51 protein-coding genes, 1 tRNA gene and 3 pseudogenes (1 of these 55 running past the window's edge) are annotated in these 57671 nt (G+C 70.2%); 11 read left to right on the top strand and 44 right to left on the bottom strand.

The features are described 5' to 3' along the window. Nucleotides 1-217, bottom strand: the 5' portion of a protein-coding gene (locus Manayef4_RS08850; protein WP_011438074.1) for an STAS domain-containing protein. It extends 149 nt beyond the left edge of the window; only the first 217 of its 366 coding nucleotides appear in the window; it begins with the start codon at nucleotides 215-217; its stop codon lies beyond the left edge, outside the window. A 316-nt stretch (nucleotides 218-533) separates the two neighbouring features. On the opposite strand from Manayef4_RS08850, the gene Manayef4_RS08845 reads away from it, so the two are divergent. After that, the gene (locus Manayef4_RS08845) at nucleotides 534-920 is read left to right on the top strand and encodes a hypothetical protein (protein WP_011438075.1); all 387 of its coding nucleotides are present in this window, start codon (nucleotides 534-536) and stop codon (nucleotides 918-920) included. A gap of 60 nt (nucleotides 921-980) precedes the next feature. On the opposite strand, the gene murA is transcribed toward Manayef4_RS08845, so the two are convergent. Then, nucleotides 981-2255, bottom strand: a complete 1275-nt coding sequence (gene murA / locus Manayef4_RS08840; protein WP_254665541.1) for a UDP-N-acetylglucosamine 1-carboxyvinyltransferase — start codon at nucleotides 2253-2255, stop codon at nucleotides 981-983. A gap of 79 nt (nucleotides 2256-2334) precedes the next feature. Continuing rightward, the gene (locus Manayef4_RS08835) at nucleotides 2335-2769 is read right to left on the bottom strand and encodes an NUDIX hydrolase (protein WP_070131268.1); all 435 of its coding nucleotides are present in this window, start codon (nucleotides 2767-2769) and stop codon (nucleotides 2335-2337) included. A gap of 35 nt (nucleotides 2770-2804) precedes the next feature. On the opposite strand from Manayef4_RS08835, the gene Manayef4_RS08830 reads away from it, so the two are divergent. The 5 genes from Manayef4_RS08830 to Manayef4_RS08810 all read left to right on the top strand — a co-directional run bounded on the left by Manayef4_RS08830 (nucleotide 2805) and on the right by Manayef4_RS08810 (nucleotide 5711). Next, on the top strand, nucleotides 2805-3791 hold the full coding sequence (locus Manayef4_RS08830) for a hypothetical protein (RefSeq protein ID WP_070131267.1): 987 nt from the start codon (nucleotides 2805-2807) through the stop codon (nucleotides 3789-3791). Nucleotides 3792-3810: 19 nt separating this feature from the next. After that, a complete protein-coding gene (locus Manayef4_RS08825; protein WP_011438079.1) occupies nucleotides 3811-4635 on the top strand; it encodes a protein phosphatase 2C domain-containing protein in 825 nt (274 codons plus the stop codon). Nucleotides 4636-4676: 41 nt separating this feature from the next. Next, nucleotides 4677-5249: a cob(I)yrinic acid a,c-diamide adenosyltransferase gene (locus tag Manayef4_RS08820; RefSeq protein WP_070131266.1), complete on the top strand. Its 573-nt coding sequence runs from the start codon at nucleotides 4677-4679 to the stop codon at nucleotides 5247-5249. Between the two features lie 76 nt (nucleotides 5250-5325). Continuing rightward, complete coding sequence (locus Manayef4_RS08815) at nucleotides 5326-5610, top strand: hypothetical protein (protein ID WP_235187116.1); 285 nt, start codon at nucleotides 5326-5328, stop codon at nucleotides 5608-5610. Continuing rightward, nucleotides 5535-5711, top strand: a complete 177-nt coding sequence (locus tag Manayef4_RS08810; RefSeq protein WP_235463143.1) for a type II toxin-antitoxin system PemK/MazF family toxin — start codon at nucleotides 5535-5537, stop codon at nucleotides 5709-5711. The genes Manayef4_RS08815 and Manayef4_RS08810 overlap by 76 nt, the downstream gene beginning before the upstream one ends. A 77-nt stretch (nucleotides 5712-5788) precedes the next feature. Here the strand turns inward: Manayef4_RS08810 and Manayef4_RS08805 are convergent, their stop codons facing one another. The 23 genes from Manayef4_RS08805 to Manayef4_RS08695 all read right to left on the bottom strand — a co-directional run bounded on the left by Manayef4_RS08805 (nucleotide 5789) and on the right by Manayef4_RS08695 (nucleotide 29962). After that, nucleotides 5789-6046: a F0F1 ATP synthase subunit epsilon gene (locus Manayef4_RS08805; protein ID WP_011438082.1), complete on the bottom strand. Its 258-nt coding sequence runs from the start codon at nucleotides 6044-6046 to the stop codon at nucleotides 5789-5791. Further along, nucleotides 6046-7485 (bottom strand): F0F1 ATP synthase subunit beta, encoded by a 1440-nt coding sequence (gene atpD / locus Manayef4_RS08800; protein WP_070131265.1) that lies wholly within the window; start codon nucleotides 7483-7485, stop codon nucleotides 6046-6048. Before atpD ends, Manayef4_RS08805 begins: the two co-directional genes overlap by 1 nt. Before the next feature lie 194 nt (nucleotides 7486-7679). Beyond that, on the bottom strand, nucleotides 7680-8576 hold the full coding sequence (locus Manayef4_RS08795) for a F0F1 ATP synthase subunit gamma (RefSeq protein WP_070131264.1): 897 nt from the start codon (nucleotides 8574-8576) through the stop codon (nucleotides 7680-7682). Between the two features lie 3 nt (nucleotides 8577-8579). After that, nucleotides 8580-10238: a F0F1 ATP synthase subunit alpha gene (gene atpA, locus Manayef4_RS08790; RefSeq protein WP_070131263.1), complete on the bottom strand. Its 1659-nt coding sequence runs from the start codon at nucleotides 10236-10238 to the stop codon at nucleotides 8580-8582. Between the two features lie 116 nt (nucleotides 10239-10354). Further along, nucleotides 10355-11185, bottom strand: a complete 831-nt coding sequence (locus tag Manayef4_RS08785) for a F0F1 ATP synthase subunit delta (protein WP_070131262.1) — start codon at nucleotides 11183-11185, stop codon at nucleotides 10355-10357. A gap of 2 nt (nucleotides 11186-11187) precedes the next feature. Next, complete coding sequence (locus Manayef4_RS08780) at nucleotides 11188-11778, bottom strand: F0F1 ATP synthase subunit B (protein WP_011438087.1); 591 nt, start codon at nucleotides 11776-11778, stop codon at nucleotides 11188-11190. A gap of 15 nt (nucleotides 11779-11793) precedes the next feature. Then, the gene (locus tag Manayef4_RS08775; protein WP_070131261.1) at nucleotides 11794-12030 is read right to left on the bottom strand and encodes a F0F1 ATP synthase subunit C; all 237 of its coding nucleotides are present in this window, start codon (nucleotides 12028-12030) and stop codon (nucleotides 11794-11796) included. 65 nt (nucleotides 12031-12095) lie between these two features. Then, nucleotides 12096-12965 carry a F0F1 ATP synthase subunit A gene (gene atpB, locus Manayef4_RS08770; RefSeq protein WP_070131260.1) on the bottom strand — a complete coding sequence of 290 codons (870 nt, stop codon included), beginning with the start codon at nucleotides 12963-12965 and terminating at the stop codon, nucleotides 12096-12098. Nucleotides 12966-13630: 665 nt separating this feature from the next. Beyond that, the gene (locus Manayef4_RS25880) at nucleotides 13631-13855 is read right to left on the bottom strand and encodes a hypothetical protein (protein ID WP_011438090.1); all 225 of its coding nucleotides are present in this window, start codon (nucleotides 13853-13855) and stop codon (nucleotides 13631-13633) included. After that, the gene (locus Manayef4_RS08760; protein WP_070131259.1) at nucleotides 13825-14259 is read right to left on the bottom strand and encodes a hypothetical protein; all 435 of its coding nucleotides are present in this window, start codon (nucleotides 14257-14259) and stop codon (nucleotides 13825-13827) included. Before Manayef4_RS08760 ends, Manayef4_RS25880 begins: the two co-directional genes overlap by 31 nt. Further along, a complete protein-coding gene (locus tag Manayef4_RS08755; RefSeq protein ID WP_070131258.1) occupies nucleotides 14256-15365 on the bottom strand; it encodes an MraY family glycosyltransferase in 1110 nt (369 codons plus the stop codon). Before Manayef4_RS08755 ends, Manayef4_RS08760 begins: the two co-directional genes overlap by 4 nt. 107 nt (nucleotides 15366-15472) lie before the next feature. Beyond that, on the bottom strand, nucleotides 15473-16729 hold the full coding sequence (gene glyA, locus Manayef4_RS08750; RefSeq protein WP_070131257.1) for a serine hydroxymethyltransferase: 1257 nt from the start codon (nucleotides 16727-16729) through the stop codon (nucleotides 15473-15475). 352 nt (nucleotides 16730-17081) lie between these two features. Beyond that, entirely contained in the window at nucleotides 17082-17732 is a 651-nt protein-coding gene (locus Manayef4_RS08745) for an L-threonylcarbamoyladenylate synthase (RefSeq protein WP_070131256.1), read from the bottom strand. Nucleotides 17733-17766: 34 nt separating this feature from the next. Beyond that, nucleotides 17767-18783: a peptide chain release factor N(5)-glutamine methyltransferase gene (prmC, locus tag Manayef4_RS08740; protein ID WP_083282360.1), complete on the bottom strand. Its 1017-nt coding sequence runs from the start codon at nucleotides 18781-18783 to the stop codon at nucleotides 17767-17769. Beyond that, nucleotides 18780-19853 carry a peptide chain release factor 1 gene (gene prfA / locus Manayef4_RS08735; RefSeq protein WP_070131255.1) on the bottom strand — a complete coding sequence of 358 codons (1074 nt, stop codon included), beginning with the start codon at nucleotides 19851-19853 and terminating at the stop codon, nucleotides 18780-18782. The genes prmC and prfA overlap by 4 nt, the downstream gene beginning before the upstream one ends. A gap of 128 nt (nucleotides 19854-19981) precedes the next feature. Beyond that, on the bottom strand, nucleotides 19982-20218 hold the full coding sequence (rpmE, locus tag Manayef4_RS08730; protein ID WP_011438097.1) for a 50S ribosomal protein L31: 237 nt from the start codon (nucleotides 20216-20218) through the stop codon (nucleotides 19982-19984). A 432-nt stretch (nucleotides 20219-20650) separates the two neighbouring features. Then, nucleotides 20651-22975, bottom strand: a complete 2325-nt coding sequence (gene rho / locus Manayef4_RS08725; protein WP_070131254.1) for a transcription termination factor Rho — start codon at nucleotides 22973-22975, stop codon at nucleotides 20651-20653. Nucleotides 22976-23409: 434 nt separating this feature from the next. Next, nucleotides 23410-24561 (bottom strand): homoserine kinase, encoded by a 1152-nt coding sequence (locus Manayef4_RS08720; RefSeq protein ID WP_070131253.1) that lies wholly within the window; start codon nucleotides 24559-24561, stop codon nucleotides 23410-23412. After that, the gene (gene thrC, locus Manayef4_RS08715) at nucleotides 24558-25649 is read right to left on the bottom strand and encodes a threonine synthase (protein WP_254665545.1); all 1092 of its coding nucleotides are present in this window, start codon (nucleotides 25647-25649) and stop codon (nucleotides 24558-24560) included. The genes Manayef4_RS08720 and thrC overlap by 4 nt, the downstream gene beginning before the upstream one ends. 38 nt (nucleotides 25650-25687) lie before the next feature. After that, entirely contained in the window at nucleotides 25688-26971 is a 1284-nt protein-coding gene (locus tag Manayef4_RS08710) for a homoserine dehydrogenase (protein ID WP_070131251.1), read from the bottom strand. Next, a complete protein-coding gene (gene lysA, locus Manayef4_RS08705; RefSeq protein ID WP_049760988.1) occupies nucleotides 26968-28389 on the bottom strand; it encodes a diaminopimelate decarboxylase in 1422 nt (473 codons plus the stop codon). The genes Manayef4_RS08710 and lysA overlap by 4 nt, the downstream gene beginning before the upstream one ends. A gap of 115 nt (nucleotides 28390-28504) precedes the next feature. Further along, complete coding sequence (locus tag Manayef4_RS08700; RefSeq protein ID WP_011438103.1) at nucleotides 28505-29551, bottom strand: DALR anticodon-binding domain-containing protein; 1047 nt, start codon at nucleotides 29549-29551, stop codon at nucleotides 28505-28507. A gap of 24 nt (nucleotides 29552-29575) precedes the next feature. Beyond that, complete coding sequence (locus Manayef4_RS08695; RefSeq protein ID WP_011438104.1) at nucleotides 29576-29962, bottom strand: response regulator; 387 nt, start codon at nucleotides 29960-29962, stop codon at nucleotides 29576-29578. 73 nt (nucleotides 29963-30035) lie between these two features. Here Manayef4_RS08695 and Manayef4_RS08690 point away from each other — a divergent pair. Then, nucleotides 30036-30107 (top strand) — tRNA-Arg (locus Manayef4_RS08690). Between the two features lie 620 nt (nucleotides 30108-30727). Here the strand turns inward: Manayef4_RS08690 and Manayef4_RS26615 are convergent. After that, a pseudogene (locus Manayef4_RS26615) lies at nucleotides 30728-31588 on the bottom strand (recombinase family protein); the annotation flags it as partial. A 431-nt stretch (nucleotides 31589-32019) separates the two neighbouring features. Next, entirely contained in the window at nucleotides 32020-32421 is a 402-nt protein-coding gene (locus Manayef4_RS08680) for a hypothetical protein (RefSeq protein WP_070131249.1), read from the bottom strand. A gap of 1174 nt (nucleotides 32422-33595) precedes the next feature. On the opposite strand from Manayef4_RS08680, the gene Manayef4_RS08675 reads away from it, so the two are divergent. Next, nucleotides 33596-34420, top strand: coding sequence for a transposase family protein (locus Manayef4_RS08675; protein WP_070131248.1), 825 nt, complete (start codon nucleotides 33596-33598; stop codon nucleotides 34418-34420). 585 nt (nucleotides 34421-35005) lie between these two features. Here Manayef4_RS08675 and Manayef4_RS08670 read toward each other — a convergent pair. From Manayef4_RS08670 to Manayef4_RS08620, 11 genes and pseudogenes are all read right to left on the bottom strand, one after another. Continuing rightward, nucleotides 35006-35455, bottom strand: a pseudogene (locus Manayef4_RS08670) (IS21 family transposase); the annotation flags it as partial. A gap of 1136 nt (nucleotides 35456-36591) precedes the next feature. Further along, nucleotides 36592-37362, bottom strand: coding sequence for a hypothetical protein (locus Manayef4_RS08665; protein ID WP_349257434.1), 771 nt, complete (start codon nucleotides 37360-37362; stop codon nucleotides 36592-36594). Between the two features lie 1203 nt (nucleotides 37363-38565). Next, entirely contained in the window at nucleotides 38566-39585 is a 1020-nt protein-coding gene (locus Manayef4_RS25875) for an ATP/GTP-binding protein (RefSeq protein ID WP_070131245.1), read from the bottom strand. Continuing rightward, a complete protein-coding gene (locus Manayef4_RS08655; protein ID WP_254665540.1) occupies nucleotides 39579-40124 on the bottom strand; it encodes a hypothetical protein in 546 nt (181 codons plus the stop codon). The genes Manayef4_RS25875 and Manayef4_RS08655 overlap by 7 nt, the downstream gene beginning before the upstream one ends. 557 nt (nucleotides 40125-40681) lie before the next feature. After that, nucleotides 40682-42259 carry a hypothetical protein gene (locus Manayef4_RS08650; protein ID WP_139140046.1) on the bottom strand — a complete coding sequence of 526 codons (1578 nt, stop codon included), beginning with the start codon at nucleotides 42257-42259 and terminating at the stop codon, nucleotides 40682-40684. Nucleotides 42260-42340: 81 nt separating this feature from the next. Then, nucleotides 42341-44509 (bottom strand): thiopeptide-type bacteriocin biosynthesis protein, encoded by a 2169-nt coding sequence (locus Manayef4_RS08645; RefSeq protein ID WP_083282359.1) that lies wholly within the window; start codon nucleotides 44507-44509, stop codon nucleotides 42341-42343. After that, nucleotides 44491-45732: a lanthionine synthetase C family protein gene (locus tag Manayef4_RS08640; protein WP_070131242.1), complete on the bottom strand. Its 1242-nt coding sequence runs from the start codon at nucleotides 45730-45732 to the stop codon at nucleotides 44491-44493. The genes Manayef4_RS08645 and Manayef4_RS08640 overlap by 19 nt, the downstream gene beginning before the upstream one ends. Next, the gene (locus Manayef4_RS08635) at nucleotides 45729-48794 is read right to left on the bottom strand and encodes a lantibiotic dehydratase (RefSeq protein ID WP_070131289.1); all 3066 of its coding nucleotides are present in this window, start codon (nucleotides 48792-48794) and stop codon (nucleotides 45729-45731) included. Before Manayef4_RS08635 ends, Manayef4_RS08640 begins: the two co-directional genes overlap by 4 nt. A 61-nt stretch (nucleotides 48795-48855) precedes the next feature. Then, nucleotides 48856-49062: an FxLD family lanthipeptide gene (locus Manayef4_RS08630; protein WP_070131241.1), complete on the bottom strand. Its 207-nt coding sequence runs from the start codon at nucleotides 49060-49062 to the stop codon at nucleotides 48856-48858. Nucleotides 49063-49072: 10 nt separating this feature from the next. After that, nucleotides 49073-50353 (bottom strand): methyltransferase, FxLD system, encoded by a 1281-nt coding sequence (fxlM, locus tag Manayef4_RS08625; RefSeq protein ID WP_070131240.1) that lies wholly within the window; start codon nucleotides 50351-50353, stop codon nucleotides 49073-49075. Further along, nucleotides 50350-50640 carry a cbb3-type cytochrome oxidase assembly protein gene (locus Manayef4_RS08620; RefSeq protein WP_070131239.1) on the bottom strand — a complete coding sequence of 97 codons (291 nt, stop codon included), beginning with the start codon at nucleotides 50638-50640 and terminating at the stop codon, nucleotides 50350-50352. The genes fxlM and Manayef4_RS08620 overlap by 4 nt, the downstream gene beginning before the upstream one ends. Before the next feature lie 244 nt (nucleotides 50641-50884). Between Manayef4_RS08620 and Manayef4_RS08615 the strand changes: the two genes are divergently transcribed. Further along, a complete protein-coding gene (locus tag Manayef4_RS08615; RefSeq protein ID WP_254665539.1) occupies nucleotides 50885-51733 on the top strand; it encodes a helix-turn-helix transcriptional regulator in 849 nt (282 codons plus the stop codon). Next, nucleotides 51733-51942, top strand: coding sequence for a DUF397 domain-containing protein (locus tag Manayef4_RS08610; protein WP_175443351.1), 210 nt, complete (start codon nucleotides 51733-51735; stop codon nucleotides 51940-51942). Before Manayef4_RS08615 ends, Manayef4_RS08610 begins: the two co-directional genes overlap by 1 nt. Before the next feature lie 506 nt (nucleotides 51943-52448). On the opposite strand, the gene Manayef4_RS08605 is transcribed toward Manayef4_RS08610, so the two are convergent. From Manayef4_RS08605 to Manayef4_RS08595, 3 genes are read right to left on the bottom strand one after another with little or no spacing between them, the layout of a single operon-like run. Further along, on the bottom strand, nucleotides 52449-53309 hold the full coding sequence (locus Manayef4_RS08605) for a helix-turn-helix transcriptional regulator (RefSeq protein ID WP_166793671.1): 861 nt from the start codon (nucleotides 53307-53309) through the stop codon (nucleotides 52449-52451). A gap of 23 nt (nucleotides 53310-53332) precedes the next feature. Then, complete coding sequence (locus Manayef4_RS08600) at nucleotides 53333-53845, bottom strand: DUF6879 family protein (RefSeq protein WP_070131236.1); 513 nt, start codon at nucleotides 53843-53845, stop codon at nucleotides 53333-53335. After that, a complete protein-coding gene (locus Manayef4_RS08595) occupies nucleotides 53814-54089 on the bottom strand; it encodes a hypothetical protein (RefSeq protein WP_070131235.1) in 276 nt (91 codons plus the stop codon). The genes Manayef4_RS08600 and Manayef4_RS08595 overlap by 32 nt, the downstream gene beginning before the upstream one ends. A 574-nt stretch (nucleotides 54090-54663) precedes the next feature. On the opposite strand from Manayef4_RS08595, the gene Manayef4_RS08590 reads away from it, so the two are divergent. Then, the gene (locus Manayef4_RS08590) at nucleotides 54664-55425 is read left to right on the top strand and encodes a hypothetical protein (RefSeq protein WP_070131234.1); all 762 of its coding nucleotides are present in this window, start codon (nucleotides 54664-54666) and stop codon (nucleotides 55423-55425) included. 94 nt (nucleotides 55426-55519) lie between these two features. On the opposite strand, the gene Manayef4_RS08585 is transcribed toward Manayef4_RS08590, so the two are convergent. After that, a complete protein-coding gene (locus Manayef4_RS08585) occupies nucleotides 55520-56035 on the bottom strand; it encodes a hypothetical protein (protein ID WP_070131233.1) in 516 nt (171 codons plus the stop codon). A 744-nt stretch (nucleotides 56036-56779) separates the two neighbouring features. Beyond that, nucleotides 56780-57671 (bottom strand): annotated as a pseudogene (locus tag Manayef4_RS24870) (XRE family transcriptional regulator); the annotation flags it as partial.

Below are 57671 nucleotides of genomic sequence, written 5' to 3'. Positions count from 1 at the left end.
CAAGCAGCACCCCCAGCGCGGCATGATCGCCGAGCTCCAGGCCCGCGACGTCAACGCGCAGCGGCCCGCTCCCATTGTCGATCGCCGCGTGCAGCAGGCTGCGTAGTGTCCCCACCGTCCGCACATCCACCCGGCCAACCACGCGGGCCGTCTGCGCGCAGCCGGCCCGCGTGTCCCCGGAGCACTCCAGACTCAACACGTTCACGCCGATGTTCATGTGATCTCCCGTCCCGGCCGTCCGGCGCCCCCGCTGTCGTGACGCCGTTGCTACCAGCTATCCGCGCCGATCGCGGGTAGCACTCAGGTGCGGCTCGCCCCGGGCGGACCGCGACGTACCCCCTCGTCTCCATCGAACTGTCGTCGTTCGGCCACAGAGAGGTCGGGCCGGTTACCTCAATGGTGGCAGCGGTTGACGGGCGATGTTTCCTCTGTCGGATTCCGTGGAGGTGTCGAGGCCCGGATCCAGGTCCGTCGCGAGGATGTCTGGGACGATGCAAGGTGGCGTCGAAGAGCGGCACGATCGGAGGTGCGGGATGCCCGCAACGGCCGGGGCACTTCTCCTCGAGCCGCTGATCGCGCTGCTGGCCGTCGGCCTGCTGATGGCGATCGGGCGCTGGGCCCATGCTCCGGCACGGCCGCGGCCGGCCGGTTCCGTCCCCGGCCACGACTTCGGTCTGCTCGTCCCGGTGGCCACCGTGGACACCCCCGCCGAGATCACTCGGCTCCGCGCGGCGCTGTGGGCGCGGGGTATCCGCTCGACCTGGGCCACGGCACCGGCCGGTCCGATTCGCATCGACGCCGCCGGGAACATCATCGCCCGGCCGCGGGACCGCCGCCACGTGCTCGTGTTCGGCACGGACGCGAACCGAGCCGCCCGTGCCCTCGTGAACCTGCTCGGCTCGCGCCAGTCGCCCACCTGACCCCGCCGGCCGGGCCGGCGGGGTCACGATGCCAGCGGGATCAGGCCGATGCCGGTGAAATCAGGCTACGGCGCGGTCGGAGACCCGGCGGATGTCGGCGCCGAGGTCCGTCATGTTCTCGACAAACCGGGCGTATCCCCGGTCGATGTGGTGGACGTCGCTTACCTCGGTGACGCCGTCCGCAACCAGGCCGGCGAGCACGAGACCCGCGCCGGCCCGCACGTCGGAGGCCGTCACCCGGGTGCCGGACAGCCGCGCGGTGGGCCGGACGATGACGTGGTGGCCGTCCGTACGCAGGTCGGCGCCGAGTTTGTGCAGCTCGCGGCAGAAGGCGAACCGGCTGTCGAAGATGTTCTCGGTGATCAGGGAGGTACCCCGGCTAACCGACTCCAACGCGATGATCTGCGGCAGCAGATCAGTCGGAAAGCCGGGGTACGGCAGCGTCACCACGTCGATCGACCGGGGTTGTCCCCGTCCGACGACCCGGAATCCGTCGTCCCGGACGTCGACCTCGGCACCGGCCTGCACCAGCTTCTCTAGGACGATGCTGAGGTGGGCGGCCTGACCGTGCCGGATCAGCACGTCGCCACCGGTCATCAGGGCGCCGATGGCGTACGTGCCGGCGACGATGCGGWCCGCCACCGTCCGGTGTTCCACCGAGGTKAGCTGGTCGACCCCGTCGATGATCAGTGTCGACGATCCCGCGCCGTCGATACGCCCGCCCATCGCCGTCAGCATCGCGCACAGGTCGGCAATCTCGGGTTCCTGGGCGGCATTGTCGATCACCGTCGTCCCCTTGGCGAGAACCCCGGCCATCAACAGGTTCTCGGTGGCGCCCACGCTGGGGAAGTCGAGCCAGATCGAGGCTCCCTGCAGCCTGCCGGAGCAGCGCGCGACGAGGACTCCGGACTCGACGTCAACCAGCGCACCGAGTTTGGTCAGGCCGTTGACATGAATGTCGAGCGCGCGCGATCCGATCGCGTCCCCACCGGGCAGGGCGACCCGCGCCTCCCCACGGCGGGCGACCAGCGGACCGAGCACCGCCACCGACGCCCTGATCTGCCGCACCAGCTCACCATCGGCCGCGACGCCCGGAGCCTGGGGCACCTCAATGCTCAGCCGCCCGCCGGCGGCGTCCCGCTCGACGGTCGCACCGAGCCCCGCCAGCACCTTGGACATCACCGACACGTCCAGGATGTCAGGAACGGCGGACAGCATCGTCCGGYCCGCGGCCAGCAGGCTCGCGGCCATCAGCTTCAATACCGAGTTCTTCGCGCCCGGGACGGCGACCTCGCCGGCCAGCCGGGTACCGCCTGTCACAACGAAGCGCTCCACGAACCTCGATGCTAGGTCCTGGCCTGAAGATCTTCACCGCCACCCGCCGGACCGACCGGCGCAACCCTGCGCGGTCGCCTCATTCCGCTGCGTCGGACGGAAGGACGGACACCCCGTCGTGGGTGCGGATAAACGGCTCGAGCCGTCCGGCCACCGCGTCCGCCACCCGGATTGCGAAAGCCGGCACAAACCGCGTACRGACCTCGTCGATCGACAACCAGCTGACCTCCGTCGCCTCCGCGGTGTCGGAAGCGATGACGCCGGTCGGATGGTGGCAGAGAAACACCATGGCAACCACGCCTAGGGGCATGTTGAGGTACACCCCGGTCAGGCGGACGGGTTCGACGACCRCACCCGTCTCCTCCTCGACCTCACGGCGCAGCCCGGTGTGCAGGGTCTCACCGCGTTCGAGCACCCCACCCGGGATCTGCCAGGCGCCGATGTCCCGGCGGCGGATGCATAGAATCAACCCTTTTTCGTTGAGTGTCACTCCGGCTACGCTCACCGAATGCATATGCGAAACGTACCAATTGCCAMGCGGAAGTCCAAGTGAACGGCGGCCTTTCTCAGCGGCTGGCGGAACTGCCCCCAGAGACCGACCCGGGGTTCGGCTCGGCCGCGCGGGCGTTGTTGACCGGGCCCGACGCGACCGACGAGGCCCTCACCGCGGCAGTCGAGAACCCCAATCTAGCGGAGCAGACGCGCTTCAACGCGTTCTACTGCCTGCAGGCTCGGGCCTGGCGCCGCAAGGACCATCGCCGCCATCGGGCCAACACCGATCGATACCAGGCCCGGTTCGGTCGGCATCCGATGTTCTTCTTCATGCAGGCCGAGTATTACGCCTCTCTCGACGGCGATCCGGCAAATCTCGACGCGGCGCTCACGTTCGCGCTCGAGGCGGTGGACCGGCTCGGCGGCGTGCCTGGCGTGCTGCATCTCGCCGCCGAGATTATCGCGGACCGCYACGAACGGGACCCCGACAACGATCCACGCCTACTGCTCGACGCTGAGCGGCACGTCCGGCAGGCCATCGCGCTCAGCGACGGGCATTATGCGCGCTATCATGCCACCCACGCGCGCATCGCGACCCTGCGAGGGGCGTTCGCGTCCGCGCGGGCCAGCATCGCCCGCGCGATCGAGGACGAGGACAGTACGGGCGCCGAATACGCGCTTCGCATCGGCGACTACCAGCTCATCCGGTCCAGGATCCAATACGCGCAGGAGGCTGAGCGGCTGAGCGCACGCCAAGAGGAGGCTTCCCGCGAGCTGCAGCAGATCCGGAGTCAGGTCCTGGAGATCATGGGGTTACTCGCGGCAGTGATCGCCTTCATCACCACCGCCGCGAACGTCGCTGCGGGGCAGCCGGCCCGACCGGCCGCCGGCCTTCTCACGCTCGCTGGCGGCGTGACGTTGCTCGTCTTCTGGGGCTTTCACGTCCTGCTCGTGGGGACCGAACCGGCCCGGCGTCGGGTCGTCGCGGCGGTCGTCGGGACGATACTCGTGGTGGCGGGGTTTCTCATGACGGAGTTCTCATGACCACGGTGGGGGCCAACGGGTGCGTGTGCTGCGGTCCATCAGCCGGTCGGACAAGCTCCACAATGAGGATGCCGCCGGTTCCCGCGCCGATGGCCTGTGGGTGATCGACGGAGCGACGCCGCTGCACGACGATCCGACGATCAGYGGCCGGTCCTCGGCGGCCTGGCTGAGCGGCGCGGCCGACGCCTTCCTCGCCACGGTCCCCTGGCGGGATAGATCCCTGCCCGAGGTGGTGCGGGAGCTGATCGCACATGTCCGCGCCGAGGGACGGCGCCTGGGGCTCGCCGCGGGTCGGTTCCCGACCGCCACGATCGCCCTCGCCCGGCAACGGGGCCCGCTACTCGATCTGTACCTCCTCGGGGACAGCCCGGTGCTGCTCCGTCATCCCGGCGGGGAGGTGGTCAGTTTCACCGATCCCCAGTTCGATGGGGTCGAAGAGGCGCTGCTCGAACCGGTCCGCGCCGAGCTGGCACGCGGCATCGATGTCGCGCAGGCCTACGGACGGGCACACACGATGACCCGCGAACGCCGCCGGCAGCGCAACACCGCGGCCGGGTCCTGGATCCTCGGTGACGTCACCGCTGCCGCCGACCACGCGTTCGTCACCACCATGCCGGTGGAACCCGGCACGGAGCTGGTGGCGCTGTCCGACGGCTACGCCCGGGCCGTCCGTCCCTTCAGCCTGGTCGCCGACGACGCGGCCCTTGTCGACGTGCTCGCCCGCGGCGAACAGGCCATACTGCTGGAACGGCTGCGGGCGGCGGAACGGGCCGACCCGGACTGCTCGCGGTTCCCCCGGTTCGGGATGAGCGACGACGCGACCGCGCTCTACGCCCGGATCTGACAACCCGGCCGCGCGGTCAACGACTGCCTAGAGTGGTCCCCATGGCAGTGCACCTGACTCGGATCTACACCCGCACCGGGGATGACGGTACGACGGCGCTGGGCGACATGTCGCGGGTGGCGAAGACCGATCCGCGGCTGGCCGCCTATGCCGACGTGGATGAGGCGAACGCCGCGATCGGCGTGGCCCTCGCCCTCGGCGGGCTTCCCGACGAGCTGCGGGCGGTGYTCGGCCAGGTCCAGAACGACCTCTTCGACGTCGGCGCGGATCTGTGCACCCCGGTCGACCCGGCGCCGGCCTACCCACCCCTGCGGATCACCGAGGCCTACGTGGAACGGCTCGAGGAGGCGTGTGACCGTTTCAACGCCGGCCTGCCGAAGCTGGCCTCCTTCATTCTTCCGGGAGGGACTGCCGGGGCGGCGCTGCTGCATGTCGCCCGCACGGTCGCCCGCCGGGCGGAACGGTCCGTCTGGGCCCTCCTCGAGGCCGAGCCGGACCGCACCGGCCCGCTGCYGGCCCGCTATCTCAACCGACTGTCGGACCTGCTGTTCATCCTCGCCCGGGTGGCGAACCCCGAGGGGGACGTGCTCTGGCGCCCGGGGGCGCACGCCTGAGACCCGCTCGATACCCGAGGGTCGCCAAGCCAGTCAACCGAATTGATGACTGACGATCATGAGTACCACGGTGCGCGTGAGGTACAGGACGCGGCAACGGGTCGCGGCCATGGCCGCGACCACCGGCCAGCAGATGCAGACGATCATCGGCCAGGCCGGCGAGGCCTACGAGCGCGAGCTGTTCTGGCGCGGCTTCGAGGAGGGGTACGACCGCCTCGCGACCGACTCGCTCGCCTGGGACGAGCTCGGTGCCGAGCGCTCCGCCGAGGCGGGGGGCGCTGCGGGCTGCCCTCCCACGTCGAGCTCGCGCCCGGCGGCACCGGTCTGCGCGAGACAAGCTACGCGAAGGTCGAGGACGTGAAATCGGTGTCCCAGCAGCGCTTTGGTCGCCGGCTCGGCGTCGTGGGTCCCGATCATCTGCTGCGGATGACCGAGGCCCTGCAGTTTCTGATGGGCCTGTAGGGCCCTGTCGCGACCTGTGACGTGACGCGAAAGACGCGTCCCCCGATGCGGAGAACGCGCCCTTGGCCGCGGGAAACTCAGGTCAGCTTCGCGGTCTCGGCGAGGATGCTGACACCCTGGTGTGTCACCGAGATGAAGCCGCCGTCCACCGAGGCCGAGATCTCCCGGCCACCGGTCTTGACCCGGACCGTTCCGCCCGGCGCCAGCAGACCCAGCAGCGGCACATGGCCGGGCAGCACGCCGAGATCACCGTCGGTGGTCCGGGCGACGACCATGTCGGCGTCGCCGGACCACACCTCCTGCTCGGGCGAGACAATCGCCACCCGGATCGGCATTACAGGTTCTCCGCGTTCTTCTCCGCGTCCTCGATGCCACCGCACATGAAGAACGCCTGCTCCGGCAGGTGGTCGAAGTCGCCCTGGGTGAGCCGCTTGAACGAGTCGRTCGTCTCGTCGAGCGGGACGAACTTGCCGGGGATGCCGGTGAACTGCTCGGCCACGAAGAACGGCTGCGACAGGAACCGCTGGATCCGCCGCGCCCGGTTGACGAGAATCTTGTCCTCTTCGGAGAGCTCATCGATACCGAGGATGGCGATGATGTCCTGCAGGTCCTTGTAGCGCTGCAGGATCCGCTGCACCTCACGGGCCGTGTCGTAGTGCTCCTGCCCGAGATAGCGCGCGTCCAGGATCCGGGAGTTGGAGTCGAGCGGGCTCACCGCCGGGTAGATACCCAGGTCGGAGATGGCCCGGTCGAGCACGGTGGTGGCGTCGAGGTGGGTGAACGTCGTCGCCGGCGCCGGGTCGGTCAGGTCGTCCGCGGGCACGTAGATGGCCTGCAGCGAGGTGATCGAGTGGCCCCGGGTCGAGGTGATGCGCTCCTGGAGCACACCCATCTCGTCGGCCAGCGTCGGCTGGTAGCCGACGGCGCTGGGCATCCGGCCGAGCAGCGTGGAGACCTCGGATCCGGCCTGGGTGAACCGGAAGATGTTGTCGATGAACAGCAGCACGTCCTGCTTCTGGACGTCCCGGAAGTACTCGGCCATCGTGAGCGCGCCGAGCGCGACCCGCAGCCGGGTACCCGGCGGCTCGTCCATCTGGCCGAACACCAGCGCGGTGTCCTCGATGACGCCGGCCTCGGTCATCTCCAGGAACAGGTCGTTGCCCTCACGGGTACGCTCGCCGACCCCGGYGAACACCGAGACGCCACCGAACTCCTTGGCGACCCGGCGGATCATCTCCTGGATGATGACGGTCTTGCCGACGCCGGCACCGCCGAACAGGCCGATCTTCCCGCCGCGCACGTACGGCGCGAGCAGGTCGATGACCTTGATGCCGGTGGTGAACATCTCGGTCTTCGACTCGAGCTGGTCGAACGCCGGCGCCGACCGGTGGATCGGCCAGTACGTCTCGGCCTCGATCTGCTTCACGTCGAGCGGCGTGCCAAGCACGTTGAACACGTGGCCCTTGGTGGCGTCGCCGACCGGGACCGAGATCGGCGCGCCGGTGTCGTGGACGGGCGCGCCCCGGACGAGACCGTCGGTCTGCTGCATGGAGATGGCCCGCACGGTGTTGTCACCGATGTGCTGGGCGACCTCGAGCGTCAGCGTCAGCGTCTCATCGCCGATGGTCCGGTCGACCTGCAGTGCCTGGTAGATCTCGGGGAGTTCGTCGGGAGCGAACTCCACGTCGACAACCGGTCCGATGACTCGGGCGACCCGGCCGATCCCCGGGGTCCGGCCCGGTGCCGTGGCCGGCGAGCTGGTGGTGACGGTCATGGCGTCCTCAGTTTCCGATCAATGCCCGCCGCCGCAGCCTCGGGCTCGCGTTCGCTGGCACCTGGGRCGGAACGGCCCGCGTCGCGCGCGCTCCGCCTTCGGCGTCGTCCTTCACGTTCTGTTGTCGTCGCTGTCCTCATCGGTTCCGGTCACACGAGTCCGGCCACACGAGTGTGAACCGCCGCCCACCCATATCAGGTTCCCGAAGCCAGAGCGTTGGCGCCACCGACGATCTCGKAGATCTCCTGAGTAATGGCGTCCTGTCGGGCCCGGTTGGCCTGCCGGGTGTATCTCTTGATGAGGTCCTCGGCGTTGTCCGTAGCCGACTTCATGGCCCGCTGTCGCGCCGCCGACTCCGACGCCGCCGACTCGAGCAGCGCCGCATAGAGCCGGCTTTCCACGTAGCGCGGCAGCAACGCGTCGAGCACCCCCTCGGCGGAGGGCTCGAACTCATACTGGGGCAGCGGACCGCCACGCGGCGGTTCGTCGGTCTCGGTGAGCACCATCGGCAGCAACCGGCGGGCGACCGGCGTCTGGGTGATGGCGCTGACGTACTCCGTGTGGACCACGTGGATCTCGTCCACCCCGCCGTTCTCGCTCGTGGCGATGAAGGCCGCGATGAGCGCGTCCGCGACCGACTTGGCGTCCGCGTACGACGGCTGTTCGGAGAAACCGGTGTACTCGCCGCTCATCGCACGTCCCCGGAAGCGGTAGTAGCCCGTTCCCTTGCGGCCCACGACGTGCAGGTCGGTCTCCTTGCCCTCCGAATGCAGCAGCTCGATGAGCTCCCCGGTGCGCCGCAGCGCGTTCGAGCTGTACCCGCCGGCCAACCCCCGGTCGCTGGTGATCACCACGACCGCGGCCCGGGCCGCCCCGGGCCGCTCGGTGGTGAGCGGATGGTCGATCGTGGTCTGCGCCGCGACCGCCTCGATCACCCGGGTGATCTCCTCGGCATAGGGGCGGGCCGCGGCGACCCGCGCCCGCGCCTTGGCGATGCGGGAAGCCGCGATCAGCTCCATCGCTCGGGTGATCTTCTTCGTCGACTGCACCGACCGGATGCGCCGCCGGTACTCACGAAGCTGGCCCGCCATGGATCAGCCCTCGTCGTCTTTGCGCGCCGCGGGCCGGTGCACCGGGATCGACTCCTGCCGCACCAGCCCCGGGTCGAGCGGGCTCGGCACCGGCTCGTTGACCAACGGCTTGCCGTCGGACAGCGTGAACTGCTTCTTGAACTCCGCGACGGCCGACTCCAGCATGGCGATCGTGTCGTCGCTGAGCTTGCCGGTGGTCACGATCGCGTCGTACACCCCCGGGTAAGACCGGCCGACGAAGTCCAGGAACTCCGACTCGAAGCGACGGATGTCCGCCACGGGCACATCGTCGAGCTTGCCGGTGGTTCCGGCCCAGATCGACACGACCTGGCGCTCGACCGGGAAGGGCTGGCCCTGCGGCTGCTTGAGCAGCTCGACCAGGCGGGYGCCGCGCGCGAGCTGGTCCCGCGAGGCCTTGTCCAGGTCGGAACCGAAGGCCGAGAACGCCTCGAGCTCGCGGTACTGGGCGAGGTCCAGCCGCAGGCGGCCGGCGACCGACTTCATCGCCTTAACCTGCGCGCTACCGCCGACCCGGGACACCGAGGTGCCGACGTTGATGGCCGGGCGGACACCCTGGTTGAACAGGTCGGACTCCAGGAAGACCTGCCCGTCGGTGATCGAGATGACGTTCGTCGGGATGTAGGCCGAGATGTCGTTGGCCTTCGTCTCGATGATCGGCAGTCCGGTCAGCGAGYCGCCGCCGAGCTCGTCGGAGAGCTTGGCGCAGCGCTCCAGYAGGCGGGAGTGCAGGTAGAAGACGTCACCCGGGTAGGCCTCGCGGCCCGGCGGACGGCGCAGCAGCAGCGAGATCGCGCGGTAGGCCTCGGCCTGCTTGGTCAGGTCGTCAAAGACGATCAGCGCGTGCTGGCCGTTGTACATCCAGTGCTGGGCGATCGCCGAGCCGGTGTAGGGCGCGATGTACTTGAAGCCCGCCGGCTCGTCAGCCGGCGCCRCCACGATCGTGGTGTAGGCCAGCGCGCCGGCCTCCTCCAGAGAGTTCACCACCTCGCGGATTGTCGACTTCTTCTGGCCGATCGCCACGTAGACGCACTTGACCTGCTTCGACGGATCACCAGAGGTCCAGTTGTCCCGCTGGTTGATGATCGCGTCGATGGCCACCGTCGTCTTGCCGGTCTGCCGGTCGCCGATGATCAGCTGGCGCTGACCACGGCCGATGGCCKTCATCGCGTCGATCGCCTTGATACCGGTCTGCAGGGGTTCCTTCACCGGCTGGCGCTGGACGACCGTCGGCGCCTGCAGCTCCAGCTCCCGGGATCCCTCGGCCACGATCTCCCCGAGGCCGTCGATCGGCCGCCCGAGCGGGTCGACGACCCGGCCGAGGAAGCCGTCACCGACGGGAGCGGAGAGGATCTGGCCGGTGCGGCGGACCTCCTGCCCCTCCTCGATGTTCTCGGATTCACCCAGGATGACGGTTCCGATCTCGCCGACCTCGAGGTTCAGCGCGAGACCCAGCACACCGCCGTGGAACTCCAGCAGCTCGTTGGTCATCGTGTGCGGGAGACCCTCGACCCGGGCGATGCCGTCACCGGTGACGACGACCCGGCCGACCTCCTCACGGCCGGCTGAGGTGGCCTGGAAAGAGTCGACGTACTCCCGCAGGGCGTCGCGGATCTCCTCCGGCCGGATGGAGAGCTCAGTCATCGCTTACGTCCTTCGTCCTTCATTGCGGGCAGGGCAGGTCGCCCCGGGTCGGGATGCGGGTCCGCGGTGGTCGCGGCGACGGGGACCGTCACGATCATCGTGGTCACGGTCGCCGCCTATCGGAGCAGGGCCCGGCGGGCGGCGACGAACCGGCGCAGCACGCTGCCGTCCACCACCTCGCCGCCGACCTGGACCACGACACCACCCAGGATGTCGGGGTCGAGATCGACCTGCAGCTGGATCTGGCGGCCAAAGTACCGGCTGATCGCCGCACCCAGACGGGCGACGACTTCGCTACTCAGCGGAACCGCCGTACGGACGATCGCCACCACCCGACCCCGGCGGGCCGCGGCGATCCGGCTGAACTCGGCCAGCCGGCGCTCGACGTCGCCGTGGATCCGGTCGGCCGCCGCCTGCTGGACCAGGCGCACGGTGACCGGGTGCGCCCGGCCGGCGAGCAGCCGGGTGAGCAGCCTGTCCTTGACTGCCGCCGGCGCGGCCGGGTCGGTCAGCGCGAGCGCGAGCGGAGCGTTCTGGTCGAGGATCCGGCCGAACCGGAACAGCTCGTCCTCGACCTCCTCCAGCGCCCCGTCCCGCTCCRCCTCGACGAGCAGCGCCTCGACGCTCAGTTCGAGCAGCGCGTACTGCAGATCGAACGGCCGCGACCAGCGCGCCCCGACCGCCGTGTGCACGATCCGCAGGCTCGCCGGGGCGAGCTGAGTTCCGAACAGCCGGGTGACCAGCTCCGTGCGCGCGGCCACGGGTGCCCCCGGGTCGGTGAGGGCGCGGCGCACGGCCGGCTCCCGGGCGAGGAGCTCGGCGACGGCCCGGAGGTCCTCGGCGATCCGCCCGGCGTCCACCGGGCGGGGCGCGCCCGGTGCCGTCGCGGTTGCCTCGTCGAGCGTCGCCCGCGCGGCCGCCAAGCCGTGCCTGCTGGCTCCCTCCACCGTCAGCCTCCCGGCCTGACCGGTGCGGCCACGGTACCGACGCCCTCGGCCGAGTTGTCAAGCGCTGCGATGAAGTCGTCGATCAGCCGGTTCTGCGTGGCGCTGCTCTCCAGCTGGAATCCGACGATCTTCGAGGCCAGATCGACCGCGATCTCACCGACCTCCCGGCGGACCTGGGCGACGATCTGCGCCCGGTCGGCCGCGAGCTGGGCGTCCGCCCGGGCCTTGATCTCGGCGATCTCGCGCTGCGCCGCGGCGCGGAGTTCCTCGGTGATCTGCCGGCCCTCGCTGTGCGCCTCCTCGCGGATGCGCGCGGCCTCGGTCCGAGCCTCGGCCAGCTGGGCGCGGTACTGCTCCAGCAGGGCCTGCGCCTCGCGTTGCGCCGCCTCGGCGCGGGCGAGCCCGCCCTCGATCCGCTCGGTGCGCTGCGCGTAGGTCCTGGCGATCTGCGGCCTGATCTTCCAGAAGAAGAAGGCCACGAGCAAGGCGAACGACAACGTTCCGATGAGCAGTTCACTCAGCGGCGGGATCAGAACGTTCTCGTCGGAGTGCCCGCTCTCGGCGGCGGCGATAAGGATGGATGTCGCGCTCATGATTGCCCCGCCGGTTTACGGGAAGACGAAGGGAACGACGAAGCCGATGAGCGCGAGGGCTTCGGCGAGGGCGAAGCCGATGAGCATGTACCGGAAGGCGACCTGCTCGGCCTCGGGCTGGCGGGCGATCGCCTGGACGCCCAGGCCGAAGATGAGACCSATACCGATACCGGGACCGATGGCGGCGAGGCCGTAGGCGACGGCGCCCAGGCTTCCGCTCACAGCGTCCTTGGCGGCGAGAATGTCTGCCATTGCGGTGCTTTTCCTATTCAGTCGGGCACCGGGACTCGCCGGTGCTGGAAGGGTGTGTCGGGAATCTAGGCCCGGGCCGATACCGGCACGCCCGCCGGAGCAGGCGAGGCGAGTTCCTCGGACGGAGCTACCTCGTGCTCTCCGTGCACCATCGCACCGCCGATGTAGGCGGCTGTGAGGATCGTGATGATGTACGCCTGGAGAGCGTCGATGACAAGCTCGAACGCCGTGAGGATGATCRCCACCAGCAGTGAGGCGGCGCCGAACACATAGGGGGGCTTGGGCAGCAGGTAGTCCGCGCCCAGCGAGAAGACCAGCAGCAGGATGTGCCCGGCGAACATGTTCGCGAAGAGCCGGACCGCCAGCGTGAAGGGCCGAACGATCAAGGTCGAGAGAATCTCGATCGGCGCCAGGAGCACGCGGATCCACAGCGGCGCGGTGGGAGCCGGGTCAATCATCTCCTTGAAGTACGGACCGGCGCCGTTGGCCTTGATGCCCGCGTAGTTGAACAACACGTACGTGACGAGCGCCAGAACCATCGGGACGGCGATGCGCGAGGTCGCCGGGAACTGGGCCCCGGGCACCACCGCGAGCACGTTGCAGATCAACACGAAGCTGAACAGGACGAGCAGGTAGGGCGTGTACCTCGTGCCCTTCTCGCCGATGACACCCCGGGCGATCTGCAGATCGATGAAGTCGTAGGCCGACTCRCACAGGTTCTGGAGGCCGCGAGGTATGATTTTAGCTCGGCGGAATCCCAACCAGAAGATCACACCGACAAACAGTGCAGCAAAGATCGTGAGCGCGGTGGCCTTGTTGAGGTAGAGATTGACCGAGCCGATCCCGACATCGAACCAGTGCGGAGTCTGGAAGACCTCCTTGGTGGRGCCTTCGAAGCCCTCGTCGGCGAGGACCGGCACGACAAACACCTCCATGATCGATTAGGTAGCGCGTTCACGGCCCGGCAAGGTTGCCGTGCTCGGCGGCAGATTGCCTCCACCCTACCGGGTTCGCACGACACGCTCACACCGAAGAACGACCCGTCGCCAACCGGGTACAGCGCTCCGAAGGACACCTCGACAAGCCCAGGCCCTGATGGGTGTCGGCAGGCCGACGTCCTGTTGCCCGCGATACTATCCACACCGGCACCCCACAAGCACGGACTCGCTTCGACGTTCGCGCTGGTTCATCCGCGCGTTGTCTATGGGTTTCACTCCGTTGCTACCCATTCCACACAGCGCGACGAGTTGATGACACGCGGCTTCCAGCTGCACCCATCTCCCGCCGTCGGCTACGCCCAGTAGCGTCACAACGTCTGCCAGATGAGCACAATTCGGCTCTCCCTTCCCCGTCTCGGCGACCTGGGTCCACTCTGACCGGAATCGGTTGCGCCGTCGATGACCTTCGAGGTCATCGACGGCGAGGACCGGCCCGATTCAATGGAACAGCCGGGGCGGTCGGTACAGCCAGGTCCAGCAGGACGGAACTACCAGGACAAGCGGGACAGAACGGTCAGGCCGAACGAACTGGGCGAACAGGACCAACGGAGCGTATTTCGCCAAGACCGCCGAGCTGGCCGGAAGCCTGGCTATCCGCCCTCTCACCGGGTAAGTCGATAGATCACGAGGTACATCGCGGCGGCGAGGCCGACGGTCAGTCCGATCGGCAGGAACAGCACGTGAAAGCCGAGAAGGCGATCCGCTCCAAAACCGACCAGTCCCCAGAAGAGCATTCCGGCGATCAACGTGCCGAAGACGTTCCACGCCTCGCCGGGACCGTTTCCCCCCGAGGTCATCAGACCGGCGGACGGCGCGAGGCGTCCCACGCGCCGGGACGCTCCGGGTCGTAGAAGGGCATCYGGGTGTGGGTCGCGACCCAGAGCTCGGCACCCATCCACCCGAAGACCCCGGCGAAAATCGACCAGGCGAAGGCCGGCAGGTCAAGGGCCTCCGTGTCCTGGATCACCACGAGCAGGACACCCAGCAGTGCTACCTTCGCCGCGTAGGTGCCGAGGGCCGCCGGCAGGAGCAGATGCGGCGCCCGGCGCGCGACGGCCCCGACCGCCACCTTGCTGATGCCGAAGAACGCCATGACGATCATCAGGCCGACCGCGGCGCTCAGGGCGCCCGTCCCGCCGCGCAGGACCGCCGCGAGCCCCACCGCCGGGACCGCCAGCACCCCGGTCAGCGCCGCTCCCAGCCGGATCACCCGGGCCGCCGGCACGATCATGCGCGCCGCGCCGATCGCTGGGTCCTGATCAGCAGCGCGATCAGGGCCGCGAGGCCCACTCCGACGGTGGCGACCAGGATCGGCAACGGGGAGTTGGAGAACGACGCGGCGACACCTCCGAACCCGACCAGAGCCGCCCAGAAATACATGAAGAGAACCGCCCTCACGTGCGAATTACCGATTTCCAGCATGCGGTGGTGGAGATGCATCTTGTCCGCCGCGAACGGCGAGCGCCCCGCCCTCGTCCGCCGGACGACCGCGAGCCCGAGATCGAGAAACGGAACGGCGAGCACGGCCAGGGGTATCGCCAACGGGATCAGCGACGGGTACGACCGTGAGGGTCCAGCGTAACCCCCGTAGGCCACCTGACCKGTCACGGAGATCATCGATGCGGCCGACAGCAGGCCTATGAGCATCGAGCCCGAGTCCCCCATGAACAGCCGGGCCGGATTGAAATTGTGCGGCAGGAACCCGATGCAGACCCCGGCGGTCACGGCGGCCAGGAGCGCCGCCGGGGAGGCCCGGTAGAAGCCGTTGATCACTGCGATCTGATAGGCGAAGTAGAAGGTCGCGCCGGCGGCGATCGCCGCGACGCCCGCCGCGAGGCCGTCCAGGCCGTCGATGAAGTTCATCGCGTTGATAAGCACCACCGTGGCGAGGATGGACAGCGGGACCGCGGTCTCCGGTCCCAGGCTCAGCGTCGTCTCGCTGTCCCGATTGATCGCAAACGTCCATTGGACGCCGAGGAGCACCATGATGCCGGCCGTGGCGACCTGCCCGGCCAGTTTGGTCAGGGAGTCCAGTTCCCATCGGTCGTCGGCRACGCCGAGCAGGCAGATCAAGGTGCCGGCGACGAGCACCGCCCGGATCTCCGRCCAGTCCTGGGAGACCACCGAGAGGAACGGCAGGCGGTCCGCCACCCCGAACCCGGCGTAGAGCCCGGCAAGCATGGCCAGGCCCCCCAGCCGGGGCGTCGGGGTGGAGTGGACGTCGCGGGCACGTACCCCGGCGACGGCACCGATGCGCATGGCGAAGACGCGTGCCACCGGCGTGGCGAGAAAGGTCACCGCCGCCGAGACCACGAAGACGAGCAGGTACTCGCGCACCGTCGGGCATCTCCCGCCTGCCGGACCCGGATCCGGCTACTGCCGCCTACTGCCGCCTACTGCCGCGGCCGTGCGGAACCGCCTGATCCCCTACCGCGGATCGACCCCTACCGCGGATAGGCCGGATGCCGGGCGACGAGCGCGGACACCGCCGCAGCGACGTCGGCGGCGGCTTCCGGCTCACGCACCGCGTGGGCGATCAGCCCCGCGATCTCCTTCATCTCCCCCTCGCCCATCCCCTGGGTGGTGACCGCCGGGGTTCCCACCCGGATGCCGGAGGAGATCGCGGGCGGCTGCGGGTCATAGGGAATGGCGTTCTTGTTCAGGGTGATGCCGGCCGCGTCGCAACGCGCCTCGGCTTCCTTGCCGCTGACCCCGAGTTCCCGCAGGTCGAGCAGGGCGAGATGGGTGTCGGTGCCACCGGCGACGGGCCGGATGCCCTCGGCGGCAAGCTCGTCGGCGAGCCGCTGCGCGTTGGCCACCACCTGGCGAGCGTACTGCGCGTAAGCGGGCGAGGCCGCCTCCCGCAACGCGACGGCCTTCGCCGCGACCGCGTGCATCAGCGGGCCACCCTGGCTGAACGGGAACACGGCCTTGTCGATGCGGGAAGCCAGCTCCTCACGCGCGAGGATCATGCCCCCTCGCGGGCCGCGCAACACCTTGTGGGTGGTGAAGCTGACAACGTCGGCGTAGGGAACGGGGCTCGGGATCGCGCCCCCGGCGACCAGACCGATGAAGTGCGCCGCGTCCACCATCAGCCACGAACCGACCTCGTCGGCGATCGAGYGGAACGCGGCGAAGTCGATCAGACGTGGGTAGGCCGTCGCCCCACAGATGATCATCTTGGGCCGGTGCTGGCGGGCGAGCTCCCGCACCTGGTCGTAGTCGATCARCTCGGTGTCCTCCCGCACGCCGTAGGCCACCACGTTGAACCACTTACCGGAGAAGCTCACCTTGCTGCCGTGGGTGAGGTGACCGCCATGCGGCAACGACATCGCCAGGACCGTGTCACCTGGCGTGAGTAGCGCCGCGTACACGGCGAAGTTCGCCGACGAGCCCGAATGCGGTTGCAGGTTGGCGTGCTCCGCGCCGAAGAGCTGCTTCGCCCGGGCGATGCCGATCTCCTCGGCCCGGTCGACCACCTGGCAACCGCCGTAGTAACGCCGACCCGGATACCCTTCGGCATACTTGTTCGACAACGTCGAGCCCAGCGCCGCCAGCACCGCCGGGGACGTGAAGTTCTCGCTCGCGATGAGTTGCAGGCCGCCGCGCAGCCGGTCCAGCTCATCGAGGACCACCTCCGCGATCTGCGGATCCGTCGCGCTCAGCTGGTCGAAGTCCGGGCCCCAGAACGGGGTGCTCATGACGTTTCTAACCTCCTGCGTTAGAACGGCGACCGCGCTGGAACGGCGACCGCGCCACAACCGGCAACCGCGCCACAACCGGCAGCCGATGACCGGTGCCGCCGCGCGGGCGACCCGGTCACCCCATGCTCCTCTGGCCCGGGAACACCATCCACCCGGATCTACCCGAAGCCACCCGCTGTGACCATCGCCCCGCGACCCGGTTCAGGATCGTACGGGACTCTCCCGCCGGGACGATCAGCGGCGTCATGCCCACCCCGCCCCGGCCCGGACCGTATCCCGGCCCGGACCGTCCGGACCGGCTCCGGCACGCGGGGCCGCCTGCGAGCTACGGGCTCATCGGTTCACGGGCTCATCGGTTCACGGGCTCCCGGATCAGCGGCAGCACCGCACGCAGCGCGGTGAGGCCAATCGCGCCGCTGCGCAGTACAACGGGCACCTCCCCGGTGCAGTCGACGATGGTCGAGGGGACGGCGGCCGGGCACGGTCCCCCGTCGAGATAGACATCCGCGGCACCGCCGAGCTGGTGCAGCGCCTCGTCGATCGTCGTCGCCGGAGGCTGGCCACTGATGTTCGCGCTGGAGACGGCCATCGGCCCGGTCYGACCCAGCAGCTCGATCGCCACCGGGTGCAGGGGCATGCGCACCGCCACCGTGCCCCGGCTCTCCCCGAGATCCCAGCGCAGCGACGGGGTGTGCCGGGCCACCAGCGTCAGCCCGCCCGGCCAGAATGCGGTGATCAACTCCCGGACCTGGGGGGTCATCCGCTCGATCAGCCYGTCGAGGGTGCGCCAGGAGCCGACCAGGACCGGAACCGGCATGTTCCGGCCACGCCCCTTTGCCGCCAGCAGCGAGGCCACCGCGTCCCGATCGAAGGCGTCGGCGCCCAGCCCGTAGAGCGTGTCGGTGGGGAGCACAACCAGCCCGCCCCGGGCGACGGTGCTGACCGCCGCGTCGAGACCGCGGGCCCGCTCCCGTTCGTCAGAGCAGTCGAAACGTTCCATTGCCCGTCCTCTTCTCAAGGATCAGGGTTCGTCCTCAGGATCGGGGCTCACGGGACGCCCCGCGCCGGCCGGCGACGAACCGGTCCCGGCCGGCCAGGTCCCGATAATCCGCCACGTGCGACCAGCGACCGTCGGCGCGAAGCAGCTCGGGCGCCGACACCCCGTGGCCGTCGGCGTGTTCGATGACGAGGAGACCGCCTGGCCGCAGGAGCCGCGCAGCCACCCCGACAACCGTACGCACCACGTCGAGCCCGTCGGGCCCCCCCCACAGGGCGCGGGCCGGATCATGCTCGCCCACCTCGGGCTCCACCGTGTGGCGGTCGGCGTCGGGGAGGTACGGCGGATTGCTGATGATCAGGTCGACCGTCCCGGCGAGTCGGGTGAGCGACTCGGGCAGCGCCGCGGCGATGTCGGCTGCGTGCGCCGTCACGGGAAGACCGGTGCCGGCGATGTTGCGTCGCAGCCAGACCACCGCCGCCGGGTCGACCTCCACGGCGTGCACCGTCGCGCCGGGCAGCTCCGCCGCCAGGGACAGCGCGATCGCCCCCGAGCCCGCGCACAGATCGACGCACAACGGTCCCGGCCGCCGGGCCCCGGCGGAGCCGGTGAGCTCTGTAAGCGCCCATTCGACGACGGACTCCGTCTCGGGCCTCGGGATGAAGACCCCGGGGCCGACGGTGAGATCGAGGTGGCGGAAGCCGGCGACACCGGTCAGGTGCTGCAGCGGCACCCGCTGCGCGCGCCTGGCCACAAGCTCGTCCAGCCGCCGCGCCGCCGCCGCCGTGACGTCGTCGAGCAGTGCCAGCCGGCCGCGGGGCACCGCGAGCACGAAGGCGGCGAGCTGCTCGGCGTCGGCGCGGGGGCTCGCCACCCCGGCCGCACGCAACCGGTCGGTCGCCGCCGCCAACCACGCGCCCAGCGGTGTCAGGTCGGCCGCGTGGCGCACCGGGCTCAGGGGATCCGTGGAGCCCGGATGCGGGGACGCACCCCGGCCCGGCTGCTCCTGCTCCGTGCCCCGTGAGCGCCMCTGCGCGGCCGGCGGGCCGGTCATGACGCCTGAGCCGCCAGCCGMGCGTCGAGGTCCGCGGCGGCCAGCGCGTCGAGGACCTCGTCGAGCTCCCCGTCGAGCACCTGGTCGAGGTTGTGTGCCTTGTAGCCGACCCGATGGTCGCTGATCCGGTTCTCGGCGAAGTTGTAGGTCCGGACCCGCTCCGACCGGTCCACCGTGCGGACCTGGCTGGCACGCGCCAGCGACGCCTCCGACTCGGCCTTCTCCCGGGCCGCCCCGAGCAGACGGGCCCGCAGGATCCGCAGCGCGGACTCCTTGTTCTGTAGCTGGCTCTTCTCGTTCTGACAGGAGACCACCACACCGGTCGGGATATGGGTGATCCGGACCGCGGAGTCCGTGGTGTTGACACTCTGCCCACCGGGGCCGGACGAGCGGAACACGTCGATGCGCAGGTCGTTCGGGTCGATCTCGACATCAACCTCCTCGGCCTCCGGAAGCACCAGGACCCCGGCCGCCGAGGTGTGGATACGTCCGGCGGACTCGGTGACGGGCACCCGCTGGACGCGGTGCACCCCGCCCTCGAAGCRCAGCCGGCCATAGACACCGTCCCCGGGGCCCGCGGGTCCCCGGGCCTTCACCGCCACGCTGACATCACGGTAACCGCCGAGGTCGGAGGGGTTGGCGTCGAGGATCTCGGTCTTCCAGCCGCGCCGTTCGGCATAGCGCAGATACATCCGGAGCAGGTCTCCGGCGAACAGCGCCGATTCTTCGCCACCGGCGCCGGCCTTGACCTCGAGGATGGCGTCCCGGGCGTCGTCGGGGTCGATCGGGACGAGGTAGGCCCGMAGTCGGTCGTTGAGCCGGGCCAGCTCCTCGCCGAGATCCTGGACCTCGTCCCGGAACGACGGGTCCAGCAGCGCGAGCTCGCGGGCGGCAGCGAGGTCTCCCTCCACCCGGTCGAGCTCGCGCGCAAGATCCACGACCGGGGCGAGCTGCGCGTAGCGACGGCTCAGGGCGCGCGCCTTCGCGGGGTCGTTGTGCACCGCCGGGTCGGCGAGCTGCCCCTCGATCTCGGCGTGCTCGGCGATCAGGCCGTCGAGCGGGGACGTCATCGTGGTTCCTTCGCACGTCATGGTCCTGGAACGCGTCACGGTTCCGGGAGGGGGTCGGTGGGACGGGTATCGTCCGTCCCAGACGCGAACGGCGCCCGTCCGGAGTCCGGACGGGCGCCGCGGCCGAGCTACTTCGCGCCGCCGACCTTCTCGCCGGGGCGCCGCCGGCCGAACCGGCGCTCGAACTTCTCGACCCGGCCGCCGACATCGAGGATCTTCTGCTTGCCGGTGTAGAACGGGTGGCACTGCGAGCAGACCTCGGCGTTGACGACGCCGTTCTCCTTGGTGCTGCGGGTGGTGAAGGTGTTCCCGCAGGTACAGGTGACCGTCGTCTCGTGGTAGGTCGGGTGGACGTCAGGCTTCATGATCCCTCTTTCAAAGTGGCCGCCGGGTCGTCGTCTCGCGTGGACGACGTGAACCGGAGCCGGTCTGCTGCCAGTCTGCCAGAGGCCGGATGCACCGACCGCCAGCCGATGCAAGGGTCCCCACACTGCGGCGAAGCCCCCGACGACCCCCCAGCAAGATCGCCGAAGGCGATCGCGCGGAAACCCCGAACGGCGCCCTGGGCCAGGGGYCCCCACACTGCGGCGAAGCCCCCCGACGACCCCCCAGCAAGATCGCCGAAGGCGATCGCGCGGAAACCCCGAACGGCGCCCTGGGCCAGGGGTCCCCACACTGCGGCGAAGCCCCCCGACGACCCCCCAGCAAGATCGCCGAAGGCGATCGCGCGGAAACCCCGAACGGCGCCCTGGGCCAGGGGTCCCCACACTGCGGCGAAGCCGCCGTGTGGGGGAAGGCTAATCCTGAGGCGGTGCGGTCTTGGCGATCTGCATCAGGAACTCGTAATTCGTCCTGGTCTGCTTGAGCCGATCGAGCAGGAGCTCGAGGGCCTGCTGGGTCTCCCTGGTATGGRGCACGCGACGCAGCTTGTGCATGATCACGAGCTCGTCCGGGGCAAGCAGGATCTCCTCCTTGCGGGTACCGGAGGCGTCGACATCCACCGCGGGGAAGATCCGCTTGTCGGCAATCTTGCGATCGAGCTTGAGCTCGGCGTTRCCGGTTCCCTTGAACTCCTCAAAGATCACGGTGTCCATCGTCGAACCGGTCTCCACCAGCGCCGTCGCAATGATCGTCAGAGACCCGCCGTTCTCGATGTTGCGGGCCGCGCCGAGGARCCGCTTCGGCGGGTAGAGCGCCGTCGAGTCGACACCGCCGGACAGGATACGACCGGAGGCCGGGGCCGCCAGGTTGTAGGCACGGCCCAACCGGGTGATCGAGTCGAGCAGCACGACGACGTCGTGGCCCAACTCGACCAGACGCTTGGCCCGCTCGATGGACAGCTCGGCGACATTGGTGTGGTCGGCCGGTGGACGGTCGAAGGTGGACGCGATGACCTCGCCCTTGACCGACCGCTGCATATCGGTGACCTCCTCCGGCCGCTCATCGATGAGCACGACCATGAGGTGGACTTCCGGGTTATTCGTCGTGATCGCGTTCGCGATGGACTGCAGCACCATCGTCTTACCCGCCTTGGGCGGGCTGACGATCAGGGCCCGCTGCCCCTTGCCGATCGGCATCACGAGGTCGATGACCCGCGTGGTCAGCATGTGGGGCTCGGTCTCCAGCCGCAGCCGCTCCTGGGGGTAGAGCGGAGTCAGCTTGGTGAACTCCGGCCGGCCGCGTGCCTCCTCGGGCTCCATCCCGTTGATGGTGTCGAGCCGGACCAGCGCGTTGTACTTGTCCCGGCGCTGCTCGCCCTCTTGCGGGGCGCGGACGACACCGGTGATGGYGTCACCGCGGCGCAGCCCGTTGCGACGCACCTGGGCGAGGCTGACATAGACGTCGGTCGGGCCGGTCAGGTACCCGCTGGTCCGCACGAAGGCGTAGTTATCCAGAACGTCGAGAATGCCGGCGACGGGGACCAGGACGTCGTCCTCGCGCAGGACCGGCTCGTTCTCGCTCGGGCCGGCCTGCCCGCCGCGACCGCGGTTACGACCGCGTTCCCGGAAGCGGCCCCGCCGGCCACGGGCGGCGAAGTCGTCCTCGCCTTGCCCCCCTTGCCCTCCCTGCCCGGGCCGGTCGCCGCCGGAACGCTCTGCCCCGGACCGGTCACCCTGCTGGGTGCGATCCACGCGGCTGGGACGATCAGCGGACTGACGGTCCGTACCGGAGCGACGGTCCGCGCCCTGGCGGTCCGCCGTGGCACGCTCGCCGCCGGCCTCACCGCCCTGACGGTCACTCGCGCTCACCCGGCCGTTGTCGGCGGAACGATCCCGGCGGTCCTCCCGACTCCGGGGACCGGCATCGGTCTGGCGGTGGGACGCGGCGGCCGGCGGAGCCGACGCGGGCGCCCCGGTCGGCTGGGCGGACACGGTCGGCTGGGCCGAAGCCACGGCGGAGGCGGCCGATCCGGCCCGGGCGTCCACAACCGATCCGGCCCGGGTCTCCACGACCGTGTCCCCAGCCGCCGTTTCGGGCAGGGTCGGCTGCTCGGCGGCGGGGCTCGCCGCCGCCCGAGAGGCTCCACGGCGGGAACGGGTGCGGGTAGCGGTGCCGTCCGAGCCGGCAGCCTGCCGGGACACCCGCGGCGCGGGGGATGTCTCGCTCGCGGCCGGAACCGGTCCGGCGGGCGAGGYCGGCCCCGACTCCGCCGGGGGCGGCGGTGCAAGGGCCGTGGAGGCCGTGGAGGCTGCGGAGGCCGAAGAAGTCGCTGGGGCCGCCGCGACGGGCGTCACGGCCGCGGACTCGTTGTTCTGCACGTTCTGGATCGCGGCGATGAGCTGGCCCTTGCGCAGCCGGCCCACGCCCTGGATCCCCAGGGACGAGGCCATGGCCTGCAGCTCGGGGAGCAGCATCGCGGACAGACCGGTGCCCTGCCGGYGGCGTCGGGTCACGGCCGCACCTTCTCCGGCCGGAGAAGGTGCGGCGAGAGCGGTCCGGGTGATACGGCCTGCGCGCGAGTCACCGTTCCCGGTGGACTCAGCCGAGATGGCGTCTGMGGACGAGGTGCTCGCCGCCGGGTCACTCTCCCGGGGCGATGCAGGCGTCACGGGCGGCGCAGGCGTCACGGGCGGCGCAGACTCACGTGCGCTCTGCGGCAGCACGTTGGTGGTGTCGCTCAAGGTTTTCCTTCCCTGAAGGAACTGGCTCCTGGTGAGCCGGGCGTTGCTTGTGGACCTTCTTCGCCTGCACACATGCCGGATGAAGGGGTATACAGCACCGAATGGGCGAGCATCGCGCCCGTGTACGGCGCCAGCGGCCGACTGCCGCGAGCGAACTCGCCGATCCCGCCTGGGAGTGCCGGTGTGGAGCCGAGGCAACGACGACGAAGCTTATACAYCGGAGTCCCGAACCATGTTCCACCTGGCGAGACCAGAGCGGCATGGCGGGAGCGAGCACGCGCCGCGGTGGCAGCGGGTGCAGTCACCAGACTATCCAGCGGCAGACGCCTCGGCAACAACCTTGAGACGTCAGGACTTCCCGATGTGACACACAACCGCGCATCGGGAGCTCACAGCGCCAGCCGTCGCAGCGGATCCCACCGCGGGCAACGGGGTCATGGCGCTGCGGATCGACATCGGATGACGCGTGCACCGTGTCTGTCCACCGGCAGCGGGGCGACGGAGAACCCGGCACCCGCCACGTCCACCGCCGCCGCGGCCTGTTCACCACCGACGGCGAGGGCGATGACGKATGGCCCCGAACCGGACAGGGCCGCCGCGATCCCCCCGCCGCGCAGCCGACCGACGAGGTCCGCCGACGCCGGGACGCCGGGGAACCGGTAGGGCTGATGCACCAGATCCTCGGTGGCACGCAGGAGTGCCTCGGCACGTCGGGACGGCTGCCCGGCGGCCGGCTCGGCGGCCGACATCGTCAACGCCAGCAGCGCGGCCCGACCGAGGTTGCGGGCGGCGTCGGCGAACGGAACGCCGCTCGGCAGCGCCCCGCGCGACTGCTCGGTCGACTGCCGTATCGCGGGGATGAAGATCACGGGTCTCAGCTCGGCGAAGGGATCGACGCGCAGGGACCGGGCACCGTCGCCGTCCTGCCACGCAACGGTGAAGCCCCCGCTCAGCGCCGCGGCGACGTTGTCCGGGTGCCCCTCGATGGCGCTGGCGAGCCGCAGCATGCCCGCGGGCCCGAAGAAGCCGGCTCCGGACGCCGCTCTGGACACCGGGTCCGGCTCGGGTGCGTCATCGGGCGCGGACACGGAGTCCGCGCCGGCGTCAAAGGCGGCATCGGCGTCAAAGGCGGCATCGGTCTCGAAGGCGGGCCCGAGGTCCGGCTGCGCGAGCGCGGCGGCGGCGACGACCCCGGCGACGATCGCCGCGGCCGATGATCCCAGCCCGCGGCCGTGCGGGATCCGGTTGACGCAGTGCAACGCGAGACCGGGCTGCGCCCGGCCGAGGGTGTCGAAGGTCGCCCGGATCGCCCGGACCACGAGGTGCGTCTCGTCCCGGGCGACGACGTCCGTGCCGACGACGTCAACGGTGAGACCGGATCGGGTCGTCTCGACATCGACCTCGTCGTACAGGCCCAATGCCAGGCCGAACGTGTCAAAGCCGGGGCCGAGATTCGCGCTGGTCGCCGGCACCCGGACCCGGACCCGCCGCGACACGCCGTCGGCGGCGGTGACCGGCCCGGACCGGCCGACCCGCTCGGCGAAGGCCGCCGTCCCGCCTGGGCGCGGGGAGGACCGAGTGGTCACGAGCGCTGCAGCCCCAGCGCCTCGGCGGYGCCCGCGACGGTCGGGCGGATCGTTTCCGGCCGGGCCGCGCCGCTGATCGCCCAGTCGGGGTCCTTGAGCCCGTTGCCCGTGACGGTGCACACGACCTGCTCGCCGGGTTCAATCCGGCCGGCCGCCCGTGCCTTCAGCAGGCCCGCGACGCTGGCGGCGCTGGAAGGCTCCACGAAGACGCCCTCCCTGCGGGCCAGCAGGCGGTAGGCGGCGAGGATCTCCCGGTCGTTCACGGCGTCGATCAGACCACCGGAGGCCTCTCTCGCCTCGACAGCGAGATCCCACGACGCCGGGTTGCCGATGCGGATCGCCGTGGCGATCGTCTGCGGCGAGGTCACCACCTCGCCCCGCACGATGGGCGCGGCACCCGCTGCCTGGAAACCGCACATCCGCGGGCGGCCGCTGGCGATCCGGTTGTTCTCCTCGAGGTAGCCCCGCCAGTAAGCGGTGATGTTGCCGGCGTTGCCGACCGGCAGGCAGTGGACGTCCGGGGCCCGGCCGAGCGCCTCCACGATCTCGAAGGACGCCGTCTTCTGCCCCTCGAGACGGAAGGGGTTCACCGAGTTGACCAGGGTCACCGGCGAGGTGTCGGCGAGTTCGCGCGCCACCCGCAGGCAGTCGTCGAAGGAGCCGTCGAGCTGCAGCAGCCGGGCCCCGTGGACAAGCGCCTGGGCGAGCTTGCCCAGGGCAATTTTTCCGCTGGGCACCAGCACCGCGCAGGTGATGCCGGCGCGGGCCGCGTAGGCGGCGGCCGACGCCGAGGTGTTGCCGGTGGACGCGCAGATGACAGCCTGGGAACCGGCGCCGACAGCCCGGCTGATGGCCACCGTCATCCCGCGGTCCTTGAAGGAGCCAGTCGGATTCGCCCCTTCGATTTTGAGATGAACCTCACATTCGGTGAGGTCGGAGAGGTGTGCCGCGGGCAGCAGGGGCGTCCCACCCTCACGCAACGTGATGACGGGCGTGTCGTGTGCGATCGGCAGACGGTCCCGGTACTCCTCGATGATTCCCTGCCACGGCCGGTGCGGCCGATCGGGCGCCGCGGACAGCACCGGCACGGCCGGCTCGTCCGCGAGCGGTGTGGATGACGTCGTGGTCACGGCTCACCTCCCTYAACCCGCATCACGCCGGACACCGCCCGGACACCGGCGAGGCCGCGGAGCTCCTCGACGGTGGCGGACAGTGCCGCGTCCGGGGCGGCATGCGTCACCAGGACGAGGCTCGCGTCGTCGCCGCGGCCGTCCTGACGAACGCTCCTGATAGACACATCGTGACGCGCGAACGCCCCAGCGACCGTCGCGAGCACGCCGGTCTTGTCGGTGACGTCGAGATTCACGTGATACCTCGTCACGGTACGGCCCATCGGCAGCACAGGCAGCGCGGCGTAGGACGATTCACCAGGGCCGCGACGGCCAGCGATACGGTTGCGCGCGACCGCGACCACATCCCCGAGCACCGCCGAGGCGGTCGGCGCCCCGCCGGCGCCCTGGCCGTAGAACATCAGCTGGCCCGCCGCCTCGGACTCGACGAACACCGCGTTGAAGRCCTCCCGCACCCCGGCCAGCGGGTGGGTGCGCGGGATCATCGCCGGGTGGACCCGCACGCTGATCCCCTCGGTCTCGGCCGAGCGTTCCGCCACCACGAGCGCCTTCACAGTGCAACCGAGCTCCCGGGCGCTGGCGATGTCGGCGGTGGTGACCTCACCGATGCCGACCCGGTAGACGTCGTCGATCGTTACCCGGGAGTGGAAGGCCAGCTGGGCCATGATGGCCGCCTTCGCGGCCGCGTCGAACCCATCGATGTCGGCGGAGGGATCGGCCTCGGCGTATCCGAGCGCCCCGGCCTCGGCGAGTGCCTCGGTGAACGACGCGCCGATCTCGTCCATCCGGGTCAGCACGAAGTTGGTCGTCCCGTTGACAATGCCGAGCACCCGGTGCACACGATCCCCGGCCATGCTCTCACGCAGCGGGCGGATCAGCGGGATGGCCCCGGCCACGGCGGCCTCGTAGTAGAGATCGGTGCCGGCCGCGGCGGCCGCGTCGTGCAGCGTCGCGCCGTCCGAGGCCAACAGGGCCTTGTTCGCGGTGACCACCGACTTACCCCCCCGCAGGGCGGACAGCAGCCAGGAGCGGGCCGGCTCGATGCCGCCGACAAGCTCGATCACGATGTCGACGTCGTCCCGGGCGACGAGGCCCGCCGCATCCCCGGTGAACAGCGCCGGATCCACGTCGAGGGCGCGGGCGCGGCCCGGCCTGCGCACCGCGATCCCGGCGAGCTCCAGGGGAGCCCCGACCCGGGCGGCGAGATCGGCGGCGTTGGCCTGCAACAGCCGGACGGTCTCGCTGCCGACGACCCCACAGCCGAGCAACGCGATCCTCACCGCGCCACCTCCGGGGAGGCCGGGTCGGCGCCCGGCTCGACCTTCACGCCCGGATCGACCTTCACGCCCGGATCGACGTCCAGGCGCAGCAGGTCGTCCTCGGTCTCCCGCCGGACGATGATCCGGGCCGCGCCGTCGCGCACGGCGATCACCGGTGGCCGCGCCACGTGGTTGTAGTTGCTGGCCATCGACCGGTGGTAGGCGCCGCTGGCGGGAATGGCCAGCAGGTCACCGGGCCGGACGTCGTCGGGCAGCGGCACGTCGTGGGCGACGACGTCCCCGGACTCGCAGTGCCGGCCGACGATCGTGACGACGTGCGTCGTGGCCAAACCGGTCCGGGAGACCAGCCGGGCGGTGTAGCGGGCGTCGTAGAGCGCCGTACGGATGTTGTCGCTCATGCCGCCGTCCACGCTGACGAAGGTGCGCAGCCCGGGCAGCTCCTTGACAGTGCCGACCTCGTAGAGGGTCACCGTCGTCGATCCGACGATGGCCCGTCCCGGTTCCACCGCGAGGCGCGGGACGGTCAGGCCCGCGGCGGCGCACTCCTTGCCGACCACGGCGGTCAGCCGCTCGGCGACGTCGGTGACCTCCAGCGGGGCGTCCTCGCCGGTGTAGGCGATGCCGAGGCCACCGCCGAGGTCGAGCTCGGGCAGTTCGAGGTCGTGGGTGTCGCGGATGCGCGCGAGCAGGCCCACCAGGCGGTGCGCCGCCAGGCCGAACCCGGCCGTGTCGAAGATCTGCGAGCCGATGTGCGCGTGCAGGCCGACGAGTTCGAGGGAGCCGGCGGCCGCGAGCACGCGTTCCACCGCCTCGGCCGCCGACCCGCCGGCCAGCGAGAACCCGAACTTCTGGTCCTCCTGCCCGGTGGAGACGTAGTGATGTGTGTGCGCCTCCACGCCCGGGGTGACGCGGATCAGCACGCGCTGGCGCACGCCCGCCTCGGCGGCGACGGCTGCCAGGCGGGTGATCTCGGCGAAGGAGTCGACGACGATCCGCCCGACGCCATAGCCGACGGCTGCCCGCAGTTCCGCGACGGACTTGTTGTTGCCGTGGAAGAGCAGTCGATCCGCCGGGAAGCCGACCGAGCGGGCCACCGCGAGCTCCCCGCCCGTACAGACGTCGAGATTCAGACCCCCCTCATCCACCCAGCGAGCGATCGTGCGGCACAAAAAGGCCTTGCCCGCGTAGTAGACGTCACATTCGGCGAACGCCCGCCGCCAAGCCGCGCACCGGGCCCGGAAGTCGGCCTCGTCGAGAACGAAGGCCGGCGTGCCGAACTCGGCGGCCAGCTCGTTAACCCGGATCCCACCGATTCGCAGCACACCGTCGGCGTCCAGCCGGGCCGTGGCCGGCCACAGATTCTCCTCCAACGGCTTCTCCTCCAACGGCACCACCGCCGGGCTGTCGATCTCGCTCATCTCGCCTCTGCCTGCCTCATGCCGCCTGGCCTGCCTCATGCCGCCTGTTTCACGCTTTCCAACCGGCTCGTTCCCGAACCCGCCAGGATGCCCGGACGCCCGGACCGACCGCTCGTCACATCCGCTCGGGGGCGCTGACCCCGAGCAGTCCCAGGCCGTTCGCGAACACCACCCGGGTCGCTGCCACGAGCAGCAGCCGCGCGCCGGTGGCCGGACCGGGCTCGGCGTCGCCCTGCGGAAGCACCCGGCAGGAGTCGTAGAACCGGTAGTAGACCCCGGCAAGTTCCTCGAGATAGCGGGCGAGCCGATGGGGGCCACGCAGCCTCGCGGCGGACTCGATCACTCGGGGGAACTCGCCGAGCGCGCGCAGCAGCTCACCCTCCCGCGGCTGGGTCAGCAGGGCGACGTCGACCGGCTCGGTCGCGGCCGTGAGGCCMAGGGAGCCGGCGTCGCGCAGCAGCGAGCTGATCCGCGCGTGGGCATACTGCACGTAGAAGACCGGGTTGTCACTGGTCTGGCGGGCCATCAGGTCCAGATCCAGATCGAGCGCCGAATCCGGCGAAGACCGGACCAGCCAGTACCGCGCCGCGTCGGCCCCGACCGCGTCGACCAGGTCGTCCAGGGCCTGCTCGGACGCCCCGCGGTCGTAGTAGTACTCCGTGCCCACGTGGTACTCCGTGCCCACCTCGAACCCGGCCGCGGGCAGGATGCGCCCCAGGGCGTCCCCGACGGCCGCCCGGCGCGCCGAGGCCAGCGTCACCGGGCCGGTCGGGTTCGCGCTGACGAACTCCAGGTTGACCCGGACACCTCGTGGCCTGACCGCCCGGCCGTACCGGTCACCGGCCGACACCACCGTGCGGGCGATCTCTCCGAGGGCGGCGTCGGCCAGCCGGAAGTTGAGGAACCCCGGGCCGGCGACGTCCACGGCGGCGAGCTCGCTGTCGGTAGCGAGCCGCCGGGCCAACGTCTCCGCGACGGCGCGCGGCGGACGACGGGCGGCCCTGGCAAGCTGGAGCGCGACCGGGGAGGCGTAGTCCCCGTGCTCGGGCGTCTTCGGCCGCTCCACCGTGACGGCGGTCGGCACAGTCACGTCCAAGTCGCCGTCCGCGACCGCGCGGCCGATGGCCGTCACGATGGCGTCAGCGAGATCGGCGGGGGTCATGACGGCGATGTTATCGGCGCCGGGTCAGACCGGCTGGCCGGCAGCCAGCCGCTGGACCACACCGATGAGTTCGTCCGGGTCGAACGGCTTGGTCAGGTAGTAGTCCACCCCGACCCGCATCCCACGCTTGACGTCGGCCTCCTGGGCCCGGGCGGTCAGCATAATCATTTTGATGGCGGCGGTGTCCGGCTCCTCCCGCAGCCGGGCGGCCACGTCCCAGCCGTTCATCCTCGGCATCATGATGTCCAACGTGATCACCTGTGGGGCGATCTCGCGCACCATCTCCAGGCAGTCCACGCCGTCTACGGCGGTATGGACCTCAAAGCCCTCCAACTCAAGGTTGACGACCACGAGCTGACGTATCACCGCGTCGTCGTCGACGACGAGGACTCGGGGGGTGGCAGGGTACACACCGGAAGCTTACGGCGACCCGGATTCCCGATCCGGCGTTCCGTCCTGGTAACGTATGCCGCGTTGACCCGGGGCCCCCGTAGCTCAGGGGATAGAGCACCGCCCTCCGGAGGCGGGTGCGCAGGTTCGAATCCTGCCGGGGGCACGTACAGCATCCACGCGGCGGCGAGACCGTGCGATTGCTGGACGTGGGGCGGGCRCACCAGTGACCGCTCCTGCCAGATCAGCCACCTGATCCAGGTTGGCTGCTGGAATTTTGATCGTCATCAAAACCTCTTGACTCCCATGGTCGACATGGACGGTGAGTTGCGTGACCTCATAGAGACGTCGCTGTAGCTCTTCGGGTGCTTGGCCGAGCTTGATCTGGAGCGTCGGCAGTGCGTCGAGGAGCGGCAGACTGTCGGGTCCGAGTCGGTCTGGTTCAGACTCGTCAGCCGCATCAAGATCTTTGATCTTGGCGAGCGCGGCGGTTCGTTCTGCGTCGAGATCGTTGTAGTTACGCCTTAGCCCCTGCGTGAACGGATCGGCGGGATCACCGTCTTGCGCCTGGCGCAGGATGTTGTCCTGCCTGCGACTAAGATCATCAACCTTCCGTTGGAGCCTGCTCCGCTCGGCAGCCCGTTCCTGGGCAGCTCGATCATCGTAGGTCGCGAGCTCGGCGGTCAGCAGAGCCACCCGGCTGCGCCCGAACACCCGCTCGGCATAGAAGTCCGTGATCGCGCCGAGGAGCACATCCTCGCGGATGCGGACCGTCTTGGGGTGCTCGGCCAGCTTGTCCTCACGCCCCCGGTTGTTCGCCTTCGGCCAGCAGATGTAGTAGACTGGGTCKCCGGGCCGGCGGAGGTTACCGGCCATGCGTCGCCCACACGTGCAGATCACCATCCCTCGAAAGACGTAGGTACGCAGGGTGGCGGGATGGGTGTTGAGGGCGTTTCCCCCGCGGGAGCCCCGCCTGCTCTGCCGCTGGGCGTTGAACTCGTCGAACATCCACTTGGGGATCAGCGGCTCATGGACTGGCTTGGGTGACCAGACCCACTTCTCCGGCCCGTTGACCGCTCCGTGCCGAGATCGGCTGGCACGCCGGTTGAATACCTGGTAGCCGGTGTACTTGGGGTTGCGGAGCAGGTCAGACACCGTGGACTTGGACCAGGCGCCCCGGGCCTGATGGGCCCCGCCGACCGGCTCGGGTGGCGGGTAGCACTCCAGGTCGGTGTTGAGTTGCTCGGCGATCGCCCCGTAGCCGAGCCCACGGTAGTAGCGCCAGTGCGCGATCTGCGTGACGGTCTCCCCGCGCGCCCCGTCGGGTTCGAGCCGGGTCTTCGTGGCCCCCCGGTCGGCCTTGGCCGAGTTCGGGTGCCGGAAGCTCTTGGCCCGGTAGCCATACGGCGGCTTGCCGATGTTCCAACCGTCCCGGACGTGGGTGCACAGCCCACCCCAGGAGCTTTCCAGGGTGTTCCACACCTCGTACTCGGCGACGGACTGGTTGATCCTTCGCTGCAGGATCTGCGACGCCCGCGGCCCATCGACCTTGATCGGCTCGTTCCAGGCGAACAGCGGAACCCCGGCCCGTTCGAGCTGACGTTCGATGGACAGCGTCTCGAACATCCGCCGGGCGATCCGCGACATCGACTCGCAGATCACCACATCGAACCGCCGGTTCGGGTGGGCGGCCTCGGCAAGAAGATCGTCGATGYCACCGTCCCGAGGGATCGGGATGTCGAACCGGGAGACGTCGGCTCCGTGGCCGCGGTCATGCAGCTCCTTGCGGCCGGACTCGACGTCGTAGTAATGCGCGACGATCACCCACGACGCGGGAAGCGCCGACTTGGCCCGGCCGAGCTGACGGATCAGCGACTGACGGGGATCCTGCTGCTCCTCGGTGGAGGTCCGCCCGGCGAACGCGACCCGGACCTCCCGCTTCAACCCCGCCAGCGGCATCGCGAACGGCGACACCGCCAGGTCCGACAGTGCCGGGTTCGCCGGATCCGCCGGCCGGCTCGCCGGCCCGGGTCCCGGACGGCCTGGGTCGGCCGCCCGGGACGGACGATCAGGATCGATCACGCCGCCTCCTCCTCCAATCCACCGTCGCCGATGGCGCCGTCGCTAGCCTCGCCAGCGGCCCACAGCAGCAGGTCCCGGATCACGTCCGCGAGCTCCGCCCGGATCCGGTCAGCCTCCGGCCCGCTGATCGTTTCAACCTCGCCGTGGAACACCCACCGCCGACCCGGCCGTCCCCGCCCGCCCTCCGGCTCCGACCGGGACGACAGCGCGACGACCCGCGCGTCCTGCGCCTCGGGCCGCTCCTCCACCGACCCGGGAGGGACTTCTGCGGCCGGGGCGCCGCCCGTCGCGGCGGGCCGCTCGCTCCGGCCAGGGCTGGCCGTGTCGGGCTCGGCGGTCCGCGGCTCGCCGCGGTCGTCCGAGTGGTCGAGGGAAGCGGGGGTGCCGGCAGCCGTCACAGAGCCTCCAGACGTCGCGGGAAAGGACGTGGCAGAGGCAGGGGAGGCCAGGATCGGGCAGCCGCTCCCGGCAGGGCACGGGGCAGTATCCGGCTCATCGACAACAAAGGTAACACCCGGGCGGGCCGGAAGGGAACCCAACAAACACGGGAAATGCTCCGATCCGGGAATGGATCGAGGGCACAGCACGGCGGGAGCCGGGTCGGGATTCCCGTCTGGGGTGGAGGCGGAGAACCGACCGGGAAAAGAGCCGGGTCCGGACCCGGACTCACTCCCCGAGTCCTGGCCGACCGGCGGCGGGTCGGCCGGCGTCCGCGCCGGCCCCGCAGGCGAGGGGACGGGGCGCGGGCCGTCTGGCTGCTGCGCCGCAGGCGATGCCGGGCGCGCGGGGTGCGGCGGGTGGGGGGAGTCGGGACGGTCGGGGTGGGCGTGGGCCGGGTCGGTCACAGGGGTGGGCCTCCTTCCACGCGGCCGGAGATGCCGCTAATGAGGAATCCGGTTTTCGGACACGTTTTTGCCAGCCGATCTCCACAGTTGTGCAAGTGTTGTTCAACCGGCAGTGCGCCATCCGGGGCCGACGGAGCGGGGGTCGGCGTCCTTTCCGCGGTGCGGGTAGTAAAAACGGGGCACGCCCACCGGAGGACCAGGTTTAAAGATCGAAATATGTCGTGACGTGCATTCACGGCGAAAAATAGTGTGCATGACCTAGCCCGATAGGATGATGATCGCCAGGCGTGGTAACCAGCCCGTCCCGAAGATCGCTGGCACGCCSGACCGCCGCCGCGCAGCGCAGACCCGCGCGGGCTGACCGACCGGCCCGCGACGATCATCACGCGTCGCGCGGAGCGACGGCCGCCAGACGGGATGAGGTCCGGCACGGCCGAGGTGCGGGTGCCAGCCCAGGGCCAGCGGCGCCGCGGAGGCGAAGGATCAGGCTGGAGGCACCCCGAAGGGGCACCAGCGCGGCGCCACGCTGCGGGCGCCAGGCGTTCCCGCAAAAGGGGCCGCGTTTCCTCGGGCATTGAGCCTTTCCGCGCAACGATCGGTCGCTCTGCGTGAGCGTTACGGATGGTAGTCGGCGGGCGGTCCGAAAGAGGGCGGTGAAAGAAGAAACGCGGGACCCCGGTAGAAGTCTGTTCCGACCAAAGACCAGCTTCAGGGAGTCCCGCGCGCCATGAGTGTGACATACACGGCCGTACTGCCGTTCCAGGACCACACGGTCGAGTTCGTCACCGGCCTGCTGGAAGCGGAGCGTGTCCGCCGCGGTACCCGGAAAGGAACGCGGAAGCTCACCAGTCGTGAGCAGGCGGTGCTCGTGCTGCGCTGGTTCGCCRACGCCACCCGGGTCGCCCAACTGATCGTCGACCATGGGATCAAGAAGTCGACCGGCTACGACTACCTCCACGAGGGGATCCGGGTCCTGGCCGAGCAGGCCCCTAATGGGCTGCACAACGTCCTGCTCGCCGCGAAGCTCGCAGGCTACGGGCACGTCATCGTGGACGGCACGCTGATCGAGACCGACCGGGTCCGTACGCCCGGCCCGACGACAGGCGTCGACCTGTGGTGGTCGGGGAAGCACCACCACCACGGCGGCAACATTCAGGTGGTCTCCGCCCCGGACGACGGCTGGATCCTGTGGGTGTCCGACGTCCGCCCCGGCCRCGAGCACGACACGACCGCCGCACGTGCCCACAACATCGACGACGCCCTGGACGACTTCGGCGGGATCGGCGGCACGACGTTCGGCGACCTTGGCTACGAAGGGCTACAGGGCACGGTCGCCGTGCCGTTCAAGACACCCAAGGGCGGAACGCTCACCGACGACCAGAAGAAGCACAACAGGATCCACAACGCCCTGCGGGCCGTCGGTGAACGCGCGAACGCGCTCCTGAAGCACGTCAAGGCACTCCGGAACGTCAGCCTCGACCCCTGGAAGATCGGCCTCATCGCCAAGGCGGCCCTCGTGCTCATCCACACCGAGCACCGCCGCACCACCTAAACRGCCACTACACGGACAACACGTTGGGGATCACTCGGCGTCACGGATCGTTGCGCGGAAAGGCTCATTGTGGGTGTCCTTTCTGATGCCACCGGTTTCGGGCGGATCCAACGACACCACATCGAGCACAGCGAAAAGACAGCACGATCTTCCACACCATGCCCAGCAAAGATCGCTGGGCAGCCAGAAGCCGCACAGCGGACCCGTGCAGCCACACCCACCACCGGCGACCGGCCGCCCACCAGCAGCAGACTCCGCCCTGCCCAGCGGTGCTCTGACCTGCGACGCTGTGACATCGCCAGCAGGACACAGCAGCCGCTGTCACTGCGCCAGCGGCCTGCGCGCCAGACCCGATTGACGCCTCCCCGAAAAATCTTTGGAAAAGACTTCGCGCTCACCGCACAAGCGCCGGCCGCGACATGCCAGCGATCAATAGTCCAACCGGACCATTGATCGCTGGCAGCAAAACCAGGCACAGCTGTCAAGGGCCATTGAGATGTGCCCAGTGACGGTCACGGTTCCTGCCCGGTGGTGGCCACCAGATCTGCCCGGTGGTGGCCACCGTTCCGGCCCAGGGTGGGGTCAGGCCAGCCACAGACAGAACAGGATGGTCGCCGTCCCACCGACCATCGGCCCCTGGCCAAAGTCGTACTGAGCCCACATCCCCGGCTCCGGCACCCACGGCCGGAACACCCGCCGCCGCCCCGACGCCCAGGCCGTCTTCGCCTGGGCCACCGCGCGCCGGGTCGTGCGCTGCGCACCCGGATAGCCCATCGCCGCCAGCTTGCCGTGGACGACGTCCGCGCGGATCTTCCCCCGCGACCGGTCGACCAGCTCCTCGATCTTCGCCCGGTACGGGTCAACCACGCTCGGACGGACCGCTCCCGCGCCCGCCACCAGCGTCCCCGCCGCCCGCGCCGTCACATAGCGGCTGACCGTGTGGTGCGAGCAGCCCGCGAGCTCACCCGCGTCACGCAACGACCCCGTCAGGTCGTACGCCTCCAGAATTTCCATGATCTCCTCGGCAGACTTCAAGCTGTCCCCTTCCCGGGGCCGTACTGAGCTCGGTTGGCACCGCTCAGCACACCGGGAAGGGGACCCAGCCCATCCACGACAGGTCGGAACAGACAGTCACAACGGGCAGATCACAGGCCGCCGGCGGGCAGTTCTACTGGCCACCAGCGGGCACTCACACGGCCGTCACTGGGYAGGATCTCGTGGCCGCCGACACACAGCCGAGCTGGCAGAGGCACGCCCAGCAGACGGGGCTTCCCTATCCCGGGACCGGAAACGCCGCTCCCTGAAGTAACAGCCCCGATAACCCCCAGACCGGCCAGGACCTGCCGCCGAGCACAGCGCCGGCCGGACAGCCGCCCGTCTCAGGGTTACCCACCCGCCGCATCGATCGGCGGCCCTACCCAAGGAACGGCGCCAGCGCCGCCCCGACCGTCCACCGGGAGCACGGACCGGCCCCACCCGAAGACCCAAGGTCCGGGTCCGGACCCGGACCGGTCAGCAACCCGACCCATCCGCCCTCCGACCGGACACCAACCCGACCACAGCCCGCGCGCGACCCGCGCGGCCCGAGCAGCGGAACTCCGCGCGGACCGGCCGGCTCCGCGCGGCGCGGCCGGGCAGAACCTGGCTGGGCCGGGCCAGGAGCCGGCTCGGCCGGCGGAACCGGCCGAGCCGGCGGAACCGGACCGGCGCGGCGCGCCGGCGGGAGCCGGCCAGACCAGCGAAGCCCGGCGGCAGCGGACGACACGGAACCGGCGCCCGGAACCGGCCGGACAGGAAGACGGGAAGGTGAGTAAGAGAGAGGGAAGGCAGGAAGGAAGGCAGGCGGGTAGGACGGTGGGCGGGTCGAAGCGGACCAGCGCGGCCCGCGGAGCCCGACGAGCTGGCGCGGGCGCGACCGGCGCGGCCCAGCGCCACCAGCGCAGCCCAGCACGACCAGCGCAGCCCAGCACGACCAGCGCAGCCCAGCACGACCAGCGCAGCCCAGCACGACCAGCGCAGCCCAGCACGACCAGCGCAGCCCAGCACGACCAGCGCAGCCCAGCGCCACCAGCGCAGCCCAGCGCCACCGGTGAAGCGGCGGGATCGCTGGTGACATGGGCGGAGCCTCCGAGCGTTGGTGCTCGGAGGCTCCGCGAGGGTGAGAGACGGTGTCAGTCCTCGGGCTCTGGGGTGCGCTTCGTCGGTCGGTCGCGGTGGGCGAGGTCATCGCGGATGGCGTCGCAGCGTGCGGACAGTTCGCGTGCCTCCGCGCGGGCAGCGTCCCGGATCCTGCGTTGCTGCCGGCCGGACCCGTACTTGCCGCCGTACGTCTGCTGAGCCACGGTCGACAACACCCCGGCACGGCCGAGGTCATCGGCACGGTTCGCCACGTCAATGATCTTGCGAAGCGTGGGGAAGTCGCTACCGTCTCCCCACGCTGACGCGAAGATCACCTCTGACATGCTCGCGAAGTGGGTCRCGGAGGCCAGATACCGCGCGCGCTGCTCCGCCGCTTCCGGTGTTGTGGCCTCCGTCGTGGGCTTGGGGGTGCCGTAGCCGTTGCGCCGTGCCGCGTCCTTGACAGCCCACTTGCGGATCAGGGCACGGTCCGCGAGGAACATCTCTCCATCCTGCGGCCGGTAYTGCCACCGGTCAGGCTCACGGGTGGCCACGTCGACCGACGCGACCACACAGCTACGCATGATCACACCGAGCCGACGAGCGAAGATCAGCACCGCGTCCTGGACGACGTCATCGGACACGTCGTCATGGCCGTAGCTCCCGTACCCGCCGCGCGCGATCGTGGCCGAACCGTCGGCACGCTTACGCGACCGGGACGCGTCGGCCTTCCAGCAGTACCAGCGCGCGGACTCCACGATCGCGGAGAAGTCCGCTTCGGTCACCCGCGCCATGTCCTCCGCCGTGACCGCCTCACCTGCCACGGTCGCAGGAATGTCCCGCGAAAACACAGGGGAAATGAAGGCATGCGACATGAAAGGCTCCATGCGAGAGAGGGATTTAGCGCCGCGCGCCGGGCGCCGCGCGCCGGGCGCAACGCGCCGATATCTAATAGTCCCTCCCACACGCCCGGAAATCAATACTTCTGGGCGCCGAATTCCACCTTTCTTGCGATCATTTCCCGTCGCGTTTCCGCAGGTCAAAGGCCATTTCTTGGTAGAGTGGCGACAGTGACAGGAAAGCCAAATAAAACCCTGTCATCAGTACGGGCGAAAAGAAAAAGAAAAGACAAACCCTACAAGCAGCCCCAGGCAGACACCATTGAATTCCCGAAGAATGCGGCACCGGTCTGACACTTTTCAGCCGGCTTCCAGCGAGGCCGCCGCTCCCCCGTCCCGACTATCTCCCCGACTTCGCGGGGGACTCAGTCGGGCTGTTTTTGGGTAGTGACAGCAGGCTGGTGACCTGCACCAGCGCGCCCGGGTGGGTAGCACCTCAAATGGGAGACCGGAATGGCTAGCCGACAGGCCCACCGACGGGCCGGGGGTATGCCGGTAGGGGTCGGTGCACAATGAGCAGCGGCCACTGAAGCTGATCACTGCACGAGCAGCGGAGCCCAGGTCCCGTGGGGCAGGGCGGCTGACCAGGGCACCTGTCTCGCTGGGCAGACCCGCTGGCACCGCCGAGGCCGGCGATCCGCTGCGCACTGTCCCGGCAGCACCCCCTGGAGCACCGCTCAGATAGACGCGAACTCCCAGGAGCGGCTGCCCATTTACACACGCCCCCAAAATGCCCCGTGAGTATCGGCGTCAGCGAGGGTGTAGCTGGCGGCGCGCGCCTCGTTGACCGGCCGGCCCGCACGCCGCGGCCGACGCGCCACCGCCCATTTCCGCCCTGCCCGGACCCACACACCAACATTTCCGGCTTCGAGGCGTCCATGACGACACCGCCGGTCGGTTCGGATCTCCCCTAGGTCTACCGGGCCACCCAGCCAGCTCGTGGCCAGCGGGCCGACCTGCATAGCAAAACCGCCGGCCACGGCGCAACACCCGCTACGTCAACTCGGCCCGCGCGGTGGAGTCTCCGCCTGGCCGGTCCACGAGGCGAACTCTCCATCCAAATGCTAGACCCTCAGCACAGAAACCAGGTGCCGCGCGCCGAGCGCCGTGCCTGGACGTGGCCTATCCTCAGCCCCCACCCGTCGTGAGCGAAGGAATGTCGATCACCCGGACCGGAACCGTCGACGTCGTCGTCAGCCCAGGGAACGCGCCGGCCTGGCCCGCACCCGCCCACGTCACGTCCCAGCGCACCGTCGCCGTCACCGTGAACGTCCCGCCCGGCTCGTCCAACGAGCGGTGACGATAGGTGTAGCCACAGTCCGGCGACGCGCTCTTCGGATCGGCACCGGCCGGGAACGGCGTACCCGGACCCGTACAGGTCACCGTGCCGCCGTCACCCAGCGACCAGACCACCGAGACCGGCTTCGCGACCGCCGTCACCGCCACCCCGCCTGCCGCCGCGGTCGCCGCCACCTGGTTCCACCCGGCCGCGTCCAGCCACAGCCACGTCGGCAGCTGCACCAGCTGGTCGCGGACCGGGCTCATCGAGATCGCCGGACCTGCGAGGCGTAGCTGGTTGCGGGCCTGTTCGGCGAGCGCGGCAGGGGCCGGGGCGGGGCCGGCGGGCGCGTCGGCGATCCAGACGGGAGGCCGGTAGAGCGCGTCACGCAGGCCGGGAGTCTGGCACTGGTAGACGTACCAGGAACCAGGCCGGCCATCCGGCCCCGTCGCGGCCGGTCGCACCACCAGCGTCCCCGACCAGTCGGCCGCCGCGACAACCCTCGGCCCGCTGCCCCGCGGGGTGGAGCGCAGACCCACCGGCTGGATCRGTGCGGCGGGCGGCTGGAAGTCGCTGCGGACGTAAGCGCAGTGCGCGGAGTCTGACGGGCCCAGCGCCACGTCCCCAGGCGGAGGCGTTGCCCGGTCACCGGTCGAGCCATCGTCCGGTGCGCTCCGCGGCGGGCTCACGCCTTGATCGGGTCCGGCCGTCGTTCCGTCCTGGCCGGCGGCGAGCTCGCAGCCGGGATGGGGGTTCTGGGAGCAGGTCGTCGACCCATACGGGTCGCCGGCGAACGCCGGCGCCGCGGCCACGCCCACCAGACACATCACGAGCGCGGCCACCGCCGCGATCCGCCGTGGTCTCAGCATGATCCGAGGTCCTGGACAGCGAACCGCGTGACCCGCCACGACCCGTCCTGGTGCAGGCGGACCTCGGAGGTGACCAGGCGTCGGCCGCCCGGCTCGTCGTCGACCAGCGTGCCGTCGGTGCGGTACTGCAACCAGTTCGTGCTGTCGGCGCAGTCCGACAGCATCACCGTCGTCGGTGCCTCCGGCGGGCTCACCGAGGTCACCTGCGGGTGCAGGACCGGCGCGCCCCGGGAGACGAACCCGTTGAGATGATCGGCATACAGGCTGCCCGAAAGCACCTGCAACGCCGACCCCGACGCGTAACGCACAAGATCCGGAGACTGCCAGTCCGAGGTGTGGCTGGCCTCCGCCATCGCCTGCCACAACCCGACATAGGCCGCAATCGCCCGCTGCCCCGCGGCGTCAGCGGGCGAGGTCGGCGACGGCGACACGGTCGTCGCCGGCGAGCTCCGGGCTCCCCCTGTCGAGGCCACCGGCCCAGGCGATGACTGACTGTCACCGTCCGAGCTGCACGAGACCAGCACCACCGCGACAGCCACGGACAGCAACCCGCTCGCCAGCCGGCCGGCCCGGCGGCAGCGGCCAGGTGTGCAACGAGGAGCCACAGCGTCCACCTCGCACCATTCAGCGCCGATCGGTCACGGCCCCGCTGCGGACCGTCCCTCCAGCCTGCCTGATCAGACCCACCCAGACCCGGTCCCACTTCGCAGTCGGAACGGCAACCCAGCACGATTTGACTCATTCTGACCAGAACGCGACTGGCCAAAACGAATGTGACCCGCCACCAAAAATAGCTATTTACCACTGGGCTGACGGCGCAAGCAGCCGTCGCACGATGCGCGGTCCAGAGCGGGGGCTGCGAGGCGACTCCGCAGAGGATCTAGTACGCGGGCCGCGGGGCCGGAGGCGTGCCAACCGCAGGACGCAGCCCACGCCGCCGAGCAAGCACGACAAGATCAGGCGACTCGCGGGGGCTGGGTCGCGTCCCGCCGGTCAGCTGACCGAGTCATCTGCGGTTGCCAGCAATCGTTTGGCACCGCTATCCCGCTTTCGACGCGGGGCTCGGCTAGGTGGACCACGACAGTGGCCGTCGCCGCTAGGCCACCTGAAGATCGCGTAGGTATGCCCTGAACGCTCGCACGCTGTCGCGGCCCGAGTCGGTGGGCGGCATGGCGGTGGCTACGTCACGGCTGACTTGGATGATGGGGCTGTTGTACTGGGCCCGCGGCAGGCCGGTCATCGCGGTGTGCGCCTGGTCGATCCCGCCGTTGATGTCTCCGCTGCGGACCTGGCACARCGCGCGCTGGAGTTCGACGAGGACTGGCCCGCGGCGGTTCGCGGCGGGAAACAGGTGGGAGGCCGCGGTCTGGGCCTGGTCGGCGCGGATCCAGTCGCCGAGGTGGGAGTAGGTGTAGCTCTCGGCGAGATGCAGGGCACGTTCGGACCAGCCGAACCACGAGACGGTGTCCCCGGAAACCTCGGGCGGTAGGCGCTCAAAGTTGATCTGCACCTCGGTCAGGACGCTGCGTGCTTCCTCGCCGCGTCCCGCTCTGACGAGAGCGCGCGCCTTCCCGTCCAGGTAGTCCTGCACCGCGCCGGGCGGCGCGTTGACGCCGGCGGCGATCGCGTCGGCCTCGGCGACGAGGCCGAGGACGTCTGCAACGGGTCGCTGTTCGTACAGGGCGCGGACGATCTCGCGCCCGCGGGTCCACAGCCGCGCGTGGACATCACCGGAAGCGTCGGCTGCCCGCTTCGCGGTGCGCCACCAGCGACGCGACGACACCAAGTCACCGACGTCCGCGGCGGCATGCGCCGTGAAGGCCGCCAGCAGGGCCCCGATGCGGCGTAGTTCGCGCACGACCGTGCTGTCGGTCTCGTCTCGCGTAACCCCGCTGAGGAGCGACAGGTCCGCGTCGAGTCGCCGCAACAGGTCGGCGGCGGGGTCGGTGCCGTAGCTGAGGCTGTAGTCGTGCACGATCGCTCGCCACTCGTCAACGCCCGGTACGCCGTCGTCAGGCGCGAGCGACGTGGTCACCAGGTGGCGGGTGGGCTCCATCGCGGCGAGCGGTGCGACCAGACCGGCTCCCGCGAGAAAGCCGCGCCGGTCAACGGGCACGACAACCACCCCATGGGCACTGCGGACAAGCTCGTGATCTCTCACCTCCAGGCTACCGTCACCTGGCCCACCGGTGAGCCGAACGACAGAGTCGCCCCGGATTGCAGAGACGAGGGAGCGCGGCGTCGACATCGRCGTAGCCGACCCGGTCATCGTGCTCAAGACAAGGCGATCGGCGGCCGTGTAGTTCTCRTGGTCGTCGAGGTCGAGGAGACCGCCGACCGGAGCACCGTAGGCGACCGCCAGCAGCGCGAGAACGCGCGGGGTGGGCCGCGTCCTACTAGACTGGGCTGGCCATTTCTCCAGTTCGCACAGGCGCGGCCCGGTCATCGGGGCCCGCCCGTCCTCGTCGTATCCGGTGCGCGCGGCGGCATCGTTGACCTGGCGCGCGGCCTGATTCAGCGTCCAGCCATGGGCGTGCCGCCACGCCGCACGGGGCCGAAACCGGTAACGCCTCGCGAACTCAGCGGCGATCTCACCGTGCCCCATCCCCAGAGCCCRCATACGGGAACGAAGATCGTCCTGCTCCTCGCGCAGGCTCAACCGTACCGTCGCCATCTCCACCCACTCAGTTCTTGATCCGCGGCGAATCGCCATAGGCACGCTCGCGGTGTTGACATCAGGCTGGCCAGGTGCCGGTCAGCCGCGTCTTCCGGTGCGCGACCGAGGAGGACGAGATTGCGAGGCCACCGTGTGTTTGAGCGTCTCGCCGGCGCTTCGGGTCGAGTGGTCGATGCGCTCCAGGAGAGCGGTCGGGATCGCGCCCACGCCGAGTCCGGCGCGCTCGACGAGCGTGCCGAGGTCGGTCATCTGCGCCGTGGGCACCAGCGATTGGCAGATCCAGTGGTCGAGGACGTCGCGAGCGGCGTAGGCGCTGGCGGATCGCCGGGCGTCGGCGGCGAGTTCGGCGGCGAGCAGAGTGGTCTCGCGTGGGTGCGAGGCGGCGGCGAGRTCCAAGCCTGTCAGGCCGAGCTTCACGCGAAAGACGGTCGTGCCCCGCTTGGCCGATCCTCGCGCCMGCTGTACCGCGGTGATCACTGCTCCCGCGAGGTGGGGATCGGTGTTTCCGCGCTGGACGGCGAGGAAGGCGCGCAGGCAGGCGGCGATAGCCTGTTCCCACAGGTCGGGGGTTTCGGCCGTCTCGATGCGGTCCACGGCCTCGTCGAAGCGTTGACCGAGCACGGCGGCGATGATCAGGCTCTGACGGGCTTCTGTCAGGCGCTGGGGCGTGTCGTCGTACCGTCGGGCGTGGTCTGCGGTTCGTTCCCAGTCTCCGGTCGCGGCCAGCGTCCGGGTGCCGTCTTCGCGTTGGACGCGGCGCAGGAACGGGTCGAGGGCGGCGCCGTCGTCGGCGAGGAAGTGCGCGAAGTCGAGCTGCCGGCCGTCGACGTCGGCGACGCCACCCGTGCGGGCGGCGTGGTCGATCTGGCTGAGGGTGCGGAAGGCGCGGTCCGGGTTGCCGACGCGTGCGTCGAGGCGGGCGAGGTTAATCAGGGGTTGCAGGCTGGCGATGGCGTTCCGGCCGGTCAGCGGCCAGGCGGCGTGGAGGATCTCGAACTGACGGAGGCAGAGGTCGGCGGCGAGGTTGGGCAGGTCGCAGTCGGCGGCGATGAGGGCAGCGAGGTTCCAGGCCGCGCAGGCGGCGTTGACGCGGTCGTCGGGGTCGTCGTGCTGGGTGGCGCTGTGGGTGAGTTCCTCGACCTGGGCGACGCGGGAGGCAAGGTCTGGGCAGAACAGCCTGCCGTGGTGGACGAGCGGGAATCTGCCCAGTAGCCGGTCGGGGTCGGGCTCTGGTCGCGATAGGRGACGGACCGCCACCTCGGGGGCCGGTGTGGTGGCGCCGAGGATGGCGTGGCGGGCGGCGTGAGCCAGGATGGCCTGGGTCTTGGCGGAGAGGCCCAGCCGGTTCCAGTGGAAGATCACGTGATAGCTGAGGACGTCGCGCAGGCCGCGGTGGAGCTGGCCGGTGCGGTTGGCCTGGGCGAGGTCGGCTCCCGCGTTCTGGAAGGCGTTTGCCCAGGTCGCTTGGGCCGCCAGAGGGCCGCCGGGACGGAAGAGCGGCCCTTCAGGCGTGGTGTCGGCGCGCAGCAGCGGCGCGAGGTCGTTGCTGAGCGCGGTGAGCTTGTCCGCGGGGACGTCGGGGGGTAGCGGCCGTTCGGTGCAGACGCGGTCGAACAGGTCGCCGCGTTCGTACCATTCGAGGCCGGCGCCGCGGGCGAGCGCGGAGCAGAGCAGAATCGACAGTTCACGGCGGCCGACGGCTGTGCCGCCGGCGGCGGTGAGAATCAGGACGCCGCGGCTGTCGGCGGCGAACAGGGTGTGGGCGGTGTTCATCKCGGTGTCGCCGCCGAAGGCGGCGGTTTCGGCTTCGTACGTTCCGGGCCGCCAAGTCAGATGTCCGCTGGTGGTGAGCTCGTCGAGCGCGACGTTGATCTGATCGGTAGCGCCGGGTCGGGCGGGGCGCAGGCGCAGGCGCCAGCAGGGGTGTTTGCGGATGAACCACCAGCCGTCGAGCAGTCCGGCCTGTTCGGCGCTGTCGAGGATCGGCAGCAGGTGGACGGCCGCGATGTGGTCGGCCTGCGGCCAGTCGGTGAAGTGCAGGTAGAGCTGGTGCCAGCCGGCTTCCCGGTGCTGGCTGAGGGCTGCGGAACCGGCGGTGTGGTAGATCGCGGCGGCAGCGACGAGGTCGTCGGGGGTCACCCCGACGCTCGCGGCGGCGGTGGAGGGCGGTTCACCGGCGAGGACACGGTGGATGGCCTGTTCGGTCGCGGTCGGCGCCGCGGACAGGGCTAGCTGATCAGAAGACATGCGTCCCATCCCGAGAGCGGCGCGGTGTCGGTGGYAGCCGTGTGCAGTGCCAGGGCGGTACCGGCGGCACCGGTGAGAAATCCGGGATCGTCCCGGCTCGCTGTTCGGGCCGTTTGTGTGAGCTGACTGGCGAGGCGAGGCAGCCGCGTGCGTAGGTCGGGTGTGGCGGCGTCGGCCGCCGCGCGCCAGACGGTCTGGAACAGCCCGGCCTGGCCGTGGCAGAGACCGGGATCGGTGAGCCGGAGCTGCTGTGCGGGGTCGTCGAGGCAGGCGAGCAACGCCTGCTCATAGGCACGCTGGCGGTGTTTGTCGCCGAGGGCGAAGGCGGCGAGCTGCCCGGYGCGGGCGATGCCGGGCGTTCCGTAGCACCAACTCGGGCGCGCCGGCCGGGTCTGCGCACAGCGGCCGGTGCACAGCTCACCGAGAGTGAGATGCTCGGGCCACCACGGGCCGGTGGGTCCGTCCTGCCGCCACGTGTCCAGCCAGTCGCTGACGTCGCGGATCGCGTCGAGCTGGCCGTCAACGACGAGGCCGCGGCGGGCAGCGTGGCTAAGCAACGCTAAGCCACCTGTGATCCCGTGTGCGGCGCCGAAGTTCGCGTGGCCGCCGCGGAATGCCGGGGTCTGCCCGCGGTGGGGATCGTGGCCGACCCACCAGCCGGGCACGGTCTCGCCGTGCACGGTCAGTGGCCGGGTGAGCGCGACGAGGGCGGTGAGGAGCTGCTCGGTGGCGCTGCTGGTGGGCGCGCGGCGTAGGAGCAGGGCGCCGAGTCCGGTCAGACCGAGGAAGACGTCGTACTCGGCGAACGACGTGAGCTGCCCGGCGCGGATGCGGGCGAGGGTCTGGCGTGCGCGGCGGTGCGCGAGCGCGCTGATGGCGGGGTCGAGGTCGGCGAGGCCGGCCCGGTAGCGACCAGTGGATCCGGCGGCGGCGTCCAGGATGAATCCCAGCGCTGGAGCGCCGAAGAACAGCCCTGCGGTGTCGTGGTCACTCGCCGGTTCGGCGGCGGCGGCGACGATCCAGCTGTGGGCGCGACGCCAGTCGTCGAGACCCGCCTGGGCGCGTTCGATGTGTGCCAGCGCGATACCCGCGCTGCCGTCGGCAAGCGCCAGGCCGTCTGGCCCGTCGGCGGTCTGTGTGCGGGCCAGCGGGTCAGCTGTCTCCAGCAGGTGTCGGCTGGCCTCGCGAGCGAGGTCCGCCGCCGATGTCAGGTGGGTTGTCAACGGATCGTCTCCTCGCGGTGGCGGGGCGGGCGCAGCGCGAGCGCACGTGCCAGCCGGCCGGTGATCCGTTCCGCTTCGGTCCCGGCGCCGACGACTCGTAGGTGGTGAAGGTGTAGCAGTGGTCCCAGCACGCTGGCCTGTGTGCGCTGGGCATGGGCTGCGGCGGCGTAGTCGGCCAGCGCGGTCGCGCGATGACGCCACGCGGTCATGACCGCGTGGCCAGCAGACGTCTGGGCCAGCGGGCCGAGATCCTCAGCGAGCGCGACGGTCTGTCGACGGAGTTCAGGATCGAGGCGCCCCCGGCTCTGGGGGACCATCGCGAGCAGCCACTCCCTCCCGGCGGCGGCGTCGCCGGCGAGCGCGGTGGCCAGGTTGAGGAAGCTGGCTGCCGCGAGTGCTTGGGAAGGCGGGCCGCCGCGGGCGGCGCGGATCTGCGCGAGCGCGGCGGTCGAGTCGGCCGCGAACACGCGCAGCACCGCGTCGAGCGCCGGGCCTTGTCCGAACCGGCCGGTGGGTGGCAGCCAGCTGGCGAAGGTCAGCTGTGCGGCGAGCCGGCCGCGGTGCAGGTCAGCCACCCAGTCCGCGACCACACCGGCTGTGTTCGCGGATCCGTCTGCGTCGGTGACGGCCAGGAACAAGGCCAGGTACTGATCGCTCTGGTGGTCACGGAGGTTGCGGTGGCGATGAAACCAGCACTCGGCCCCGTCACCGAAGGTGCTGAGGAGGGCAGGTAGATGGTCGGTGAGGATCTCGTCGAACCGCTCGGGGTGGGCGTACAACCGCGCGGCGAGCACGGGCGCCGAGGCCGGCAGCCGCAAATCGGCGGCGCTGATCAGGACTCGGGCGGGAGCAGTGACCGCGGTCGGCCGGTCAGGGAGCGTGGTCCGGGTCAGCGGCAGGAGGATCTCGTGCGCGCGGYCGATCCAGCCCCTCCGGTCGGGCGGCGCGGACTCTTGTAACTCCAGGTAGCCGGCTCGCCGAAGGCGGGTGCGGAGCAGGTGGCGGTGTGTCGGATGGCGCAGGTCGACCGGCTGGCGGCGGTCGTGGTCGATGAGCGCGACATGGTCCGGAACGCGCCAGCGGGTCCGCCAGTCCCCGAGCGCCCGCTCGAAGCTGGCGGCGTCGGTCTTCCGGCCGGGTAGTTGCTCAGCGTCGAGGCGCCAGCGTGCCGGGGAGAGGATCGTGCGCCGGTAGCGGACCCTCGGAAGGTAGGGCAGCGTCGAGGCGGCGCCGAACGAGAACGACCGGTACACGGCGCAGCAGGCGGTGGCGATCTCGGCGAGGAACCGGGCCAGCGGCGGAGTGTGGACGGTGGCTTCCAGCGCATGGGTGACCATCGGCTGCACCAGCAGTCCTGTGGAGATCTGGACCAGGTGGAAGCCCCGGTCGTCGGCAGTCACGGCAAGGTCCGCCGGGTCGATCACGTCCGGATCGGGGGCCCGGTGTTCGGCCAGCGGGATGATCCTTGGGGTGAGGACCGTGGTGCGGGCAACGTTCTCGCTGCGCAGCTGGCGCGGGGCGAAGGACAGCTGCGCGGCCAGCAGATCTGGCGTGGGCAGCTCGAAGGTCGCTTGGAGGTCGGTGAGCGCCTCGGGTGGGAGTAGGTAGGCGTGGCGTCCGGCCATGCTGCTGGCCGGACGGGGTGTGYCGGTCAGCTCCAGCTGGAATCGTCCGGCTGACAGGTCCTGGGCCGTGGCCGCGTGGATCTCGAACGCGACCTCGGTCCGCGGAGGCAGCACCGGGCCGGTGGCGCTGTCTGCGCACAGATGGTCGATCACAGCGTCGGTCAGCGCCAGCTCACCGCCCGCTATGGTCGCCTCTTGGACGAGCGCCATGAGCTTCTCGTCGCGTTCGCTCAGCTGACGGGGAATCGTCTCCCGCGCCGAGCCGAGGAAGCCGGCTGGCAGGCCGAGGCCGCTGTCCGAGACCAGGTCAAGGACCGGAACGAGCGCCCCAGTGCCGTAGCGGGCGCGGAACGCGGTGTGGTAATCCCGCCAGGTGGGATAGCCGAAGGGGTAGGGCGAGAGCCGGTAGAGCATGGTCACCGCGTCGCGGATCTCGCGTGCCACCGCCTCGGGAAGCTCGGCCTCGCAGTCGGCGGCGGTGTCGATCAGCAACGGGGTCCGCGGCCCGGAGGCCAGCGCCGTCATCCGTGCGACGATGCCCGGCGGGATGGCGTCGACCGACCCGCCGGCCAGCGCGTCGCGGATCGCCGTCAGCTCGCGGACCAGGCCCGYGATCTCGGCGATGTTCTCCGCGTCGGCGTCGTGAAGCACCCGGCAGACGGTGCGGAGCGCGTCCGGCTCGCTCATCGGAACCCGCAGTGCGCTGATCAGGAACTGGTGGTTGGCCAGTTCGCCAAGCACCGCGTCGATCTGGGCCGGGTTCGCCGCCGGGAACCGGGCCGCGAGCGCTTCGCGCAGCTGCCCGAGCCGGACCGGGCCGGCGGCCTGGGCCAGCGCGAAGACCACCGGCCCGGTCGCCCGGACGGACACTTCCAAGGCAGCTTCGCCGCCTGGGCCGCTGCCCGCTGCGGCTCCTGGCGCCACGAGTCGGCCGCCCCGCTGAACGGCGGTGTTGCAGGCGACCACCGGGATCCGGTCCGCCAGTTCGCGGCACTGGGCGAGCCGCGCGGTCACCTCGCCGAGCCAGCCAGCGTCCGCGCGCAGAACATAGCGGTGAGCTGTCCCGCAGCGGGCCTTCACCGCCGTGCCGGTGAACCGGGCCGGTCCGACGCCCGCGAACAGACCGAACGGTGTCTGCCGCCGCTGCCAGCGCAGCAGGTAGGCCGCGACCGCAGTCGCGGCCCGGCGGACGCGATCGCTGTCCTTGTCTCCAGTGAGCGCTGCGGCGAGCTGGGCATGCAGTGGGGGGCTCGCGGCGGCCACCGCGTCACGGAGCGCATCGTTGCTCCAGACCTCCGCCAGCCAGGCTAGAACCGGGGCTGGGGCAGCACCAGGCGTGAGGTCCAGCTCAGGCGGGAGATCAAGCCCGCCCGGCTCTGTGGTGATCCGGAGCAGGGCCGCCGGACTCCAGGTCAGCTGTGCACCACCCGTCCGCATGCCATCGCCTTTCTCGCGGGTCCCGGCCACCAGCGGTCCGGCGGCCGGGACCCTGGGGCGGTCAGAATCCGTGGTTGCTTTCCGACGTGCAGGCGCTCGCGTCGTTCTTGCAGGTATCGCCGCACCCGTCGTCGGTCGGGCAGTTGTTGCTGCACGTCTTGGCGGTATGGGTGATGACGACCCGCACGTCGAGGGCGAAGTCGTCCTCGACGACATCGGGCTCCAGCAACGCTGTCGCGCCGCCGGCAGGCAGGGTGGCGACCATCATGATCGACTCCTTACTGTGAGATGGGTTGCTGGTGGAYGGACTGGCGGTCTGAGGCGGTGTCCGCCGGGCGGGGCCAGGACAGCACGATCCGGCTGTGGATCTTGTCGATGACGCGTTCCGCCGCCGGTAGTTCCGTGTCGGGCGTTTCTGCTGGGAACACGAGGAAGCGCGGACCGGGTCCGCCACGGTGGTCGCGGTCCCAGACACGCAGCTCTTCCGCGACGGTCTCTGCGAGGTGCGCGGCGTCGGGCCCGTAGGCGTGGACGTCGAGAGTCAGCTCGTCCCCGTCGAGCCTGCGGTTCGCGACGTAGGCGACGCTGCCGCCCTCGACGACCGCCAAGCCGATCGGGATCCCACCCAGCGGCCGGTCCGCGGCCTCGTTGGCCGCGCGATCGACCACCAACCGGCAGAACCCGGGCAACGCGGTCGCCAGCCACATCTGCAACGTCGCCCAGGGTTCACCCATCCGCAGCCCCGCACGGCTGTCGATGACGACCGGATCGGTGTCAAAGACCCCGGCCAGCGCCGCCGGGTCCGCAGGTGGATTCTCGTCGAACACCAACGTCGCCGCCCCACCCGCCAAGGTCAGCTCGACGCTGTCATGCGCGCCGGCTCCCTGCATCGGGACGAAACCGAACAGCTTCGAGGAGTCGCTGACCAGCAGACCGTCCGTCTTCTCGAACGCCACCGTCCGCGTCAGGCCCATCACCCGCAACGGCACGACCAGCCGACCACCCGCGACAAGTTGATCACACCAAGCCCGCGGGATATCCCATGCCCCGACCGTGACCAGCACCCGGTCAAAAGGGGCGAACCGTGCCACACCGGCCYCGGCATCGGCGAGCACCACCTGCACATCCGAGTAACCGGCCTCGGTCAGGAACCGCGATGYCCGCGAGGTGACGAACTCGTCGATGTCGACCGTGACAACCCGCCCCGACGGGCCKACCAGCTCGGCGAGATAGGCGGCGTTCATCCCGCCGCTGCCTACCTCCAGGACGTTCATCCCGGGCTCGATCCGGGCCTGCTCCAGCATGTGCGCCTGCGCGTGCGGCGCGKACAGCGAACTCAGCGACCGGCCATCTGTATCCCGCTTGGTCACCAGCCCGTTCCAGGGGTGGTAGACCGCGTCGAGCTCGGCTTCCGGCGCGAACGCCTCCCTCGGCACTTGCCGCATCGCGGCCTCGATCGCCGGGGAGGTGATCGTGCCGTTGGCGATGAGCTCATCGACGACCTGGTTACGGAGAYGGACAGCCTGATCGTCGACGGACGTCGACGTCGATTGCGTCACGAGTCATCCCTTTCGGACTGCGGTTCGGCTGACTGAGGCACAGCGCTCGCCTCTCTGGGGGACGGTAGATCGTCGAACTCCCCACGCTTGACGGCCGCGACGAATGCCGCCCAGGCGCCGGAGGACATGACCGTCGGCTGGCTGAGCGTGCCGCGTAGCTCGACCGACAAGCCGCGGCTGTCCCAGGCCACCTCGACCGTGTCGATCACTCGCGGGTCCCGGACGGCGTTCGACGGCCGCCGCCACGCGCGCGTGGCGGCGGTGCGGGCCGGCCGAGCTGAGGACACGGGAGGGCATCCTTCCGGGCGTCGCCACAGCCCCCGAGAACGGTCGTTCGCCCCGTCGCGCCGCCCGGAGGTCGGTGACTGCATGGTGCGGTTTGTTGCCGCAATCATGCAACTCTGGTCCGACATTGCGCAAGATGCGTCCCGGCGGTTCGCGTGGCGGGTAGGTGTACGTTCGGTGCGGTCCGGCAACCAGCGGCCCCCGCCCAGCGCGAGAGGAAGGGCAATGCCTCGGCGATCGCCATCGGTGCGCTCCCGCGGRCTCGGCGCTGAACTGCGCGAGTTGCGGACCGAACGCGACCTGACGAGCCGTGCGGTCGCCGAACAACTGGGCTGGTCACCGAGCACGCTCAGCCGCCTGGAGGGYGGGTTGCGCGGGATCAGCCCAGAGGACGTCGCCGCACTGCTCGTGATCTACAAGATCACCGGTACTGAGCGGGACCGGCTCCTGGAACGAGCCCGCGAGGCGGATCAGCCCGGGTGGTGGGAAGCCAACTGGCCGGGTCAGACCGGACTGCCCAAGTCCCTCGTCGCGCTGATCGGCTTCGAGTCCCAAGCAACCCGCATCGCGGACGTCGCCATGCTCCTGGTCCCGGGGCTGTTGCAGACCGCTGAATACAGCCGCGCCGTCATGGTCGGCGGCGGCCTCACGGCCCAAGCGGTTGAAGCCCGCGTCGCGGCCCGCCTCGGACGCCAAGCGATCCTCAGCCGACCCGAGCCGCCTCACTTCCAGGTCCTGCTCGACGAGGCCGCGGTACGCCGACCAGTCGGCGGGCCCGCCGTGATGGCCGCGCAGCTGCGCCACATCCTCACCGTGATCGACCGGCCGTCCATCACCGTGCAGATCCTGCCCCTCGAACTGGGCGCGCACGAAGGTGCCGGCGGCTCGTTCGTACTCCTGGAGTTCGACAAGGGCCGAGCCATCGTCCACTTGGAGCACGCGGCGGGCAGCATGTTCCAAGACGAGCCCGATGACGTCGCGCCGTTCATCGAGATCCGTGRGGCGCTGGCCACCCATGCGCTCAGCCCCGCCGACTCGGCGGACTTCCTCGCCACGGCCGCCAGAGAACACGAGAAGGATGCGAGGCAGCTTTGATCACGCCGAATCCCCAGCCGGAGCGTCTGACCTGGGTGAAGTCGACATACAGCAAAGACGGATCTGCCTGCGTCGAAGTAGCTACGCTCCCCGACGGCGGTCGGGCCGTCCGCGACAGCAAGGACCCCGAAGGCCCCGTACTGCGCTTCACCGCCAGCGAGTGGAGCGCCTTCATCGCGGGCGCCCGGGACGGCGAGTTCGCCGGCTGACACCTCTGCGCGAGTGTGATCGCTTCTCCCGTGTGAAGTCCCACCGCGTGGGACGGCGGCCCCTGGCCAGCGGCGGACCAGCAATGCGGCCCGGACGGCGGCAGCCACCTTCATGATCATGTGCTGTCGCCTGCGACCTCTCAGCCAAGTGTGGGTAACGCCCAAGACGTCGCTGGTCGCGTGGCCCCGGGCGGCGAGGGCGCTGTGCGGGGCCATAGTGAGAATCGCGGTGACGAGCCCGCGCTTCGCGTCGCACATGTCCAGGCCGGGCAGGTCAGAGACGGCGGCTCCGTCAACGGCGAGGAACGCGGCGGCGGCCCGGCGAGTCGGACGCGGACGCCGAGGTTGCCGGTAGCGACAGTGCTTAGAGAAGGCGTCCGGCCACTATGGCGAGGTCGGGCGTGGCGGCGGGCGCGTTCGCCGACGAGTCGGGACGGTTGCTCACGGTGTTCCTCCGGGTCGGCGGCGCATTGGTGTCGACCGTAGGAACCGGCGGCGCAGCAGGGCTAGGAGTTTTCACGAGTTTGCAGGAATCTCCGGGCCGTCTCGATCAGGTCCCGGGCAGCGGCACCGTAGACCGCCAGGCCACGCAACGCGTTGAAGATCCGCACGAAGTAGGCAATCTGGTCGGGCTGGCGGGTCCGGAACCCGCCCGACCACATCTCGCTGCGCACGAGCTGATCGTCGAAGATGTAGAAGCCCTCGCCCGGCCGGATGACGCGTCTACTCAGCGGGGGGATGATCCCGAACGACACGGTCGGCAGCCCGACCACGCGCAGGAGGAAGTCGAGCTGCTCGTGCATCACCGCGTCCCCGCCAAAGCCGTGCTCCAACGCCCCGGCCTCGATCACAAAGCTGTAGGTGTTCGTCCCGGTCGGCTCCGTTACCAGGTGCTGGCGGGAAAGCCGGGCATCAGCCGCGGCTTCCACCTCGTCGAGGGGAAGGCCATGGACCCGGGCGCTGGTGGTCAGAGCGGCCACCACGTACGCGCGGGTCTGGAGGATRCCAGGCACGACGTTCGACTCATAGGCGCGCAGCAGCCTCGTGCTCTCGTACAGCGGTGTGCTGCGCGCCTGGACATGCACCATCCCGGCGCGCAGCTCGCGTCGATGCTCGGCCCACATCTGCTCGACCTCACGACACGCGGCGATCAGCTCAGGGATCTGACGCGCGACACCGCAGGCGATGCACCACGCCCGGATGTCATCTTCCGAAGGATTCTGCTGGCCGTGCTCGATCCTGGAAATTTTGGTGTTGTGCAGGCCGGTGAGCGCGGCCAGAGCCTGCCCGGTCAGGCCCGCGTCCCTACGCAGATCCCGGAGCCGGACAGCGAAAGCCCGCCGGGCAGCAACCGCCTGATCCGCCAACGCAATGACCGCCGAGCCGACCGCTAGCRCAGCTGGAAGACCCGGTGCGGGGTCGACACCGTCCAGACCGCGTCGAACGCGCCGCGGCACAGGCCGACCACGTCGGCATCGCGGTAAAGCTGCTGCTCGGCCCGACGATCAGCGCCGTCAAGCACGTTGAAGATGACCAGGTCGTCGTCCAAGACGAAGAAGTCGTTGCCCGGCAACAGCACGGTGGACACCAGCCGCCGGGGAACCCAGCGGATGTCCTCCCCGGCCTCCACCGCGTGCGCACTGTAGTCGAAGGCGAACCTCTGATACTCCGAGAGTGGCTCGGACACGACCTTCACCCGCCGAAGCCGGATCCCTGCCGCGACCCGCGCGGCGACCTTGTCACGTGAGGCCCCTGCCGCCCGTGCCACCGCCTCGGAGTCGCCCGCCCGCCACGCCGCGAACAACTCCTGGTCCACCGCATAGTTGTCCCGCAGCTCCACCTTGCAGACGCTGCGGGCGCCGTCGATCAGCTCACCCCGCCGCTGCGCCGAGATCAGTTCCATACCGCTCCTTGACGTACCGGCGCACGAACAGATCCACCAGCGGCTCGCCGATCTCCACGAACGTCTCATCGTCCGCCAGCGCACGCAGCTGCTCCGCCACCGCGGCCCCTCGACGCTTGCCCTGCACGATCCAGCTGGACCGATCAGTCTCGTAGAAGGCCGGACAGTCGTCGGTGTCCACCGAACCAGGATCCTTGCAGTAGAAGACGGCCCGCAGCTCATCGCCGGCATCAGACGATTGCATCAGTTTGCACCTCCACCGTTAGCCGATCATAACCCGCCCTGTCGCTCTGCCTGCTCGGGAATCGGCGTTCACGCCGCCGACGGCAACGCCGAACACCAGTCCGAGGGGGTAGCTGGCCTCGGCCATCGCCTGCCACAACCAGTCGCCCGCTCCCGGCCGATCCCTCGCCGCGGGAGTACACAGGCGTCCTCACCCCGCCTCAGATCGCCGAGACCACCTCCGCCCTGGGCCGCCCTCGGCGAGCCCATCGGCTGACCGGTCACCAGTCGGCGCTTGCGAGGGTCCATTCCCGGCGCCCAGTTCCGCACGACCACCCGAGCCCGGTGCTGGACGGAAAGGGCCAYACGCCACGTCGGGCAGCACGGGCCAGCTACCTCCAGGAGGCCGCGTCTGACCTGGTTCGGCGCCAACGAACCGGTTTATGGTGTTGTGGGTCGGCGTGAGCTCAGCTCCGGCGAACGGCTGGAACTGGCGTTCGCCGTGGAGGTCTGGAGGYGCCCAGATGAGTCAGGCTGCCGGTGGAACTGCCCCTCGGCTGGTTCAYATCACCGATCACAGGTCCGGGTACGCCGGCATGTCCGCACGCGAGGCGCTGATGATCGTCGCACCGCACTTCCTCGCCGGCCAAACGTTCTCGTCCACGATCCGTGAGCAGTACAAGGACCGGGCCGGGCTCGAAGTCACGCTGTATGGCCTGGCACAGACCCGAGAGATCCTCGTGCTCGGCCAAAACCGGCTCGCCGACCAGATGCGAGACGTCCTGCGCGACGACCAGATACCAGGCTGGCGCCTGCACGAACTTCCCGCCAAGCAAACGCCGGTCCAGGCGCTGTACGCGCTACTGTCCCCCAGGCCAGCCCTCCTCCTGAAGACGAGGCCCTTCGTGTCCGCGGAGGAGATCGCCGCCGTTGCCGACGAAACCCTTCTGGAGATCCGGGGACTCGGCGTGGGCTACCTCGCCGAGATCCGCTCCGCCCTGGCTGACCCCTCGCTGCGGGAGTACTCCGGCATCCTCACCACGCCCTGGCCCTACCCGTCCGACGACGAGCCCGATCACGGCGTGGACGACTTCGCAACCCGGCTACGGCCCGAACACCGGCTTCGCTACCGCGACTTCCTGCGCGGACTGGCCGCCACCGACCTCCCAGCAGCATCATTGGACAAGATCCTGGACTCGATCGGCGCCGAACCCGTACCCCCCGCGGACCCGGTCGTCGAGGACATCCTTCAGATCGCCAACGCCACCGACCTCCTGACCTACTACACCGACACCCACGAACCCGCCGCCCTCGACGCGTCCGACGCCCCAGTGCGTCCCCCCTTCCTCAGGAGCTGATCGGCCCCGGCGCGGYCAAGCGGGGGAACCGGCACCTTGGAGCACGTGTGGCAGACCCGAGGGCGCGCGGCCGAGACCGTTGATCGCGGAAGGCTCAGCGCCGAGCCGGGAGAGCGGAGGCGAGATCGGGGATGCCCGCGACCAGGAGGCGGTGCATCGCCGAGCCGGGAAGCCGGTTCAGCGGCTGCATCGGGTCGGTGAAGTACATGGCGTCGTCGAACACGGGCTGGCCGTTGGGGCGGCGGGCGAATTGGACGCGGCCGTAGTCGATGCCATCGTCGGCGTCGTAGCTCATCCAGCTGATCGTCTCGACCTCGCCCGGCTGCAAGGGGGCGGTGTGCAGGGGCCGGGCCTGGATCATGTCCCCGTCGTCGTACCAGACCTGGGCGACCGCGAAGACCCACCGGTGGGTGGCGTTGGCCTGGGCCTTCGCGGCGGCGCGGATCTCGAACTCCAAGCCCGTCGCCCAGCTGATCAGGTAATCGTAGTCGCTGAGGATCAGCGTCCGCTCGCCGTGCAGCCCGACGATGGCCGGATAGTCACCGGCGCGGACCGCCCGCTGCACACGGGCGGTGATGTCCTCGACCAGGAGTGCGGTTTCGCTGTTCATAGCCCAGCCCTTCCTTCCAGATTCCTTCGGCGAGCCCGACGGCTCGCCGGCGCGGCCGGAGTTGGCCTTTCACTTCTGATACGGCGAGGGAGCCGGCTCAACCGTCCGCAGCCGGCGCAGAAACTTCCCCGGCCTTGGGGGGCGGGGACGATGCGTCGCCGGCTTCTGTGCCCTCATCCAGATACGGCGACCGCGATAGCCGGACCATCCGCCACCGCCCCAGAGCGTCCGGCCCGGACCCGCATCATCGGGATCACGGGCCGCAGGAACGCGACGCGGACTGCCTCGCGCAGGCTGAGCGGCGCGCTGCCATGGCTGATGTCGGCCCGCTACCTTTGAGCGGCGCACGGGCCGGCCCGACCGTCCGCAGCGATACAGGAATTCGTCCGACCGGCGGCTTAGCCACGCGAGCCAGCGATGTTTCGCGCCTTCATCCCTGATACGGCGGGTGTGACGGCCGAACCGTCCGCCGCCGGCACGTCAGCCGGGCCGAGCTCGTCCAGGCACGCCCGCCGGGTCGCGGCGCCAATGTCGATGTCGATGTCGCGGCCACCGTCGTCTCTCCGACCCGGCGCAACAGACCCGCCCGGTTCGACGCCACCAGGCAGCAACGCAGAGAGCCATCGTGCCGTCGAACTCCGGCTCGGCCATCAGACAGTGCGCAAGCGCGGGCATGGAAAAGCCGCCCAGGGCGGCGACACGTTGCGGAGCCAGGACTTGAACCCGCGGCGCCCGGCGGATAGGTCAGGTGGGGTGCGTCTGGTCGGTGTGGCGCAGCGATCGAACGTGCTCGATCAGCTGCGGGCCGCCGGGGTGGGCCATGGTGCGTAGCGCCTCGTCCAGTTCGCCGATGTGGCTTTCGACGATGGTCGACGCGATCGGGATCGAACCGATGGCTGCGTGCGCGAGCGTGATGGCCTCGTCTGGCTCGCCTGCGACGGCGTAGGCGACGGCCAGGCGCGTGGTGTACTCCAGCCGGTCTCGGGGCAGGTCAGGACCGACCAGGTCAACCGAGTCTTGAAGGTACGGAATCGCCTCTTGGGCCCGGCCCGTCGACAGCAGCGCGTTGCCGGCGGCGGAGGCGATCGTGGCGTGGCCGACCCAGTAGATGTAGCCCGGGTCCTCGTCGGGCTGAGCCTTCTCGATGTCGGCGCGCGCCATGTCGGCGGCGCTCATCGCGGCGCTGTGATCTCCTGTGAGGCCGTAGGCGCGAGCGAGGCCGGCATGGATCGCGGCGCGTTCCGTGGCGGTCAGCCGGCCGCGGGCGCCGGCCTTCGCGGATCGCAAGAGATCGATGGCGCTTGCGGGATCGCCGAGGGACCGAGCCTGGTGGGCCATGCAGCGCAGGATGTTGGCGCCAATACCCGCGGCGTCGCCCTCGTGGGCGGAACGCAGGGCGATGAGGTAGTACCGCTGCGCAGCGCCGTGATCGCCCGCGTCGTAGCTGGTCCATCCCGCGAGCCGAGCAAGCTCCGCGGCGAGACCGTGCAGCTGCTGACCGTCGGCCTCGCAGTACCGGGAGTCTCGCAGAAGGCGGATGACGAGGCGGAGCTGCTCAGTGACCAGGCCGCGTACCGCCTGGCCGCCGAGGGTGTTGTCAAGACGACGCAACGTGTCGACCCCGGCGTTGAGTGGG

It is taken from the genome of Frankia sp. CgMI4 (genome assembly GCF_001756285.1).
Lineage (GTDB): Bacteria > Actinomycetota > Actinomycetes > Frankiales > Frankiaceae > Frankia > Frankia casuarinae.
Note: the sequence above shows the minus strand (reverse complement) of the source record. Positions and strands in the feature narration are given on the sequence as shown.

Excerpts from the sequence above, each read along its gene's own strand:
- lysA (WP_049760988.1), bottom strand. The coding sequence starts at position 28,389 with ATGAGCGAGATCGACAGCCCGGCGGTGGTGCCGTTGGAGGAGAAGCCG.
- Manayef4_RS08630 (WP_070131241.1), bottom strand. The coding sequence starts at position 49,062 with ATGATGGTCGCCACCCTGCCTGCCGGCGGCGCGACAGCGTTGCTGGAG.
- Manayef4_RS08585 (WP_070131233.1), bottom strand. The coding sequence starts at position 56,035 with ATGAACAGCGAAACCGCACTCCTGGTCGAGGACATCACCGCCCGTGTG.
- Manayef4_RS08780 (WP_011438087.1), bottom strand. The coding sequence starts at position 11,778 with ATGAGCGCGACATCCATCCTTATCGCCGCCGCCGAGAGCGGGCACTCC.
- rpmE (WP_011438097.1), bottom strand. The coding sequence starts at position 20,218 with ATGAAGCCTGACGTCCACCCGACCTACCACGAGACGACGGTCACCTGT.
- Manayef4_RS08805 (WP_011438082.1), bottom strand. The coding sequence starts at position 6,046 with ATGCCGATCCGGGTGGCGATTGTCTCGCCCGAGCAGGAGGTGTGGTCC.
- Manayef4_RS08845 (WP_011438075.1), top strand. The coding sequence starts at position 534 with ATGCCCGCAACGGCCGGGGCACTTCTCCTCGAGCCGCTGATCGCGCTG.
- Manayef4_RS08590 (WP_070131234.1), top strand. The coding sequence starts at position 54,664 with ATGTCCGCACGCGAGGCGCTGATGATCGTCGCACCGCACTTCCTCGCC.
- Manayef4_RS08595 (WP_070131235.1), bottom strand. The coding sequence starts at position 54,089 with ATGCAATCGTCTGATGCCGGCGATGAGCTGCGGGCCGTCTTCTACTGC.